The organism is Mucilaginibacter gossypiicola (genome assembly GCF_900110105.1).
GTDB lineage: Bacteria > Bacteroidota > Bacteroidia > Sphingobacteriales > Sphingobacteriaceae > Mucilaginibacter > Mucilaginibacter gossypiicola.
In genome coordinates, this window is the sequence record NZ_FOCL01000014.1 from 57,672 (window position 1) to 115,342 (window position 57,671).

The 57,671-nt window shown below is 42.2% G+C and carries 47 protein-coding genes (2 of these 47 cut by a window edge); 29 read left to right on the plus strand and 18 right to left on the minus strand.

Annotated elements, in window-relative coordinates; genetic code table 11:
- The 3 genes from BMX50_RS29350 to BMX50_RS29360 form a co-directional block, all read right to left on the minus strand.
- Nucleotides 1–1,176: the 5' portion of a TCR/Tet family MFS transporter gene (locus tag BMX50_RS29350; RefSeq protein WP_091219510.1), read on the minus strand. Its footprint begins 81 nt before the window's first position; the window shows 1,176 of its 1,257 coding nt (coding positions 1–1,176); its start codon is at nt 1,174–1,176; the stop codon falls past the left edge of the window.
- A gap of 49 nt (nt 1,177–1,225) precedes the next feature.
- On the minus strand, nt 1,226–1,744 hold the full coding sequence (locus BMX50_RS29355) for a 3'-5' exoribonuclease domain-containing protein (RefSeq protein ID WP_091219513.1): 519 nt from the start codon (nt 1,742–1,744) through the stop codon (nt 1,226–1,228).
- Nucleotides 1,745–1,818: 74 nt separating this feature from the next.
- Complete coding sequence (locus BMX50_RS29360; RefSeq protein WP_091219516.1) at nt 1,819–3,084, minus strand: TCR/Tet family MFS transporter; 1,266 nt, start codon at nt 3,082–3,084, stop codon at nt 1,819–1,821.
- A gap of 93 nt (nt 3,085–3,177) precedes the next feature.
- Here BMX50_RS29360 and BMX50_RS29365 point away from each other — a divergent pair, with 93 nt between their 5' ends.
- Nucleotides 3,178–5,130 carry a TlpA disulfide reductase family protein gene (locus tag BMX50_RS29365; protein WP_091219519.1) on the plus strand — a complete coding sequence of 651 codons (1,953 nt, stop codon included), beginning with the start codon at nt 3,178–3,180 and terminating at the stop codon, nt 5,128–5,130.
- 191 nt (nt 5,131–5,321) lie between these two features.
- A complete protein-coding gene (locus tag BMX50_RS29370; protein WP_091219523.1) occupies nt 5,322–7,268 on the plus strand; it encodes a redoxin domain-containing protein in 1,947 nt (648 codons plus the stop codon).
- A gap of 64 nt (nt 7,269–7,332) precedes the next feature.
- Here BMX50_RS29370 and BMX50_RS29375 read toward each other — a convergent pair whose 3' ends face one another.
- A complete protein-coding gene (locus tag BMX50_RS29375; protein ID WP_091219526.1) occupies nt 7,333–8,040 on the minus strand; it encodes an LOG family protein in 708 nt (235 codons plus the stop codon).
- 117 nt (nt 8,041–8,157) lie between these two features.
- Nucleotides 8,158–9,657, minus strand: coding sequence for a sodium:solute symporter (locus BMX50_RS29380; RefSeq protein ID WP_091219529.1), 1,500 nt, complete (start codon nt 9,655–9,657; stop codon nt 8,158–8,160).
- A 236-nt stretch (nt 9,658–9,893) separates the two neighbouring features.
- On the opposite strand from BMX50_RS29380, the gene recR reads away from it, so the two are divergent.
- From recR to BMX50_RS29395, 3 genes are read left to right on the plus strand one after another with little or no spacing between them, the layout of a single operon-like run.
- Nucleotides 9,894–10,520, plus strand: a complete 627-nt coding sequence (gene recR / locus BMX50_RS29385) for a recombination mediator RecR (protein WP_091219532.1) — start codon at nt 9,894–9,896, stop codon at nt 10,518–10,520.
- Nucleotides 10,521–10,522: 2 nt separating this feature from the next.
- Complete coding sequence (locus BMX50_RS29390; RefSeq protein WP_091219535.1) at nt 10,523–11,356, plus strand: glycosyltransferase family 2 protein; 834 nt, start codon at nt 10,523–10,525, stop codon at nt 11,354–11,356.
- A complete protein-coding gene (locus tag BMX50_RS29395; RefSeq protein WP_091219538.1) occupies nt 11,343–12,158 on the plus strand; it encodes an SDR family oxidoreductase in 816 nt (271 codons plus the stop codon). The genes BMX50_RS29390 and BMX50_RS29395 overlap by 14 nt, the downstream gene beginning before the upstream one ends.
- Before the next feature lie 86 nt (nt 12,159–12,244).
- Here the strand turns inward: BMX50_RS29395 and BMX50_RS29400 are convergent, their stop codons facing one another.
- Nucleotides 12,245–13,186: an ion channel gene (locus tag BMX50_RS29400; protein WP_091219541.1), complete on the minus strand. Its 942-nt coding sequence runs from the start codon at nt 13,184–13,186 to the stop codon at nt 12,245–12,247.
- A gap of 526 nt (nt 13,187–13,712) precedes the next feature.
- Here BMX50_RS29400 and trpD point away from each other — a divergent pair.
- From trpD to trpA, 3 genes are all read left to right on the plus strand, one after another.
- Entirely contained in the window at nt 13,713–14,702 is a 990-nt protein-coding gene (gene trpD / locus BMX50_RS29405; protein ID WP_091219850.1) for an anthranilate phosphoribosyltransferase, read from the plus strand.
- A 3-nt stretch (nt 14,703–14,705) separates the two neighbouring features.
- Entirely contained in the window at nt 14,706–16,511 is a 1,806-nt protein-coding gene (locus BMX50_RS29410; RefSeq protein ID WP_091219545.1) for a bifunctional phosphoribosylanthranilate isomerase/tryptophan synthase subunit beta, read from the plus strand.
- A gap of 104 nt (nt 16,512–16,615) precedes the next feature.
- Nucleotides 16,616–17,386: a tryptophan synthase subunit alpha gene (gene trpA / locus BMX50_RS29415; RefSeq protein ID WP_091219548.1), complete on the plus strand. Its 771-nt coding sequence runs from the start codon at nt 16,616–16,618 to the stop codon at nt 17,384–17,386.
- Nucleotides 17,387–17,575: 189 nt separating this feature from the next.
- Here the strand turns inward: trpA and BMX50_RS29420 are convergent, their stop codons facing one another.
- The 3 genes from BMX50_RS29420 to BMX50_RS29430 all read right to left on the minus strand — a co-directional run bounded on the left by BMX50_RS29420 (nt 17,576) and on the right by BMX50_RS29430 (nt 19,843).
- A complete protein-coding gene (locus BMX50_RS29420) occupies nt 17,576–18,196 on the minus strand; it encodes an L-threonylcarbamoyladenylate synthase (protein ID WP_091219551.1) in 621 nt (206 codons plus the stop codon).
- A gap of 142 nt (nt 18,197–18,338) precedes the next feature.
- Complete coding sequence (locus BMX50_RS29425) at nt 18,339–19,103, minus strand: hypothetical protein (RefSeq protein WP_143065290.1); 765 nt, start codon at nt 19,101–19,103, stop codon at nt 18,339–18,341.
- A gap of 197 nt (nt 19,104–19,300) precedes the next feature.
- Nucleotides 19,301–19,843, minus strand: coding sequence for a YceI family protein (locus BMX50_RS29430; RefSeq protein ID WP_091219559.1), 543 nt, complete (start codon nt 19,841–19,843; stop codon nt 19,301–19,303).
- A gap of 185 nt (nt 19,844–20,028) precedes the next feature.
- On the opposite strand from BMX50_RS29430, the gene BMX50_RS29435 reads away from it, so the two are divergent.
- From BMX50_RS29435 to smc, 8 genes are all read left to right on the plus strand, one after another.
- On the plus strand, nt 20,029–21,663 hold the full coding sequence (locus tag BMX50_RS29435) for an FMN-binding glutamate synthase family protein (RefSeq protein ID WP_091219562.1): 1,635 nt from the start codon (nt 20,029–20,031) through the stop codon (nt 21,661–21,663).
- A gap of 233 nt (nt 21,664–21,896) precedes the next feature.
- On the plus strand, nt 21,897–22,598 hold the full coding sequence (gene nfi, locus BMX50_RS29440; RefSeq protein ID WP_091219566.1) for a deoxyribonuclease V: 702 nt from the start codon (nt 21,897–21,899) through the stop codon (nt 22,596–22,598).
- 21 nt (nt 22,599–22,619) lie between these two features.
- Nucleotides 22,620–22,943: a hypothetical protein gene (locus tag BMX50_RS29445; RefSeq protein ID WP_143065291.1), complete on the plus strand. Its 324-nt coding sequence runs from the start codon at nt 22,620–22,622 to the stop codon at nt 22,941–22,943.
- A complete protein-coding gene (locus BMX50_RS29450; RefSeq protein ID WP_167668141.1) occupies nt 22,925–23,590 on the plus strand; it encodes an ATP-binding cassette domain-containing protein in 666 nt (221 codons plus the stop codon). Before BMX50_RS29445 ends, BMX50_RS29450 begins: the two co-directional genes overlap by 19 nt.
- Nucleotides 23,591–23,651: 61 nt before the next feature.
- Nucleotides 23,652–24,626 (plus strand): aspartyl protease family protein, encoded by a 975-nt coding sequence (locus BMX50_RS29455; protein WP_091219577.1) that lies wholly within the window; start codon nt 23,652–23,654, stop codon nt 24,624–24,626.
- A 1-nt stretch (nt 24,627) separates the two neighbouring features.
- The gene (locus BMX50_RS29460) at nt 24,628–26,055 is read left to right on the plus strand and encodes a glycogen-binding domain-containing protein (protein ID WP_091219580.1); all 1,428 of its coding nucleotides are present in this window, start codon (nt 24,628–24,630) and stop codon (nt 26,053–26,055) included.
- 168 nt (nt 26,056–26,223) lie between these two features.
- The gene (locus BMX50_RS29465) at nt 26,224–27,009 is read left to right on the plus strand and encodes a PhzF family phenazine biosynthesis protein (RefSeq protein WP_091219583.1); all 786 of its coding nucleotides are present in this window, start codon (nt 26,224–26,226) and stop codon (nt 27,007–27,009) included.
- A 225-nt stretch (nt 27,010–27,234) separates the two neighbouring features.
- A complete protein-coding gene (gene smc, locus BMX50_RS29470) occupies nt 27,235–30,777 on the plus strand; it encodes a chromosome segregation protein SMC (protein WP_091219587.1) in 3,543 nt (1,180 codons plus the stop codon).
- Between the two features lie 311 nt (nt 30,778–31,088).
- Here smc and BMX50_RS29475 read toward each other — a convergent pair whose 3' ends face one another.
- The 4 genes from BMX50_RS29475 to BMX50_RS29490 are packed head-to-tail and all read right to left on the minus strand — an operon-like array spanning nt 31,089 to nt 34,235.
- The gene (locus tag BMX50_RS29475; protein WP_091219589.1) at nt 31,089–32,612 is read right to left on the minus strand and encodes a S41 family peptidase; all 1,524 of its coding nucleotides are present in this window, start codon (nt 32,610–32,612) and stop codon (nt 31,089–31,091) included.
- Between the two features lie 54 nt (nt 32,613–32,666).
- Nucleotides 32,667–33,275 carry an HAD family hydrolase gene (locus BMX50_RS29480; protein WP_091219593.1) on the minus strand — a complete coding sequence of 203 codons (609 nt, stop codon included), beginning with the start codon at nt 33,273–33,275 and terminating at the stop codon, nt 32,667–32,669.
- Nucleotides 33,275–33,574, minus strand: coding sequence for a hypothetical protein (locus tag BMX50_RS29485; RefSeq protein WP_091219596.1), 300 nt, complete (start codon nt 33,572–33,574; stop codon nt 33,275–33,277). Before BMX50_RS29485 ends, BMX50_RS29480 begins: the two co-directional genes overlap by 1 nt.
- A gap of 1 nt (nt 33,575) precedes the next feature.
- Entirely contained in the window at nt 33,576–34,235 is a 660-nt protein-coding gene (locus tag BMX50_RS29490; RefSeq protein WP_091219601.1) for an ABC transporter ATP-binding protein, read from the minus strand.
- 457 nt (nt 34,236–34,692) lie between these two features.
- On the opposite strand from BMX50_RS29490, the gene sucC reads away from it, so the two are divergent.
- The gene (gene sucC / locus BMX50_RS29495) at nt 34,693–35,886 is read left to right on the plus strand and encodes an ADP-forming succinate--CoA ligase subunit beta (protein ID WP_091219853.1); all 1,194 of its coding nucleotides are present in this window, start codon (nt 34,693–34,695) and stop codon (nt 35,884–35,886) included.
- A gap of 268 nt (nt 35,887–36,154) precedes the next feature.
- Here sucC and BMX50_RS29500 read toward each other — a convergent pair whose 3' ends face one another.
- Nucleotides 36,155–37,015 carry a sigma-70 family RNA polymerase sigma factor gene (locus BMX50_RS29500; RefSeq protein ID WP_090466905.1) on the minus strand — a complete coding sequence of 287 codons (861 nt, stop codon included), beginning with the start codon at nt 37,013–37,015 and terminating at the stop codon, nt 36,155–36,157.
- Nucleotides 37,016–37,243: 228 nt separating this feature from the next.
- Here BMX50_RS29500 and BMX50_RS29505 point away from each other — a divergent pair, with 228 nt between their 5' ends.
- Together BMX50_RS29505 and BMX50_RS29510 are read left to right on the plus strand one after the other, a co-directional pair.
- A complete protein-coding gene (locus tag BMX50_RS29505; protein WP_091219604.1) occupies nt 37,244–37,891 on the plus strand; it encodes a DUF2975 domain-containing protein in 648 nt (215 codons plus the stop codon).
- Nucleotides 37,892–37,894: 3 nt separating this feature from the next.
- The gene (locus BMX50_RS29510) at nt 37,895–38,095 is read left to right on the plus strand and encodes a helix-turn-helix domain-containing protein (RefSeq protein ID WP_091219610.1); all 201 of its coding nucleotides are present in this window, start codon (nt 37,895–37,897) and stop codon (nt 38,093–38,095) included.
- Nucleotides 38,096–38,389: 294 nt separating this feature from the next.
- On the opposite strand, the gene BMX50_RS29515 is transcribed toward BMX50_RS29510, so the two are convergent.
- Nucleotides 38,390–40,633, minus strand: a complete 2,244-nt coding sequence (locus tag BMX50_RS29515; protein ID WP_091219613.1) for a sodium-translocating pyrophosphatase — start codon at nt 40,631–40,633, stop codon at nt 38,390–38,392.
- A gap of 158 nt (nt 40,634–40,791) precedes the next feature.
- Here BMX50_RS29515 and BMX50_RS29520 point away from each other — a divergent pair, with 158 nt between their 5' ends.
- The 4 genes from BMX50_RS29520 (at nt 40,792) to BMX50_RS29535 (ending at nt 44,566) form a co-directional block, all read left to right on the plus strand.
- The gene (locus BMX50_RS29520; protein WP_091219617.1) at nt 40,792–42,228 is read left to right on the plus strand and encodes an APC family permease; all 1,437 of its coding nucleotides are present in this window, start codon (nt 40,792–40,794) and stop codon (nt 42,226–42,228) included.
- On the plus strand, nt 42,206–43,612 hold the full coding sequence (gene dacB, locus BMX50_RS29525; RefSeq protein WP_091219621.1) for a D-alanyl-D-alanine carboxypeptidase/D-alanyl-D-alanine endopeptidase: 1,407 nt from the start codon (nt 42,206–42,208) through the stop codon (nt 43,610–43,612). Before BMX50_RS29520 ends, dacB begins: the two co-directional genes overlap by 23 nt.
- A 74-nt stretch (nt 43,613–43,686) precedes the next feature.
- Nucleotides 43,687–44,142, plus strand: a complete 456-nt coding sequence (locus tag BMX50_RS29530) for a hypothetical protein (RefSeq protein ID WP_143065292.1) — start codon at nt 43,687–43,689, stop codon at nt 44,140–44,142.
- Nucleotides 44,143–44,167: 25 nt separating this feature from the next.
- Nucleotides 44,168–44,566, plus strand: a complete 399-nt coding sequence (locus BMX50_RS29535) for a hypothetical protein (RefSeq protein WP_091219628.1) — start codon at nt 44,168–44,170, stop codon at nt 44,564–44,566.
- Nucleotides 44,567–44,568: 2 nt separating this feature from the next.
- Here BMX50_RS29535 and BMX50_RS29540 read toward each other — a convergent pair whose 3' ends face one another.
- From BMX50_RS29540 to BMX50_RS29550, 3 genes are all read right to left on the minus strand, one after another.
- A complete protein-coding gene (locus BMX50_RS29540) occupies nt 44,569–45,027 on the minus strand; it encodes a Rossmann-fold NAD(P)-binding domain-containing protein (protein ID WP_091219632.1) in 459 nt (152 codons plus the stop codon).
- A gap of 84 nt (nt 45,028–45,111) precedes the next feature.
- The gene (locus tag BMX50_RS29545; RefSeq protein WP_091219637.1) at nt 45,112–46,155 is read right to left on the minus strand and encodes a response regulator; all 1,044 of its coding nucleotides are present in this window, start codon (nt 46,153–46,155) and stop codon (nt 45,112–45,114) included.
- Nucleotides 46,152–47,339: a PAS domain-containing sensor histidine kinase gene (locus BMX50_RS29550; protein WP_091219640.1), complete on the minus strand. Its 1,188-nt coding sequence runs from the start codon at nt 47,337–47,339 to the stop codon at nt 46,152–46,154. Before BMX50_RS29550 ends, BMX50_RS29545 begins: the two co-directional genes overlap by 4 nt.
- A 185-nt stretch (nt 47,340–47,524) precedes the next feature.
- Here BMX50_RS29550 and BMX50_RS29555 point away from each other — a divergent pair, with 185 nt between their 5' ends.
- The 6 genes from BMX50_RS29555 to BMX50_RS29580 all read left to right on the plus strand — a co-directional run.
- The gene (locus BMX50_RS29555; protein WP_091219643.1) at nt 47,525–48,766 is read left to right on the plus strand and encodes a YdcF family protein; all 1,242 of its coding nucleotides are present in this window, start codon (nt 47,525–47,527) and stop codon (nt 48,764–48,766) included.
- A gap of 11 nt (nt 48,767–48,777) precedes the next feature.
- Nucleotides 48,778–49,656, plus strand: a complete 879-nt coding sequence (locus tag BMX50_RS29560) for a hypothetical protein (RefSeq protein WP_208864830.1) — start codon at nt 48,778–48,780, stop codon at nt 49,654–49,656.
- Between the two features lie 377 nt (nt 49,657–50,033).
- A complete protein-coding gene (locus tag BMX50_RS29565) occupies nt 50,034–53,315 on the plus strand; it encodes a SusC/RagA family TonB-linked outer membrane protein (RefSeq protein ID WP_091219646.1) in 3,282 nt (1,093 codons plus the stop codon).
- Between the two features lie 20 nt (nt 53,316–53,335).
- Nucleotides 53,336–54,868 (plus strand): RagB/SusD family nutrient uptake outer membrane protein, encoded by a 1,533-nt coding sequence (locus tag BMX50_RS29570; RefSeq protein ID WP_244281140.1) that lies wholly within the window; start codon nt 53,336–53,338, stop codon nt 54,866–54,868.
- Nucleotides 54,869–54,924: 56 nt separating this feature from the next.
- Entirely contained in the window at nt 54,925–57,003 is a 2,079-nt protein-coding gene (locus tag BMX50_RS29575) for a glycoside hydrolase domain-containing protein (protein ID WP_091219652.1), read from the plus strand.
- Nucleotides 57,004–57,273: 270 nt separating this feature from the next.
- Nucleotides 57,274–57,671, plus strand: the 5' portion of a protein-coding gene (locus tag BMX50_RS29580) for a glycerophosphodiester phosphodiesterase family protein (protein ID WP_091219655.1). Its footprint extends 457 nt past the window's final position; 398 of the gene's 855 nt are visible here — the first part of the coding sequence; it begins with the start codon at nt 57,274–57,276; the stop codon falls past the right edge of the window.

The following is a 57,671-nucleotide window of genomic DNA, read 5'->3' on the forward strand; positions in this document are numbered from 1 at the left end:
CATCAATACTGCCCCCAAAATATAAGGCGCGCCCGGAAAATAGGTTGATGTATTGCGATGGGTAAACAAATGAAATACCGAACTCATCAACAGCGGCCCGATAATCACCGCTAAACTGCTAATACTTGTTAGGGAGCCCTGTAACTCGCCCTGCTCTTTTGGGGATACCGTACTGGTGATCATGCCCTGCAATGATGGCCCGGAAATACCGCCGAGGCAATAGGGCACCATAAATACGTACATCATCCAACCCTGGTTAGCAAAGGCTATGAGGGTTAAACCGATAGTGTAAAATAGTAAACCGGCTACGATATTTTTCTCCTGCCCAAATTTGGGGATGGTAAACCTGATCAAGCCTCCCTGTATGGCTACCAGCACAATACCGATGAAAAAACCTAAAAAACCAATGCTTTTTAACTGCCAGTCAAACTTTTCGGTAACGTAAAAGGATAGTACATATTCAACAGCTTTTTGAGCGATATACACTAAAGAAAATGCCCCGATTAGTCCTGTTAATGATTTATAGCGCGAGAGGTTGCGTAAGGAGCTAACGGGATTAGCCTTCTTCCATTCAAAGCGTCTGCGGTTTTTGATATTTAATGATTCTGGCAATACAAAGTAGCCATAAGTGGCGTTAATTAAAGCCAATGCCGCGGCCAGCATAAAAGGGAAACGTACGTTTAGTGCGCCTAAAAAACTTCCTGTACCTATGCCGATGATAAATCCAAGTCCGGATGCTGCCCCAACCAAACCAAAGTTTGCAGCCCGGTTTTTGCCGGTGCTGATATCGGCAATGTACGCGGTTGCGGTAGTATTACTGGCGCCCGCGAAGCCTGCTATGGCCCGGCCGATAAACAACCATGCTACGGTAGGGGCAAAAGCCATAAAGATGTAATCTATCCCAAAACCAATTAATGAACCTAATAATACCGGTCTGCGCCCGTACCTGTCGCTCAGGTTCCCCAGCAGTGATGAAAACAGGAATTGCATGGATGCATAGGTAAATGTTAGATAGCCATTGTATTGCGCCGCCGTACTTACATCCATGTTGCCCAGTTTCTCGAGCAGCGACGGCATTACCGGAATAATGATGCCTAAACCCAGTACATCAATAAAAAGCGTTACGAAAATAAAGCCTAAGGCAGCAGTGTGTTTCTTTTTAGGTTTGGCACTCATTAATAATGATAAAGGTTTAAGCAGGGTAAAAGTTTTATTATGGGCTGTTTTACAGTTTTATCTTCAATCCATATTCGTGTTTTAACGTTAGCAGTGCTTCTGCATTGCCTTTGGCATCATCAACGGGATGGTGTGTATGCGATGTTTGCCGTAGGTGCTTAAAGTTCTGAAACATATCTTTTACCATGCCTTTGTACAGGCTCCCCAGGTTTTGCGAACTGAAGCCAAAAGGATTATCGCCGGTAAAATGATGAAAGTACCAGCAAACGAACATCCAGTCGAACCCGTTGTTATCACTAATAAAATGGGGTTTATCGCGGCAAACGCGTTTTAGCCATGCAGCAAAATCACTCATCACTTTTGCCGGGTCATCAAAATTTAATGTTTCCTCACGGGTATGCCCGGATACTGCCAGTGCTTCGGGAATGTAGTTTTCAGAAATGGGCTTTAACCGCCCGTAAAAGGTTTCTTTGAGGCTGTCTTGTACCAGCACCGCCCCAAATGAGATCATAGAATAGTCGCCCGGAATTGGGCCATCACTTTCTATATCTACCATAATGTAAGCCATTGTATTAATTATTATAATTTGTATTTGCTTTAAATAAGCATGTTAATTATCTATAATATACAAAAAATAAATGATCAATGCAAGGTTGCTATGGCATCAATATCTTTTGCCGAGGCTTTCTTCACATTTTTGAAATTACGTATGGCAAGCAACGCACTTATCAGCATCAGTATCGCACCTAAAATAAATGGCGCTCCCGGTAAAAAGAAAGGCCTGTTATCGTTGGTGAAATAATAAAATAAGGTAGTCATTACCCAGGGGCCAAAAATGGCGCTCAGGCTCATGAGGCTGGTGAGGCCTCCCTGTAATTCGCCCTGTTCGTTCGCTGGTACCTGGTTAGTCATAATACCCTGTAGCGCCGGACCTGCAATACCGCCGAGCGCGTAAGGCACCATAAATGCAAACATCATCCAGCCTTGTGTAGCCATAGCAAACAGGATCAGGCCGATACTATATAGCAGTAATCCAACCCAAATACAGCGTTCCATGCCCAGTTTAGGCAGTATGATACGCATCAGTCCTCCCTGCACCAAGGCTATCATTAAGCCAATAAAGGCGAGTGAATAGCCTACGGTATCCTCACCCCATTTAAATTTTTCGAAAGTGAAATATGTCCAAACGTTTTGCACCGCTTGTCCGGCAAAATACACCAGGAACAGTGACAATGCCAGACCCATTACCGAAGGATATTTTTTTAGCTGTAGCAATGAGCCCAATGGGTTTGCCCTTTTTACATCAAACGGGCGACGATGGGCTTCATCCAGTGATTCGGGCAGAATGAAGAAGCCATAAATGGCGTTTAAAAATGCCAGACCGGCGGCGGCGAAAAACGGATATTGAACATCCATTTTACCCAATACACCGCCAATGGCCGGACCAATAATAAACCCAAGACCAAAGGCAACGCCTATCATCCCAAAGTTTTGAGCGCGTTTTTCGGGAGTGCTCACATCTGCTATATAGGCCGAGGCGGTGGTAAAACTTGCTCCTGTGATACCAGCGATAGCCCTGCCCAAAAATAGCCAGCCAATGGATGGGGCGAAGGCAAGGAACAAATAATCGATACCAAAACCTAACAGTGAGCAGAGTAATACCGGGCGACGGCCGTACTTATCGCTCAGATTACCGATCATGGGCGAAAACAGGAATTGCATCACCGAATAAGCCAGCGTCAAAAAACCTGCATAAAGCGAAGCCTCACTAAGGCCGGCGTGGATCAGTTTTTCAATAAGCTTGGGTAGTACGGGTATAATGATACCTAAACCTACTACATCAATCAGTAAAGTAATAAAAATAAAGCCTAAAGCCTTCTGCGGTTTATTTTGGGCGGAAGTGTCCATGGTGCAAAATAAATTATTAAGGTTAATAATTGTTAAAATAATTGTATTTAAAATAATTTGTCCCTAACTTCAACTATATTATTAGTTAAACCTATGAAACCACACAAATCAATCATGCTGGTACCGGCTTTGCTGGTTATGCAAAGCGCATTTGCGCAAAAAAAACATCTTACGTTATCTGATAACTATCCATCGCCAACCGAAAAAGTTAAGATCACCTATGATCCGGCAGGGACACCTGTTGCCGGCAAGAAGGATATCGGCGCAGAGATCTACTACATTGACGGAAAGGATAACCCAGCAACCGACATCGATCTGAAAGCTGACGGAAATTTATTGTCAGGTGATTTTACTATCCCGGCCGCGGCGAAGGCTTTCTTTATAAAAATATTTAGTGACGGTGATATTGATAACAATAACGATAAGGGATATGTTTATTTAGTTTATAAGGATAAAAAACCTGTTCAGGGCGCTTATGAAGCCCAAGGTTATATATTAAGTGGTGTCGGTAACAATTTTGCCAAAATTAAGACCGACTCTGAAGAAGGCCTGGCATTGTTTAAAAAAGAGTATGATGCCTATCCTCAGGCCGAGAAGCCTTATCAGTTTAATTACTATTACATATTAGCGAAGAAAAAAGATCCCGCTACTACTGCCACGTTAAATGCAAAGGTTAAATCGCTTGAAAAAAGCACGGTGGAAAAAGACCTGATCCTTGCCGCCAATATCCTGAACTGGCGAAACCAAAAAACATCTGCCGATTCATTGGGCGAAATAATCAAGGCTAAATTCCCGAAAGGTGAGTCTGTTAAAACCGATGCTGAGCTTGCGATGATGCGCGAGCATGACGTGCACAAAAAGGATTCGCTTTATACTGCTTATGTGACCAAATTTCCTGAAATGAGCACCTACAAAGGCGGAAGAATAGATTTTATAAGGGGACAGTTAGCCGGCGGTTTTTTAAGAGCTGGTGATACCGTGGCGTTTAATAAATACGCAACGTTGACTCAAGACAAAATGAGCATAGCAATGAGCTATAATAATATGGCTTATGAATGGGCACAAAAAGGGGAGAACCTTAATCGGGCAGAAAAGCTTTCAAAGCAAACGCTGGATATCATTAATGAAAAAATGAAAAGTCCGATGGTGTCATCGTTCATGTCGGTAAATGATGCAAAAAGGCAGAATCAAGGTGTTTATAACATCTATGCTGATACTTATGCATTCATTTTATATAAAGAGAAAAAATATGATGAGGCACTTAAGTATCAGAAAGAACTTTATGCCACCAATAAGGATAATGACCCAACCACAAACGAGCATTACGTACTCATTTTAAATGCGCTTGGTAAATACACCGAATCAAAAGATGCCATTGAAAGTGCATTTAAGGCAGCTAAAGTTTCTCCGGTTTTAAAGGAGGAATTAAAGAAAGCCTACGTCGGTTTAAAAGGTAGTGAAGCGGGTTATGATCAATACCTTGCGGGCTTATCAGATATTGCAAGGGATAAAAAAAGGGAAGAGGTGGCTAAGCAGATGATCAATCAGCCGGCTACAAAATTTGCTCTTAAGGACTTTGCCGGAAATAGCGTCTCACTGGGCGATTTAAAAGGCAAAATTGTGATCGTGGATTTTTGGGCTACCTGGTGCGGCCCTTGTAAAGCTTCTTTTCCGGGTATGCAAATGGCCGTAAATAAATACAAGGATGACCAGGATGTGAAGTTCCTGTTTATTGATACCTGGGAAAATGGTGATAGCTATATTGACGGTGTGAAGAAATTTATTGCCGATAATAAATACACTTTTAACGTGCTGATAGATGAAAAAGGCGGCGATGGCAGGCAATCAAAGGTGGTATCACAATTCGGCGTAACCGGAATCCCAACCAAGTTTATTATTGATAAAAACGGCAACATCCGCTTTAAAGTTGTGGGTTTTGATGGCTCGGCAGATGGACTGGTAGATGAAGTGAGCACGATGATTGACATGGCTAAAGGGCCGGTTACTGCCGAAGCTGCTGTCGCTCCAAAGCAAAGCATGAAATAGCTAATTACAAACCTAAAACTATTTCAATAAAAAATGCCGCCCTGATGGAGCGGCATTTTTTATTTTGAAGCCTGCTATATCTCGCATTTATCAATTTAATATGTAATAGATATTATAAGGTTAATGATTATTGGAAATAGTTGTATCTGTAATAATTAATACCGAACTTGAATAAAACCAATAGTTAACCTATGAAACCTCACAGATCAATACTGCTTTTGCCGGCTATGCTGGCCCTGCAAAGTGTTTTTGCACAAAGTAACCATCTTACATTATCAAGCAATTATCCTGCTGCTTCCGAAAAAATTCAACTTACTTATACAACTAAGGGTTCGCCGCTGGCCAACAAAAAGGATATCAGTGCAGAGGTGTACTTTTTAGATGGGAAAGAATATCCGGTTGCAGAGGTGGCATTAAAATCCTCGGATGATGCTCTGACGGGCGAGTTTGAAATCCCCGCTATGGCTAAGGCATTTTTTATAAAAATATATAGTGGTACAGATATCGACAATAACAATGACAAAGGGTACATATTTGAGGTTTATAAAGATAACAAGCCTGTTCCTGGTGCTTACGAGGAAGAAGCTTATGTAGTAGAGAGTAATCTCGGCTCTTCTTTTGGAAAAATTAAAGCTGATAACGATCGTGTATTTGAGTTGCTTAAAAAAGAATACGAGATATACCCGACCGTCGAAAAGAAATATCCTGGTATTTATTATTGGCTACTGTCAAGAAACGCGTCGCCTGCTACCAAAGCGTTGATGAACGCTAAAGTTAAGTCGCTTGAAAAAAGCAGTAATGAAAAAGACCTAAACCTTGCATCATATATACTTAGCGATTTGAATGAAAAAGCCGCCGCCGATTCATTGAAAAAGATGATCAAAGAAAAATTTCCTATAGGTGACATCGCTAAGAACGAAGCTATTTATGCTATGGTTATGGAAAAAGATTTAGGTAAACGCGATTCAATTTATAAAGATTTTGCAAGTAAATTTCCCGAGAGTAAAGACCCTAACGTTGATTATGTCCGTACTCAGTTGGCAATTGATTATTTAAAGGCTGGTAATAATAAAGCGTTTGAAAACTATGTAGCACAAGTTAAAAATAAATCAGCCCTGGCCAGCAGTTATAATAATATTGCCTATGATTGGGCTGAAAAAGGGACAAATCTTGATCTTGCCGAAAAACTGTCCAGGCAATCACTTGATATTATATCCGATAAACAAAAAAATGTCGCCGCCGCACCTTTTTATACAAAAAGCGAAATGGAAAAACGGAATAGGGCAACTTATAATATGTATGAGGATAGTTATGCTTATATACTTTACGGCCAAAAGAAATATAACGAAGCTTTGAAATACCAGAAAGAGGTTTATGAGTATGATACCGAAAATGACCCAACTACAAATGAACACTACAGTTTAATATTAAACGCATTGGGTAAATATGCCGAATCTAAAGCGGTTATCGAAAAAGCTTTAAAGGCAGGCCGCGGCACGGGGACTCTTAACGATGAACTGAAAGAAGCTTATGTAGGCTTAAATAAAAGCGATAAAGGCTTTGATGAATATTTGGCAGGACTGAATAAAATATCAAACCAGAAGAAACATGACGAATTAGCTAAACAAATGATCAATAAACCAGCGGTTTCTTTTATCCTGAAAGATTTTAATGGCAATACGGTTTCACTGGCCAACCTGAAAGGCAAAACGGTAGTAGTTGATTTTTGGGCTACCTGGTGCGGGCCTTGTAAAGCATCGTTCCCGGGTATGCAGCTGGCTGTAAATAAGTATAAAAACAACCCCGATGTGAAATTTCTGTTCATTGATACCTGGGAAACTGGCGATAGCTATGCCGATGTCGCTAAGAAATTCATAGCAGAAAACAAATACACCTTTACCGTATTGTTTGATGAAAAAGGTAATGATGGGAAGCAATCAAAAGTGGTATCACAATTTGGGGTTGAAGCTATCCCAACCAAATTTATCATCGATAAAAATGGCAACATCAGGTTTAGTGTGCGCGGTTACAGCGGCTCTAATCAAGCCGTGTTAGAAGAAGTGGGCTCGATGATTGATATGGTGAATGAAGAGGTTGCTGCTACCAAAGAAATTACGCCTAAACAAAGCATGAGGTAGCCTAATGCTATATCCAACAAAAATGCCGCCCTTAATGGAGCGGCATTTTTTATTTTGAAGCCTGTTAAAAGTTTGGCTTAAGTACGTATTTGTTGTAGAACCTGGTGATGTGTTCAACAGCTTCTTCGGCTGTGTCAACTACACGGTACAGGTTAAGGTCGTCGGGGTTGATGTTGTGCTGTTCGTTTAGCATTTTTTCCTCAACCCAGTTAAACAGGCCTTTCCAGTATTCAACCCCAACAAAAATGATGGGGAAGCGGGCAATTTTACCGGTTTGAATAAGCGTGATAGCCTCAAACGATTCGTCCATAGTGCCAAAGCCACCGGGTAAAATGATAAAGCCCTGCGAGTATTTCATAAACATAACCTTGCGGATAAAGAAGTAATCAAACTCCATGATCTTATCCCTATCGATGTATTTGTTGTGGAACTGCTCAAATGGTAACTCGATGTTTAAGCCTACTGATTTACCGCCGTTTTCATAAGCGCCCTTGTTGGCAGCTTCCATAATACCTGGACCGCCGCCCGAGATTACGCCATAGCCATGCTCGGTAAGCAGGCGGGCGGTATCTACAGCCAGTTGGTAGTATTTGTTATCGGTATGTGTACGCGCCGACCCGAAGATGGATACGCATGGGCCAATTTTGGCCAGTTTTTCAAAGCCGTCAACAAATTCGGCCATTATTTTAAAGATCTGCCAGGAGTCGGTAACCTTAATTTCCTGCCAGTTTTTGTTCTCGAACGCTTGTCTTATTTTATCTTCTCCGGTCATAGCCTTTTTTTAGTCCGGAAGTCGGGAAAGTCCGAGAGTCCGGAAGTATTTTTATTCTATATTAATTAATGCAAAGTACGAAGAAAATTGATTTCGGTTGATTTGCGGATCAATTTTTTACCTGTCCAACTCGAGACTTTCCACGTTACGGACTTCGCCAGCTTTAGAACTTGAAAAGGCCAGGAGCCCGATGAATGTAATTAATCCGTTTACAATAATGAGTTCGTTACTAAAAACATATCCGCCCAAAATTGATTTTGATTCGGCATTTAAAAAATAACATATAGCAGGAGAGAGTATGCAAATAAAGGGTACCAGTTTATCCTTAACCTGTCTGTTGCTTACAAACAAGCCAAACGAATACAGGCCCAGTAACGGGCCATAAGTGTAAGATGCCACGCTGAATATAGCACTCACCACAGCCTCGTTGTTAATAGCGTTAAATATGATAATGGTTAAAAACATCAAGCCCGAAAAGGCTATATGTACCCAATGCCTTACCGATACCATCTTTTTGCTGTTCACATCTGCACGCTTGTTAAAGCCTAAAAAGTCGACACAAAAGGAGGTGGTAAGCGCCGTAAGGGCTGAGTCGGTAGTGGCAAAGGTAGCGGCCGTTAAGCCCAACATAAATATCATGGCCGGCACCAATCCTAAATATTGAAGGGCAATGGTAGGATACAAGTAGTCGGTTTTGGTAACATTGATGCCATTTTTAGCTGCGTACATGTAAAGCAAGGCGCCCACGCTAAGGAAAAAGATGTTGATCACTACAAAAACGCCTACAAAGCTGAACATGTTTTTTTGTGCTTCTTTGATGTTTTTAAGGCTGAGGTTTTTCTGCATCAGGTCCTGGTCAAGCCCGGTCATACCTATGGTGATAAACATAGCGCCTAAAAACTGTTTACCTAAGTGCAGCTTGCTGCTCATGAAATCGTTAAAGAAAAATATTTTGGAGTAGCTGCTGTTTTTGATGGTTTCGGCAGCCTCAAAAATGTTCATATGCAGGCTTTGGCAGATAAAGTATATCGACAGAAAAACCGATAGCACCAGGAAAAACGTTTGCAAACTATCGGTAATGATAATGGTTTTTAATCCGCCTTTAAAAGTGTACGACCATATGAGCAGCAAACATATCAATACTGTAACAGCGAAAGGTACATGGTAGCTATCAAAAATGAATTTTTGCAACACGATAACCACCAGGTATAACCGGAATGCCGAGCCGATGACCCGGCTTACCAAAAAGATGGCTGCCGCAGTTTTATAGCTCCAAACACCTAAAGCACCTTCAATGTAACTATAAATGGATGTGAGCTTAAGCCGGTAGTATAATGGGAGTAATACGGTGGCTATAATAATAAACCCTGCCGCATTGCCCAGTACAAACTGGAAATAAGCAAACTGATCGGTACCAACTTTACCCGGTACAGAGATAAAAGTAACCCCGCTCAATGCCGTGCCAATCATCCCGAAGGCAACCAAATACCATTTGGAGTTGCGGTTGGCTACAAAGAATGTATCATTATCCGACGATTTTTTTGATGTAAGCCAGGAGATGATCAGTAAAACCAAAAAGTAACCGATAATGAATGATAATAATACTCCGGGCGACATAGGCGTGTGTTATGTTTTTCTAAAGTCGGAATCTTTTTTCAAAAAAGGTAATTATTGTTGGATGGGATTGCTCTTCCCTGTATAAAACTATGTCATTGCGAGCGCAGCGTGGCAACCGCATGCTCTACAGGGCGAATATGCTTCCGTGCGATTGCCACGCTGCGCTCGTAATGACATGGAAGATAGGCAATGCGTACACAGAATGCAATCACATAAAAAATATTTACCTTCGCACAATGAATTTTTCGTCCAAATTACTGGAAAATGCTGTAGCCGAATTTGCCAAATTACCGGGTGTTGGTCAAAAAACCGCCCTGCGTTTGGTGCTGCATTTACTTAACCAGGATAAGCAGGATGTTGAACGATTTAGTACCGCGGTAACCAAGCTTCGCAACGAAATACAATTTTGCCGGGTTTGTCATAATATATCTGATTTGCCTGTTTGTGAGATCTGCTCATCGCACCGCCGCGATCATGGCCTCATTTGCGTGGTTGAGGATACCCGCGATGTAATGGCCATCGAAAATACCAACCAGTTTAATGGTGTTTACCACGTGCTTGGTGGCTTAATATCGCCGATGGATGGCGTTGGGCCGTCAGATTTGCAGGTGGATACCCTCATTGAGCGCCTTAAGCCAACGGATGATAATGAGGTAAAAGAAGTGGTTTTTGCACTCAGCGCCACTATGGAGGGTGACACAACGCTGTTCTATCTTCATAAAAAATTAAAAAGTTTCAATATTACCATTACAACCATAGCTCGTGGCATAGCTTTTGGTGGTGAATTAGAGTACGTGGACGAAATAACTTTGGGCCGCTCGATAGCTACCCGCGTTCCGTATGAAAATTCACTATCAAAGTAAGCATGAAACTATCAATAGTTGTTGTAAGCCATAATACCTGCAACCTGCTCAGAATTGCCCTGAATGCAGCAATCAGGGCTGCCCAGGACGTTAGTCATGAGGTTTTTGTGGTCGACAATGCTTCGGCCGATAAGTCCGTTGCCATGCTTAATACCGAATTTCCTGATGTGAAAATAATAGCCAACGATAAAAATGAGGGTATGGCGCGCGCCTACAATCATGCGTTGAAATTGGCTACAGGCGAGTATATTTTACTGGTCAATGCGGATACAATTACAGGCAAAAAGACAGTTGAGAAAGCTTTGGAGTTTATGGACATGCACGCTGGTGCAGGTGGTTTGGGTGTACGTATGATAACTCCCGAAGGTAAATTTCTGAAAGAGTCAAAACGCGGCTTTAACAAACCATGGGAAACCTTTTTTAAGCTGACCGGGCTGGCAAAACATTTCTCCAAATCAAGACTAACTAACCCGGAGAGTAAAGACTGGGTAGAAGAGTTTCAGACTTCCGAGTCGGATATCATAAACGGTGCCTTCATGTTATTACGTAAAGAAGCCCTTAACCATATAGGCTTAATGGATGAGCGTTTTCATACCTATGGTTATGATATCGATTATTCGTACCGCATCAGGCTTGCCGGGTTTAAAAATTACTATTTCCCCAAAACATATATCATCAACTTTAACATACAAAACAAGGTTAAATTTAGCTGGATACACATTAAGGAATATTATGGTGCGATGATTATCTTCGCCTCCAAATATTTATTTAAGGTGCCCGATCTTAAGGTAGAGGGCATCCCCCAGCTAATTCCTCCTTCGTATGAAGTTAAATGATAAGGTTGTTATAATTACCGGCGCTTCGTCGGGTATCGGAAAATCACTTGCTTATGAATGTGCCAAACGCGGCGCCCATGTGGTGCTGGCAGCAAGGCAATACGTTACCCTTTGCCAGGTTACCGAAAAATTACAGCAGGAATATAAGATCAAAGCGCTTGCCATACAATGCGACGTAACCGTTGAGGAAGATTGCAAGCAACTCGTTAAACAAACACTCACCACATTTGGTAAAGTTGATGTATTGATCAACAACGCAGGTATGTCCATGCGGTCGCTGTTTAAAGACGCAGATCTTAAAGTGTTGAAGACCTTAATGGATGTGAACTTTTGGGGCACGGTTTATTGTACCAAATACGCATTGCCCGAAATTATCAAGACCAAAGGTAGCATAGTAGGGGTATCGTCTATAGCAGGATATAAAGGTTTGCCGGGCCGCTCTGGGTATTCGGCATCAAAATTTGCGATGAACGGTTTTTTAGATTCGTTACGGGTTGAAAATCTGAAAACCGGCGTACATATATTAACCGCCTGCCCTGGCTTTACCGCATCAAATATCCGTAATACAGCCTTAAACAGCGAAGGCAAACAGCAAGGCGAAAGCACCCTTGAAGAACAAAAAATGATGAGCAGCGATGAGGTAGCTAAAATCATAACCGATGGCATAGAAAACCGCAGCCGCACCCTCATCATGAGCGGCCAGGGTAAGCTAACTGTTGCCCTTAGTAAATTTGTCCCGGCTTTTTTAGATAAAATGGTGTATAACGTTTTTACAAAGGAGCGGGATCCGTTACTAAGATAGTTCAGAACTCGAATTTATTGAATTCAAAAAAAATTCAGAATAGGTTTATAAATTCAATAAATTCTTCTAATTCAACAAATTCGAGTTCAGACCACTTCATACACACTTATCCTGCTCAAATCCAAAACAACGCGGCCTGTTTCGTCGCGCTCAAAGGCTGGTTTAAACTTAGCATCCCATATAAAATCATCGTACTGGTAGGAGGTACGTGAATGGATGGTTTGTGAAAAAGTATCATCGAATGTTTTGAGGCTGACGGTTAAGCCGGCTTGCCTGCGTTGAAGTTCTTCCGGGGTGATATCTTTGATCGGGCTGTTATCATCAAGCGGGTGCACTACCGTCCAGTTCAGTGTAAGGATGCTAACTCTTGTACGTTCCAGTTCCAGTTGGAAAAATTTACGTACCGTTTTCCCGTTCTCTTCGTCGTTATAGCTAAAAACTACCTCCATTTCCAGATCGATCAGGATATTCTTCCGTTCGTTAGCCAGGCGAAACATCAGGCCTTTGCCGCCATCACGGTAAGGGGCGATAAGCACATTGCGGCTATACATGATCTTGGCCGAAGGGCGTGAAAAGCGTCCGTAAAGCAAGCCTGTTGCCAAAGCGAAGGCCAGTAAACCCATCATGGATTCGAGCGCAGCTATAGTATTAGGTATAATACCCTTCGGGCTGATGTGCCCGTAGCCTACAGTTGATATGGTTTGTGCCGAGAAAAAGAAGGCATCCATAAAACGATCGAAGCTATCGTTGCCGCTTTTACCGTCTAAAACATCTGGCCCGAGCGAAAAATAAATAAGAGCAAAAATGATGTTTACCGTGAAGTACGCACTAAAAACAATGAACCAAAACTTGCGCCAGCTCATGGTTATCAGCGAATGGTAATTGTTGGCTGTACTTAAAAATGGCAGACCGGTACGCTTTACGTTGATAGTACCATCTTTATTGATAACCGGCTGGCTCTTGATAACCGGCTGGGTACCAAAGCCAAGATCGTCTTCCGGGTTAATTTTCTCTTTACGTATGGCCATGGGGCTAATTAGTGAATTAGGATCGATTGATAAATCAACAACTAAATTATTGAAATTATGCGAACCGTAGATTGCTTAGAGGCGGTTTAAATAAAAAAGGCGTTATTGCGAGGTACGAAGCAATCGCGAACTGTACACAGCGGCCCTGCAAGTTTGGGATTGCTTCGTACCTCACAATGACGTTCTTATTAAGATGATTTAAATAGCTTTTCTATATTTAAATCAATAATTCATTAACTAAAATAATTCTGTTTGTTTTTATAAAAACTATTTACATATTTGTGCCAACAAGTAACAATGACAAAATTAAACAACAATTGGTGGTGGCTTAACGAGTAATCGTAAGGCAATTCCATGTTTGTTTGAAAAATATATTCAGGAGGGTTGCCATACGGCAGCCCTTTTTTTATGCTTAGTCCCCAGCCTCCGCCAGCTGGCGGAGAAGTGATTGCGAGGGGCGGATTTAATAATAAAATTGAACTATACCAACTCTCCGCCAGCCGGCGGGGCCGGGGGGGGCAAGCAAATGAAACAGATACTTAATCATCTTTTTGAGCACAAAACCTTTAGCAGGGAACAATCTAAAGGCATTTTGATGAACATTGCGCAAGGCAAGTACAACAATGCGCAAATGGCAGCCTTTATGACAGCCTATTGCATGCGAAGCATCACCGTTGAAGAACTGGAGGGTTTTCGCGATGCTATGCTTGAGCTTTGTCTGCCGGTCGATCTCGAAACCGACGGCCTAATCGACCTTTGCGGCACCGGTGGTGACGGTAAGGATACTTTTAATATCTCCACGCTGGCCTCATTTGTGGTTGCAGGTGCAGGGTATAAAGTGGCTAAGCATGGTAACTATGGCGTATCATCAGGTTGTGGTTCATCAAATGTGATGGAGTACCTGGGCTACCGGTTTACTAATGACATGGATAAGCTGAAACGCAGTACCGACGAAGCAAATATCTGTTTTCTGCATGCGCCGTTGTTCCACCCGGCTATGAAAACTGTAGCGCCAATCCGTAAAGAACTTGGTGTTAAAACCTTCTTTAATATGTTAGGCCCTATGGTTAACCCGGCTAAGCCAGATAATCAGTTGGTAGGGGTGTTTAATCTGGAGCTTGCCCGTGTGTATGCTTACCTATACCAAAAATCAACAACAAAATATACTATTATAAACGCGCTTGAAGGTTATGACGAGATCTCGTTAACCTGCGATTTTAAAACTTTCTCGGCAGATGGCGAAAAGATCAATAGTGTTGAAGAACTTGGTTTTGAATTGCTCGATCCAAAAGAGATCATCGGTGGTGATACCGTAGAGGCCTCTGCAGCAATATTTAGCGGTGTACTAAAAGGCGATGGTACTACAGCTCAAAATAATGTGGTATTGGCCAATGCTGCACTTGCCATCAAAACAATATGCCCCGAAAAAACCTTTGGCGACTGTTTTTATGAAGCTGAAGAAGCGCTGCTTGGTAAAAAAGCACTTAAAAGCTTTAATAATTTATTGCAAAACTAAGCCATGAAAATAAAGGTTTGCGGTTTAAAACATCCTGAAAATATTGAAGCGGTTACCGCTTTGCAGCCAGACTATGTTGGTTTTATTTTCTACGGAAAATCGCCCCGGTATATGGCTGGTTTACCGGTTGGTGCATTGAAAACCATACCTGCTTCCATCCGAAAAACCGGTGTTTTTGTAAATGAGAGTGCCGAAAATATTGAAAAGCTGATTGCCGAATATGGTTTTGATGCCATTCAACTTCATGGCGATGAAAGCCCTGAATTTTGCGCGAAGTTTAAAGGAAAGGTAACTGTAATAAAGGCATTTGGCCTTAATGAGAACTTTGATTTTGAGCAATTAAAAGATTATGCCAACAATATTGATCTTTTCCTGTTCGATACCAAAACAAAAGAATATGGAGGCTCGGGCAAAACGTTTGATTGGGCTATTCTTGATCAATACAAATTGGACATACCCTTCTTTTTATCAGGAGGGATAGGTCCCGAAAATATAGCTGAAGTTAAAAACATCACGCATCCCCAATTTTACGGGGTTGACCTTAACAGCAGGTTCGAAATTGAACCAGGTTTAAAGAATATTGAAAAACTAAAAGACGCATTTAACATCGTCAAAAATAAAACACAGATGAAATACGGAGTTAACGAACAAGGTTATTATGGCGATTTTGGGGGAGCATACATTCCCGAAATGCTATATCCTAACGTAGAGGAATTAAGGCAACAGTACCTCAATATTATAAATGATGAGGGTTTTAAAGCCGAGTTTGATGATCTGTTAAAAAATTATGTTGGCAGGCCATCTCCGTTATATCATGCCAAAAGGTATTCAGAAAAATATGGCGCTAATATCTTCTTTAAACGTGAGGACCTTAACCATACCGGCTCGCATAAGATCAATAATGCCATAGGACAGATCTTACTTGCTAAACGCCTTGGCAAAAAACGTATCATTGCCGAAACCGGTGCAGGGCAGCATGGGGTTGCAACAGCAACTGTATGCGCTTTAATGGGCATTGAATGTGTGGTTTACATGGGCGAAATTGATATGGCCCGCCAGGCACCTAACGTGTCGCGTATGAAAATGCTGGGCGCAAAGGTGATACCGGCAACATCGGGAAGCAAAACACTTAAAGATGCTACCAACGAAGCCCTGCGCGATTGGATAGGCAACCCTGTTGATACGCATTATATCATAGGTTCAGTAGTTGGTCCGTATCCATACCCTGATATGGTGGCCCGCTTTCAGTCTATTATCTCTGCAGAAACAAAAAAGCAATTGGTAGAGCATACAGGCAGCGAACTACCACAATACGTATTGGCCTGCGTAGGCGGCGGCAGCAATGCCATGGGGATGTTTTATCATTTCCTGGATGATGAAAGCGTGAAACTGGTAGCCGTTGAAGCAGCGGGGAAAGGCGTAAATAGCGGCGAATCGGCCGCTACTACAGCATTGGGTAACGAAGGCGTATTGCACGGCAGCCGTACCATCTTAATGCAAACCGAAGACGGACAGGTTGTTGAACCTTATTCCATTTCGGCAGGTTTGGATTACCCCGGTATTGGTCCGCAGCACGCGCATTTATTTAAAAGCCACCGCGGCGAGTATGTAAGCATTACCGACGATGAAGCTTTGCAGGCAGGCTTGCTTTGCTGCCAGTTAGAGGGCATTATTCCCGCCATTGAAACGGCTCATGCTTTGGCTCAATTGGAGAAAATGAAGTTTGAGGCTAACGATAATGTGGTGATCTGCATTTCGGGCAGGGGAGATAAGGATTTGGATACTTATATTAAATATTTTAACTATTAAAAAGGTCTGAACTCGAATTAAGAGAATTTAGTGAATAGACAGAATTTTGAAATTCGATTAATTCCTATAATTCGTTTAATTCGAGTTCAGACAAATAACATACCATGAACCGTTTAAACAAGCTTTTTGCATCAAAAAATAACAACCTGTTATCTATATATTTTACAGCAGGTTATCCTGCGCTGAACACCACGGTTGATATTGCCGAAGCCCTCGAAAAAGCAGGCGCCGATTTCCTGGAGATCGGTTTTCCATACTCAGATCCTGTTGCAGATGGCCCAACTATTCAGCATAGCTCGGAGGTAGCATTGGAAAACGGCATGAGCCTTAAAGTGTTATTTGAAGAACTGGCCGAATTGCGCAGTCGCGTAAGCATTCCTATTTTGCTTATGGGCTATTTTAATCCAATTGCCCAGTACGGCATTGAGCGTTTTTGTAAAAAAGCCGCAGAAGTTGGTGTTGATGGTATTATCGTACCCGATCTGCCAATCTATGAATATGAAAACATGTACTCCTCATATTTTATTGATAATGGACTGAGTAACATATTCCTGGTAACGCCGCAAACATCCGAAGAACGGATCCGGAAGATTGACGATTTGAGCAGCAGCTTTATCTACCTGCTATCGTCATCAACCATAACCGGCTACAATTTGAAATTAAGTGATAGTGTTGAGGATTACTATAAACGTATCACAGCCATGAAGCTGAACAATCCTACTGTTATTGGTTTTGGTATTACAGATAGCAGTAGCTTTGCTAAAGCCTGTAACTACGCTAACGGTGCCATTATAGGCAGCAGGTTTGTAAAATTATTGGGAGAGGACGGTTATATAGATAAGATTGATGGCTTTGTGAAGGGGATAAGGCCGTAAGGTAAAAAAGTCATATTAATATCTAAATAGGATTAAAAATGGGTGTCATGCTGAGGCCCTCGAAGCATGGCGGGCAGGGCCTCTGTGCGCGACCCTTCGACGGGCTCAGGGTGACAGGCCCCCGCCGGCGCAAGTCTTGGGCGATGGCCGGCGTCTGGATGACTTGTGTCAACTACGGGTGATTATATTTTATAAATATAACTCCAGGTCGCCTTTACCTTCACGCACAATATCAAAGTCGCCGGTGGTGCAATCAACTATGGTTGAAGGGATGTTGTCGCCGTAACCGCCATCAATTACAATATCAACCAAATCTTCATATTTTTCGTGGATCAGTTCCGGGTCTGTAGAGTATTCTATGATATCGTCGTCATCCCTTATTGAGGTTGAGAGGATCGGGTTACCCAAAACACGCACAATTTCGCGGGCTATATTATTATCGGGCACCCTGATACCAACTGTCTTTTTGTTGGAGCTAAGCATTTTGGGCACCATATGACTGGCATTGAAGATAAACGTAAACGGCCCCGGCAGCGCTTTCTTAATCACACGGAAAGTAGTATTGTCAATCGGTTTGATATAATCAGAAATATGGCTCAGATCATAGCAAATGAATGAGAAGTTAGCTTTTTCGGGTTTGATGTTCCTGATCTTGCAAATGGCTTCAATAGCACGGTGATTAGTGATATCGCAACCCAAACCATAAATGGTATCGGTAGGATATATGATGAGGCCGCCTTTTTTTAACACCTCAACCACCTGCTCAATAGCCTTTGGATTAGGGTTTTCGGGATATATTTTAATTAACATAAGTATAAGAACAAATATAGTGCTACTTGGTTTAATAACGGCAGCAAAAGGCGCTTAAAATCATGTTATTAGAGCTTATTTTGCAATGCGACGGAGAAAACTTACGAAGTTTTAAAAACTTCGTAAGTTTGATATGGCTATGTTAATAACTTGAATACTGGAATGTACGTGTGCTTTCTAAGTAGAAGTAATCAGTTATTAACCCATCCAGTTCTTTTACGGTTTCAAATAGCTCTTTTTTTACTTTAGGCTTTTCTTTATCGGGAAAGTCGAAGTTTGAGCTTAACTCATCGGTTATTTGTTGTTTAAGCGCATTGAGATAGAGCATTTTTTGCTTAGTTATATCGTATGATTTATCGTAATAATCGTTGTCTTTTCCCCGATAAATACTGTATTCGGCTTCTCCTAAAATTCTGTTATCTTGATGTCCGAAATAAGTGCCGCCTTGGGCTAATCTGCCAAAAATGAAATTTATATCGCGATAAATTTTAATTAACGTTTCCCGCTCTTTTTGATATTTCTCCCCTCCATTTCTCTTCTTTAAAAAATAGGCATACAACAGGTAATAATCGTCTTGTCCAATCTCACTGCTAAAAATATCAACCGGGTCAGATTTATCGATAGTTGAATCTCCACATATCCCTCGTTTGCCATAAGTAATATCAGGATGAACAGGCATACTATCGTTGAGTTCAGGATTATGCCTTAAGATCGTTCTTAAATCAGCTTTTGAATATTTAAACGTATCCGTTTTAATAGTACTGATGTCTATTGTGTCTGCGCCACCAACCAATATACTGTCTTCTTTGTGATGTTGACTTACATTTTGATTTGTTTGGCTTTTAGGAGTTCGCTGGCTGCAACCCAGCATCAGAGAAAGAATAAACAGAGTCAGAAGGTATCTCATGGGTTTTGGTTTCACCCTAAAACTAACTAATTATAAGCTAAAAACCTTGCTAAACAACAAAGCCATTCCGATTAAATCAGAATGGCTTTGGTATTGGAATTTTAACCTGTTTGCTGCTTCAACAATGCCGTGTTGTTTGGATCCTTTAACAACAGCGGCATTTTAAAAGTTAAAACACAGCAACAGTATTAAAACAATTAAGCTTGTTTAGCAAATTGTATGTTGATCAACAATTTGATGTCTTCACCAACTACAATTGAACCGGCTTCAGTAACGCCGTCCCAGGTTAAACCGAAATCTTTACGGTTAATTTTACCGCTGATCTCAAAACCTGCTTTGGTGTTGCCATAAAAGTCGGCAGCCGAGCCACCAAATTCTACGTCAAGGGTTACCGGTTTAGTTTGATCTTTAATAGTCAGGTTACCTTTCAGTTCATACTCTTCGTCATCAGTTTTAGTGAATGAAGTAGATTTGAAAGTGATCTGAGGATATTTTTCGGCGTCAAAAAATTCGGCCGATTTCAAGTGCTCGTCGCGTTGTGTCTGGTTGGTGTCAATGCTGTTGATATCTAAAGAGAAATCAATTTCAGCATTTTCAAAATCATCATTATCAGTTAATAATTCACCATTAAAGCTTTTGAAAAAACCACTTACGGTTGAAATAACCAGGTGTTTAACTTTAAATTGTACTTCTGAGTGCATAGGGTCGATAACCCATTTTGTTGCTGTTTCTGTTGCCATGATTTTTATTTCTTTTTTGTTGATACAAAGATAAACACAAAAATAGATGTTTAAACATCTATTTTAACTTTGTGACTTTAAAACGACATTGAGTAAGTTTCTTAACCACAAATTTGCCCTATTGTTTAGATTATAAATCTATTTTTATAAAACTTAATAGCCGCTTCATACAAAATTAACCATCCATGAGAAAGCTCTTCATTGTTTCGTTTTTTATCATATTCAGTATGCTTGCCTTGTGGACCATCATCTGGCCGCCGGCTGTATGGTCATTCCTGTTCATTGGGCCAATATATCTTATCGGCTTTTATGATATGGTACAGCCTAAGCATAGTATTGTGCGCAATTACCCGGTGTTTGGTCATCTGCGGTATTTAATGGAGGAGTTGAGGCCGAAAATTTACCAATACTTTATTGAAAGTGATACCAACGGCACGCCCTTTAACCGTCAAAACAGGAGTGTAGTTTACCAGCGCGCCAAAAAGGTTGACGATACCCGGCCCTTTGGTACCGAGCTCGATGTTTATGACAACGGCTACGAGTGGCTTAACCATAGTATTGCCGCCATTGATCACCATCAATTAAATATGGACCCGCGCGTAAAAGTTGGCGGACCTGCATGTAAGCAGCCCTACATGGCCAGCGTGTTCAATATTTCGGCCATGAGCTTTGGCTCATTGAGTATGAACGCTATTCTTGCGTTAAATGGAGGAGCCAAACTGGATAACTTTGCCCACAATACCGGCGAGGGCGGGTTGAGCGACTATCACCTGCAACCTGGTGGTGACATCATATGGCAAATTGGTACAGGGTATTTCAGCTGCCGCCATAAGGACGGTACCATTAATTATGATGCCTTTGCCGAACGCGCTGTGTTACCACAGGTGAAAATGATTGAGATCAAGCTGTCACAAGGAGCAAAACCTGGTCACGGTGGTATTTTACCTGCCGCCAAGGTAACGCCCGAAATTGCCCGCATCAGGCTGGTAGAGATGGGTGAGGATGTGATATCGCCGCCTTATCATACTGCGTTTACCAACCCTTTAGAGCTGATGACCTTTATTCAGAAGCTTCGTGATCTGTCGGGGGGTAAACCTATTGGCTTTAAATTATGTGTTGGTCACAAAAGCGAGTTTTTGGCTATTTGCAAGGCCATGGTTAAAACCGGCATTACGCCCGATTTTATTACTGTTGATGGGGGAGAGGGCGGTACCGGTGCCGCTCCGCTTGAGTTTAGTAACTCGGTAGGGATGCCGCTTCGCGAAGCCCTTGCCTTTGTTTACGATGCCCTTACAGGTTTCGATCTTAAAAGGAATATTAAACTCATAGCATCAGGCAAAGTAGCTACTGGCTTTGATCTCGTCAAAAATTTTGCGCTCGGCGCCGATATGTGTAACAGTGCCCGCGGTATGATGTTCGCATTAGGGTGTATCCAGGCGCTGGAGTGTAATAGCAATACCTGCCCCACAGGTGTAGCTACCCAGGATAAAAGCCTGATGAAAGGCCTGGTAGTTGATGATAAAAAGGTTCGCGTAGCTAACTTTCATAAGTTAACCGTAAGCAGCGCCATACAAATGATAGGCGCTGCAGGCTTAACCAAGCCCTGCGATTTGCACCGTATGTATATTTACCGCCGCATTAACCACAGCCAAATCCTTACTTATGGCGAGCTGTTTCCTTATATTCCCAAAGGCAGTTTGTTGAACACACCATATCCGGCATCGTTCGAGTTTGATATGGCCATCAGCAAGGAAGAAACTTTTGTGCCTGATTACAGCGGAATAACTAATATTGATTATAGTAATGTGAGTTCGTATTAAGGTGAATGGTTGATTAGGGTGATTGGGTGAGTGGTTGGGTTTTAAGACTTTGAATATGCAGGTAAGAAAAAATAAATTACAATCCCCTCTTTACGCGTAGCGTAGAGAGGGGTGACGAGCGCAGCGATGTCGGGGTGAGTAAACTCTACGCCATTCAAAACAAAATCTCCCTAAAAATCATTTATCAAAAGTAAATCATCAGCGCAATCAACGTAATCAACCAAAAATCAACGGTGCAGGCAGCATTATATGAAAACCTTACCCCCGAACAAGCCATTGCTTACCAGCATGAATTGCGCAGGCAAATTGATATTCGGCATTTAGATAAGCCTGTTAAAATCATCGGTGGCGCCGATATTTCATTCAATAAATATTCGGAAGTAGTTTACGCCGGTATCATCCTGCTCAAATATCCGGAGCTGACTATCATAGGGCAGGCAACGGCTATCAGTAAAACAAAGTTTCCGTACATCTCCGGTTTGCTGGCATTCAGGGAAGTGCCGGCTTTGCTCGAAGCATGGGAAAAGCTGCCTTTTAAACCCGATGTTATGGTATTGGATGGGCAAGGGATAGCGCACGAGCGCCGTACCGGCATAGCAACCCATTTCGGTCTGCTTACCAATGTACCATCTATAGGCAGCGCTAAAAGCCGGCTTTACGGCAGGTACCAGGAGCCCGGTAATGAAGTTTTCGACCAAAGTCCGATGTATGATAAGGGGGAGGTGATAGGAATCGCCTTACGCACCAAAAAGAAATGCAATCCCATTTACATATCTCCGGGCCACCACATCAGCATGGAACAAAGTGTTGAACTGATCAAAAACTGTATCCGAGGCTATCGCATTCCCGAGCCAACCCGCCAGGCACATTTGCTGGTGAACAAAATAAGAATTGCCGACGGGGGAAATTTTAATTCGCAACCTACGTTATTTTAGCTGACCTGTCACGATAGCTGAATGCGTAACACCATAAAAATTACCTGGTATTTTTATAGATCAATATTGTTATGGTGTATGACCATCAATATGATATGTATTTATTTTTTGCTCCGTGGAGAGGTAAATGTTGTTGGATCGTACGTTTTGAAAGTACTGAGTTACGGTTTAATCATTGGCTTTCAGCATTACAATTACAACGCTAATAAAGCTTTCTTCTATTTCCGCAATGCGGGTTATGGTATTGATAAGTTGTATCTGTACGCGCTTACCTGCGATGCCCTGGCTTACGGTGTTTTGCTATCACTCTTAAAGCTATTTAAATATTGGGTCAGCGTATTTTAAAAACCGACAGCGTTCATCTGGAGTTTGATGGTCGCAAGATTTTGCAGGATATTTATCTCAGTTGCCGCCAGGGCGAGGTGGTAGGCTTGCTTGGCCGTAACGGTTGCGGCAAGTCGTCGTTGCTGCGGATCATTTTCGGTACCCTAAAGCCATCTTACAAGCACGTAAGTATTGACGACAGGTACGTTTACAAAGGTTATGACGAAGGGCGTGTAGCCTATTTGCCACAACATAATTACCTGCCGCAAAATATAAGGATCGAAAACCTGGCCGAAATTATTATTGACCCTCAGTTTGTTGATGGATTTACTTCATTGCCAATTTATCAGGATCATTATCGCAAAAAGCCAAGCCAGCTTTCGGGCGGGGAGTTGAGGCAACTGGAAACACTAATGTGTATTTACAGCCGGGCGGATTTTATTTTACTGGATGAACCGTTTACCCACGTTTCACCGGTACAAGCGGAGATGTTTAAGGGAGTTATTCGTAAGTGTGCAGAAGTAAAAGGTATCATTGTTACCGATCATCAGTATTATAACATTCTTGATGTGGCCGATAGGATAGTGCTGATCACTGATGGCAGTACAAAAGCTATAAATAACCCCGATGACCTGATCAGGTACGGTTACATCAATCACATTATTTAATTATCGGTCCGTGTAACTTAAAGTATAAAATGAGGGTCTATTAGGTATAGTATTTAATGCGATGCCTAAGTTTTATCTGCTGGTCCTTTTTTTATTTTTCTGCTGCCCTGGTGCAGCGGGAAGCGAGAAAGTGATTCTTGATGGCATCACCTTTAAAAATGTAAACCCCGACCCTGATCCTTCACCTACAGGCGATTTTAAAACGTTGGTTATCCCTATAAAAAGGGCCGGGAACCTGATTGTGATCGAAGCCCAGATTGATACCCTCGAGGGCAATTTTGTGCTTGATACAGGTGCACCTTACCTGGTTTTGAATGAAACCTATTTCAGAGATCTGCCACATGCTGCCGAACAGGAATCTGCCGGGATTAATGGGGCTGCCGGCAGTTCTTTCACAACCTACGTGCGCAATTTAAACATCCTTGATCTGCATTATTCAAAACTAAGGGCCGATGTTACCGATCTTTCCTCCATTGAAAACGGTCGCGGGATAAAGATACTGGGTTTACTGGGCACCCGGTTACTTGCCGATTTTGCAGTTACTGTCGATCTGTTTCGCAATACGCTCTATATCCAAAAGCTTGATGAAAACGGCAATATCCCCGAAGCTGAGAAGGTATTTCATGACCGTTTTATGGTAAGCCCTTTCAAGATGCTTAATGATGTTATTTTAATGAAAGGGACGGTTAATGATAATTCGCTTTGGTTTGCCTTTGACAGTGCCGCCGAAACCAGTTTACTTGATTACAGGCGATCAAAAAAGCTCATCCCGGATATGGAAGTTATCAGTCGCTCAAAAATCATGGGTATTGGCGGTACTTCTATCGAAGTGATCTACACCCGCTTTGATAACCTGGTTGTTGGTGACCGTAAGTATATGAAAAACCGCATCATGATAACCAGCCTCGAAAAAATGGGGAGCGCATACGGCTACAAAATTGATGGTGTTTTAGGCTACGATTTTTTTGTGAGGGGCATATTCACCATCAACTTTGTTAAAAAAGAATTTGAAATGTACATTTACAATAACCAGTAATATGAAAAGGGGCGCCTATATAGTTATTGTTTTTTTTGCGATGATTTGCATGGCCCTGCCTGTAAGCGCGCAAAAACGCAGTAACCTGATTATGGGTAGCGATAAACTGGTGCTGCTCATTGATATGCGCTCGTCTAAAACGGAAGTGGATACGCTGCTCAAAAAAGCCGGCTTAAAGGGGGCAAATGCAGCCGCTATTTTGAAAGGCGATTTTTCTGCCCTGCAAAAGGACGGCTGGACAATGGCCAAAAAACGGGGGAATATCGTGGAGTTCGATAGTCCGCTTGAAAACCTCAATAAAAATCCGCAAATCAAACCATACCTGATAACCACTAAAATAGATAACGATGATGAGGGCTCGCCGGGATACCCGACCGATGTAAATTTCGGTATCAACAACTTTGCTAAAGTGACTGTGCATGAATTGCCGTCGGGTTTAACGCGGTTCTTTTTGCCAGGGTACTTACAGAACAGGAGGGCCCTGTTATCAGGCAACTTCAATAACTGGAGTACACTTAAAGGCGTCATGGCTAAAACCGATAGCGGCTGGATTGCAGATGTAAAACTTAAACCCGGCAAATACGAGTATAAGTTTATTGTTGATGGCCACTGGATCAACGACAGGTACAATAACCTCGTAGCCGATCATGATGATAACTCCATCTATTTCAGGTATAACTACACTTTTAAACTGAATGGCAATGCAAATGCACATAAAATAATACTGACCGGAAGTTTTAATAACTGGGATGCCAACAGTATCATAATGGAAAAAAGCGGTGGAGTATGGCAGAAACAAATGTATTTGCATGATGGTACGCAGGCTTACCGTTTTTTAGTTGACGGTAAATGGATCACCGATCCGGCTAATTCCAACAAGATCCAGGGCGATGATGGTATCATAAATTCCATATTGAACCTTGGTGAAACAGTTATTTTTAAGCTCGACGGGTATACCGATGCGAAAAAGGTATATGTAGGCGGGAGCTTTAATAATTGGGAGCGTGGCCTGATCCCGCTTACTAAAACTAAAACTGGCTGGGCATTATCCTTAATTATTCCACCGGGTAATTACGGTTATAAGTTTGTTGTGGATGATAAGTGGATAACTGATCCGGCCAATCCGCGCAGTATGGTTGAAGGAGGCATTGTTAACTCATTTATTTCAGTTAAGCCTAATTATACGTTTAAACTAAGTGGCTTCAATAATGCTAAAAGCGTTCATTTGGCAGGTAGTTTTAATAACTTCGATAAGTTTGGTTATAGCATGGCTTTCAATGGCAGTGAGTGGACAGTAAGCGTACGGCTTAAACCGGGTAAACAGTTGTATAAATTTATTGTTGATGACAAATGGATCATTGATCCGGGTAATAAACTTTATGAACCTAACCAATATAATTCGGGCAATTCCGTTTTATGGATCGAGTGAGAAGAAAAGAAGCAAGATTGCAGGAATCAAGAAGCAAGAATAAAGAGGGGACACAATTGCAGACATTGAACAAGAAAGGTCTTGATTCTTATAGTCTTGAATCTTGACTCTTATTGCCTTGCATCTTGGCTTTCACCTTACTATATTAGCTAAAATACCATATCTGATATGATTATCCCAATATACCAGGCCGACGCGTTTACCGATAAGCTTTTTGGCGGCAACCCGGCGGCAATTTGCCCGCTTAATGAATGGTTGCCCGATGTTACCATGCAAATGATAGCTATTGAGAATAACCTTGCCGAAACCGCTTTTTTTGTAAAAGAAGGTGCCGGTTACAAGCTGCGCTGGTTTACGCCAGAATATGAGATAGACCTTTGCGGGCATGCTACGCTGGCCTCGGCACATATTTTGTTTTCGGAACTGGGTTATGAGGGGGATACCATTCAATTTGAAACCGTAAAAGCCGGAACGCTTATTGTAAAGCGCAATGGCGATAAATATACTATGGACTTTCCGTCGAGGCCACCTATCCCCATAGAAGCGCCTAACGGACTGGCCGAAGCGCTTGGCGAAAAGCAGCCCGTAGCGTTTTTGCGCTCTCGCGATTATTTTATTGTTTATGAAACGGAGCAAGACATCAGGGAGCTTACACCCGATTTCTTCGCCATGTCGAAAATGGATACCGTGGGTATCATAGCCACCGCTCCCGGCGATAACTCTGATTTTGTTTCGCGTTTTTTTGCGCCCGGTGCCGGTATCCCCGAAGATCCCGTTACCGGATCGGCACATTGTAACCTGATCCCGTACTGGGCAAAACGCCTGGGTAAGGATACTCTTCATGCCTACCAACTCTCAGCCCGCCGCGGTGAACTCTGGTGCGAGCTTAAAGGCGACCGCGTGTTGATGAGCGGCAAGGCGGTTACTTATTTAAAAGGGGAGATAAGGGTTTGACATGTTCTTTATGTCATTGCGAGGGGGAACGACGAAGCAACCGCACTCTATACAGGGCGGCTATGCTTCCGTGCGGTTGCCACGCTGCGCTCGCAATGACATGGTGCTAATAACCTTTCGCCTTTAACCTTTTGCCTTGAACCTCAAATCAAAATATACTTTCAAAACTCAATTATTTATAATTACTTTGGAGGTTTGGACTTCGCAAGGTACTTAATAAATTAAATGCAGCTTACCCGTTTAGAAATCAAGGGCTTCAAGAGTTTTGGCGATAAAATAACCATCAATTTTAATGAGGGTGTTACCGCTATTGTGGGGCCTAACGGTTGTGGTAAGTCAAACGTCGTGGATAGTATCCGTTGGGTTTTGGGAGAGCAAAGCACCCGGGCGCTCCGTTCGGAGAAGATGGATAACGTTATTTTTAACGGTACCAAGAGCCGTAAATCGGCCAACCTTGCCGAGGTTTCCCTCACTTTTGATAATACAAAAAACATACTGCCTACCGATTATTCGCAGGTAACGCTTACCCGTAAACTTTACCGTACCGGCGAAAGTGAATACCGCTTAAACGATGTGCAGTGCCGTTTAAAGGATATTACGGATCTTTTCCTGGATACAGGTATTGGTTCCGATTCTTACTCTATCATTGAGTTAAGGATGATCGATGAGATCATCACCAATAAGGAAGGGTCGCGCCGTAATTTGTTCGAGGAGGCCTCGGGAATCTCCAAATATAAGCTCCGCAAAAAACAAACCTTCAGTAAACTGAAAGAAACCGAGGCTGACCTTGCCCGTGTGGACGACCTGCTGTTTGAGATCGAAAAAAACCTCAAAACGCTGGAAAACCAGGCAAAGAAAACTGAGCGTTATTATCGCTTAAAAGAGCAGTATAAAACGCTGAGCATTATGCTGGCCTCCTTCAGGATAGTGGCGTTTAGCGAATCGTTAAAAAAGATAGAGGAGCAAGAGCTAAAGCACAAAGCCGAGAAGGGTGATATCATAGCCCAGATAGATACTTTGGAAGCTACATTGCAGCAGCAAAAGCTGGATAGCATCACCAAAGAAAAGAACCTTTCTGTTCAGCAAAAGACAACCAACGAGTTTGTTTCAAAGATCCGCGCTTACGAAAGCGAAAAGAAGATCAAGAACGAGCAGCTGAAGTTTCAGCAGGATAAAGAGTCGCGATTAACAGATGAGTTAGAGCGTGACAAGAACCAGCTGAACCATGTTTTATACAATATCAAACGCTTAAACGAGGAAAAGGCCACTGAGGATGAAACTTTACAAGCCATCCAAAGCAAGCTATCCGATTTAAAAGAAGCCGTTGATGAACTACGTGCACAGCAAACCGAAGCGCGTAATGAGCTCAATGAACTCAATAATATCAATACCCGCCTGCAAAACCAGGCTTATAAAGCGGAAAAAGACCTGGATATATTACAGATCCAGCAGCAGGCTTTAGAGCAGGAAAGCCAGCGCAATATGGAAGATACCACCAACAAAGAGGTGGAACTTTCGCACTTTAACCAGGTGGTTGCCGAGTTGCAATACCGTAAAGAAACGCTTGACGATGAATTTCAGCAGGCTGTTGAGTTTGAAAATAAATTAAAAGAGCAGATTGCCGAAACCGACGTTGAGTTGAATTCGGTAAAGGACACTATCATAAAAGAAAGCCGCCGCCTGGATGCCAAGCAAAACGAGTATAACCTTACCAAAAGTATGGTTGATAGTTTGGAAGGCTTCCCGGAGTCTATCAGGTTCCTGAAAAAAAATACCGACTGGGCTAAAAACGCGCCGCTGTTTAGCGATGTGCTTTTTTGTAAAGAGGAGTTTCGTGTAGCTATCGAAAACTACCTGGAGCCACTCATGAACTACTACGTGGTTGAAAGCTATGACGATGCAGTAAAGGCTATCAACTTGTTAAGTAATTCGGCGAAAGGGCGTGCAAACTTTTTTGTACTGAACAATTACGCCGATGAGGTAGCTGCGCAGGTTAATTTTGAAAGAACAGATGCTATACCGGCCCTTGGGGTAATCGAGGTTGAAAAACGTTACCTGCCGCTTTGTAATTACCTGCTTAAAGGTGTTTACCTGGTTGATGACGATAAAGAAGGCCAGATTAACAGCGAAACTTTGCCACAGGGTGTTGTGCTGATTGGCAAGAGTGGTAAGTTCAATAAATCAAAACATACGATGGCCGGTGGTTCGGTTGGTTTGTTTGAGGGTAAAAGGATTGGTCGTGCCAAGAACCTGGAGAATTTAGCTAAAGAGATCAGGGGGATAGAAAACCAGGTAGGGGCTTTCAGAACAAAATCTGAAGAACTGCAGAATAAGCTTGGAGCCTTACGTGGTTCAACCAAAGCTGCCGAGATCAACGAACAGCAAATGATTATTAACCGTTTAAATACGGAATTGATCACTGTTAAAACCCGCCAGGAGCAATACCAAACCTTTATTGAAAACAGTCTTAACCGTAAGGAAGATATCGCCCGTAAAATTGCTGGCATAAAAGATGAAATGGCCGCCCTGCAACCGCAACTGGCCGAACTTAAAACGCAGCGCCAGATCCAAAGCGATCTGTTAGCTGATAAGCAGATGGCTTTTAACGAGCTTAACGAATACGTATCGGTTCAATCCAACGCTTATAACCAGGAAAATATCCGTTTCCATCAACAACAAAACAAGGTGTCGGGATTGATGAAAGACCTCGACTATCGCGATAGTCAGCAGGAAAACCTTGATACGCGTATCCGTCAAAATACAGTTGAACTCGAAAAGGTAAAGGTTGCCATACAGGAAAACCTTAAGCTGGCCGATAACTCGGGCGACAATTTGTTGGAGATGTACGAGCAGAAGGAAAACCTGGAAAAAGCCACACAACAAGCCGAGCAGGAACATTATCAATGGCGGGGTATCATCACCGAAAATGAGAACCAGATAAGCTCATTAAGGCGGAAAAAGGAAAACAGTGAAGTTATCGAGAATGAACTACGCGACGAACGTAATAATTTAAAAATAGACCTGAACGCACTGAAAGAACGCCTTTCGGTTGAGTTTAATATAGATATTGAAGACCTGCCCGAAAGCGAAGTACCGGAAGGTGAAAATGAGCCGGATCTGCGTGAAAAAGCCGAAAAGCTGAAAAAACAACTGGATGATTTTGGCGCCATAAACCCAATGGCGGTAGAGGCTTACAACGAAATGAACGAACGTTATACCTTTATCCAGGCGCAAAAGAAAGATCTGAGCGAGGCTAAAGCATCATTGCTGGCAACCATTCAGGAGATTGACGACACCGCTAAAGATAAGTTCATGACCGCCTTTATGATGGTGCGTGAAAACTTTATCAAGGTGTTCCGTTCGTTGTTTAACGAGGAAGATTCATGCGATCTGATCCTTACAGATCCTGACCATCCGCTCGAATCGGATATTGACATCATCGCTAAGCCAAAAGGTAAACGACCGCTATCCATTAATCAGCTATCGGGAGGTGAGAAAACGCTTACAGCAACGGCTATCCTGTTTTCGTTATACCTGCTTAAGCCGGCGCCGTTCTGTATTTTTGATGAGGTTGACGCGCCGCTTGATGATACCAATATTGATAAGTTCAATAACATTATCCGTACTTTCTCCAAAGAGTCACAATTTATCATCGTATCCCACAACAAGCGTACTATTGCCAGTACCGACGTTATCTACGGTGTAACCATGGTTGAGCAGGGCATCTCGCGTGTGGTTCCTGTAGATTTAAGGGAACTGGCTGATTAGAGCTTAAAGCCAAAGGCTAATAAACAGACTCACTCGCCGTTGTTGGTGTTGTCGCCACTGATATTTGAAAAACGAAATTAGCCCTAAAAGGATGTCATTGCGAGCGCAGCGTGGCAATCTCGTAGCCAATGCATATCCGATCTGTATAGCTACGAGATTGCTTCGTCGTTCCTCCTCGCAATGACATGGCTTTTTTAACTAACGCTAAAGCCGGCGTGCATAGCATAAGGTTGTTGGTGACAACACCAACAACGGCAAAAAAAAAGGCGAAAAGCCTTTCAGCCCTTCGCCTCTTAAATATTTCGAAAAACTTATTTCTTCTTTTTAAACACCGACGGTTTTTTAAGCATCAGCCCTTTTACCTTACTACGGGTAAACTTCTGCTCCATCGCGCGTTTCTGATCGGCCGAAAGCACGTTTTTTGATGAAGTGGCCAAACTTTGTGTTGTTACCGAAGTGGTTTTATACTTGCCGGTTGAGATATAACTTAAAGCCTGTGCTAATAATCCTTCTGTCGGGTCGCCGAAATCTTTGGTCAGATCGTCGGCAGCACTAACGCCTTTATAAGGATCTTTTCCTGGTGTCATACCGGTATAGTAGTCTCCATTGTTTGCCGAGTTCCTGGTAGAGAACATTGGCATATACAGCTGATATTTATTGATATCAATGCCATAAAATCCAACCGGTTTACCGTAAGTAGTTGAGCCTATTAACTGAACTTCCAGTTCGGGAATAAGATTATTGATGGTTAATTCACTTGCCGAGGCAGTGCCGCTGCCAACAATAAAGAATATGCGGCTTAAATTAAGCGAACCTTGTTTTTGAAAGTTAACAGTTTGGTTACTTACCGAGAAAAAGCCTTTAGGGATCTCGTAGAGATTCTTAAACAAGGTATAATTATCGTTTGTGAGCTTATCATTAAAATACGCGGTATACATTTTAGTGCCGTTTTTAGCAGATGGCACTAAAAGGTTATCAAAATATTCGGCAGTTTCAACTGAGCCGCCACCGTTATACCTTAAATCGATGATAAGGTCCGAAATGCCTGAAAAACTGTTTAAAGCTTCCAATATTTTAGGTTTCGCATTGTCCAGGTCGGTAAAAGAATTGAAAACCATATAACCTGCCGTTTTGCCCGAACCAGCATCCAATGTTTTATAGGTGATAACCGGATTGATAGTGTAATTGGCAGTGCTCATCGTTACATCAATGGTGGTGTTATCGGGTTTGGTTAGTGTCATGGTTATACTTTTGCTATAAGCATAGGCCTGTATTACAAACTGCGTAGTTGTACCGCCATCATCATAGGTAAGGTCGGTACGACCATTGATCTTGGTAATCTGGTAGCCGCGTTTGATACCTTTCTGATCAGCAGGTGAGCCAGGGTAAACATATTTTATCCTCAGGTCTGAGCGGGTAGGGTAGAACACCGAAAAGCCAAAGTCGCCGCCATTACCGCTCAGTTCGTTCGATACCGATCCGTCGTCAATAAATGAATATTTGGCGGTACCGGTATTGTCATAGTATTCGTAAGGTTGAGAGGTAGCCGGATTTATGGCATATTGCGATAAATGATCAACCTCGCTGCTTAAGCCGGTAATGGTGTCGCTGCTAACATAATTACGCGGCTGAAAGTTTTTATAAGTAGGAAGCTGATTGTACCACAAATAGGTTTCCTGCGGATACAGATAAACCGAGTCCCTTATTTTATCCAGTACAGTGCCTGTGCTTGAAGGGCCGGTTCCATCGTCACCATTATTCAGCGGTTTGTTTTTTTTGCAGGCAGATAATGATGCGATTGAAATAAGGGTTAAAAAGTAAAATATTTTTCTCATAAGCTTGAGTTTAAGTATTTAAACGCCTTGTTAGTAAGTATGTTATAGATAATACTATAAAAAATCTTCAACAGTGATATAGTCAATGCCGCTGGTTTCGGCGCACAGTTTATCTGTTTCCGAATTTTCTATCATTACTATTTCTTTACGCTGGAGGCCATGTTCCTGAATAAGCAGGTTTATTACATCAGGTTCGGGTTTTGGCACGGTTTCTTCAGTAAAATAGCAACGGAGATATTTTTCCAGTCCGTGCCATTCTGTTTGCTTTATCTTATTTACTTGTTCCTGTACGTTACCATTGGTTACAATGAACAGCTTTTTGCGGTCGACCACAATGTCCTGCATCAATGTAAGTATATTCTGGTATAAAAGTAGCTTCAGCGGTAATTTGGCAGTTAAAAGCAGGTTTTCAAATTTATCGCGGTATTGCCCGGCCACCGGAAATTCTGCAGTTAACCGGTCAAAAGCGGCATCCTTTCCTTCAGCTATATACGTATCAGTTAACACTTTGGTTGCGGCTTTTGCATCTATCAGCTCAATATATTCAAGCATGTTTGCAAACAGGTAATAGGCCTGAAAGTAATAATCCTTTGCCGGATAGAGCACATCATCTAACTCAAAAATAAAAGCCGTTTTACGTTTATCAATATCCTTATAGTCCATTAAGCAATTACGTGTAGTTTTATATCGTATTCATTAAAAAGGGTTTCGGCTTTTAATAAAAGCGCGGCTTCATCGGGCCTTAATAAATAAACCGATTCAATACCCTTATCCAGGCAAAGCGTAAGCATTTCGTGCGTATAACTTGCCGAAGCTGGTTTGGGTAACAATATCATTTTGCCTGTTTTTATCATAAAATCGGGCAGGTCCATATGGTCACCTAAAATAATATTTTTTCCCTCCAGTTTATTTTTAAGCTGATAAGCTTGTGCCGATGTAGCGGCAGTAATTAAAATGCTCATGTTAATGGGCGTTAACAATTAAACCATCTTTCATCGTAACTGTACGGTCCGATAGGTTTGCAAGATCTTCATTATGAGTAACAATTACAAAGGTTTGTCTGAAATCATTCTTCAGCTTAATAAATAATTCATGAAGCTCAAGCGCATTTACCGAATCAAGGTTACCCGAAGGCTCATCGGCAAAAATAAGTGACGGGTTATTGATCAGCGCACGTGCCACGGCTACCCGTTGCTGCTCGCCACCCGAAAGTTGGTTTGGTTTATGATGCAGCCTGTCTTTCAACCCTAAAATGTCGAGCAGTTCGGCGGCTCTTTTTTCGGCGTCGGATTTTGATTTGCCTGCTATAAAAGCGGGGATACAAACGTTTTCGAGAGCGCTGAACTCAACCAGTAAATGATGAAACTGGAATATGAAACCAATTTGCCGGTTTCGGAAATCGCTTAGCTGTTTATTATTTAACTTGTTTAGCTCAATATCATTGATGGTTAAAGTGCCCGAATCAGGTCTGTCAAGTGTGCCTAATATGTTAAGTAAGGAGCTTTTGCCGGCACCTGAAGCACCAACGATGGTTACGATCTCGCCCTTTTGCACCTCAAGGTCAACGCCTTTTAATATTTGTAACTGTCCGTATGATTTATGGATAGATTTGGCTTTAAGCATTTGACAAAGTTAACGGATTAGCTGATTTATTTGTTTGGGTTGGATGGATTTGTTGGTTTCTATAAGGGAAACTAATAAGCAATGGTTTACGGGTTTGTGCGGAGGCCGCGTTAGGGATAGGAGCGGAAAGCCCGGAGCGTGCGATGGCGTTGTGCGTTGGCAAAGCGAGGACTTGTAGCGGATAGCCCGGGCCGCAGGCAACGCCATTATTAATTTCAGATGTTCGATTTTGGAATTATTGAGATTGAGGGACTTACAGAACAGCAACATTCAATAAATGTTATTTTATTAATATTCTTTTTTGTGCCCTTACGTGCTTGGAAATTAAAGCGGAATAAGATGTATTAAATGTTATTGTAAATACAATGTTATTTACCCCAAATAAGGGCAAATAAACTGAAACAAGGTGTTTACCGTTTCAAACAAAATTGTAGCTTTACCGCAAATTCTTCAAAACATGAATATTCACGAATATCAGGGTAAAGCTATATTAAAAAGCTATGGCGTTAGAGTTCAGGAAGGCATTGTAGCCGATACTGTTGAGCAGGCTGTTGAGGCTGCCCAAAAATTGAAAGAAGACCTGGGCTCAAGCTGGGTAGTGATCAAAGCACAGATCCATGCCGGTGGCCGTGGTAAAGGCGGTGGTGTTAAACTTGCCAAAAACATCGACCAGGTAAAGGAACATACTGGTAATATTTTAGGTATGCAGCTGGTAACCCCGCAAACCGGTCCTGAAGGTAAAAAAGTTAAGAAGGTTTTAGTAGCACAGGATGTTTACTATCCTGGCGAAAGCGAAACCAAAGAGTTTTACATGAGCGTATTGCTTGACCGTGCACGTGGCCGTAACATTATCATGTACAGCACCGAAGGCGGTATGGACATTGAGGAAGTTGCACATTCAACTCCTGAGCTTATATTTAAAGAAGAGATCGATCCTAAAGTTGGTTTACAAGGGTTCCAAACTCGTAAAATAGCTTTTAACCTTGGCCTTGAAGGCGAAGCGTTTAAAGATATGACCAAATTCATTGCTGCTTTATATAAAGCCTATGAAGGTACCGACTCATCACAATTTGAAATTAACCCGGTTTTAAAAACCTCTGATAATAAAATTTTAGCAGTTGACGCTAAAGTTAATCTTGATGATAACGCTCTTTATCGTCATGCAGATTACGCTGCTATGCGTGATACCGACGAAGAAGATCCAACTGAGGTTGAAGCAAGCAAATCAAACCTTAACTATGTTAAACTTGACGGTAACGTTGGTTGTATGGTTAATGGTGCCGGTTTAGCTATGGCTACTATGGATATCATTAAAATTGCCGGTGGCGAGCCAGCAAACTTCCTTGACGTAGGTGGTACTGCCAATGCGCAAACTGTAAAGGCAGGTTTCAATATCATCCTTTCTGATCCTAACGTAAAAGCTATTCTGATCAATATCTTTGGTGGTATTGTACGTTGCGACCGTGTTGCACAGGGTGTAATTGATGCTTACAAAGAGATCGGTAATATCCCGGTTCCAATCATTGTCCGTTTACAAGGTACAAACGCTGCCGAGGCAAAAGAACTGATCGATAACTCAGGTTTGAAAGTTTACTCAGCTATATTGCTGAAAGAAGCTGCTGACCGTGTTAAAGAAGTTTTAGCGCTTTAGTTTGAGAGAGATTAGAGGTTGGTGATTAGAGATTAGTTGCCAGGCTTCTTTTAGATATAAAAGCGGTGAGTTTAGGCTCGCCGTTTTTTTTGTGCAATTTTTTCCGTCCGTCATTGCGAGGTACGAAGCAATCGCGAACTGTACAGAGGCACTTGCTTAGCTACTCTGTAAGTAGGGGATTGCTTCGTGCCTCGCAATGACGGACGGAGAGGGCAAACAAAAAAGCCATCGAAAATCGATGGCTTTTAAATATCTAATTGAAGTTTGATTAACCTAAGTATGATTTCAAAATTTTGCTCCTTGAAGTATGGCGCAGGCGCTGTAAAGCTTTATCCTTGATCTGGCGTACGCGTTCGCGGGTAAGGTTGAATTTTTCGCCTATTTCCTCTAATGAAAGCGGGTGATTGGTACCTAAACCGAAAAACAATACAATGATTTCGCGCTCACGCTCAGTAAGGGTTGAAAGCGAACGTTTGATCTCTTCAGATAACGACTCATTGATTAGGATCGAATCGGTGTTTGGCTCCTGGTTTTCAAGTACGTCAAGCAGGGTGTTTTCTTCGCCCTGTACAAATGGCGCATCCATTGATACATGACGGCCAGAGTTGCTTAACGTGTCAGAAATCTTATCAACAGTGGTTTCCAGGATATCGGCAAGCTCTTCGGGCGATGGTTCACGTTCGTACTCCTGCTCAAGCTTTGAAAAAGCCTTGCTGATCTTACTTAACGAACCTACCTGGTTAAGCGGTAAACGCACAATACGTGATTGCTCGGCAATAGCCTGCAATATCGACTGGCGAATCCACCATACGGCATATGATATAAATTTAAAGCCTTTGGTTTCATCAAAACGCTTGGCAGCTTTAATTAAACCAAGGTTTCCCTCGTTAATTAAATCACCCAGTGTAAGGCCCTGGTTTTGGTATTGTTTAGCAACAGATACAACAAAGCGAAGGTTCGTTTTGGTTAAACGCTCCAATGCCGCCTGGTCGCCCTCGCGGATCTTTTGAGCTAAAATTACTTCTTCTTCGGCGGTTATTAGGTCTACCTTACCAATCTCGTGAAGATATTTATCAAGCGATTGCGACTCGCGATTGGTAATGGATTGCGTTATTTTGAGTTGTCTCATCTATTTAATAAACCTGTCTATTCCTTATATCCTGAATAGAACGTGCAAAGCTAATATTTTGTTTCTAAAATAAAACATATAAATCAGAAATAGCAATACCAGTGTCAAATTTTATATTTTAATTTTTAGATTAATGAATTGCAGATAAAATTTATTGTAAAACGATGAATTTATTTTGTTGTTTAATAAATATTGTTTTCATTTGAATTAAACTAATATCGTATTGTAATGAAAAAGGTACGCGCCCTGCAAATACTTGTGTATATAGTGTTTGGTTTATTTGTTTTTCAAAATATGGCTGCCGATGTATGGCAGGGATTTAAGGATGGGTATAATGACGGAGCGGCTGCAACCAACGGAGCTGCGAGGTTTGGGCCAACATTGAAGGCTACTATTGACGGAAGTTTCATTTCACAGAAAAATAATGGCGAAATGAAAGTTGGTGAAAATTATACTTTGAAGGATATAATTATAAATAGTGATATTGTAGTTAATAATGATAATATATCAGCAGCGTGGCCATTGAATGCCATTGAAATTGGATTGCTGCTTGTTACGGCTGTAATAGCTATAAGGGTGGCACAACTTATTAATAAGGTTATTATAAATATTGTAAATGGTACCTTATTTGAGCCGCAATGCATAAAGCTGATCAAAAGCACGGGGATACTGTTGTTACTATTTACATTGGTAGATTATATAGAGCAGCAGGTATCTTACCAGGTGTTAATAGCCAAACTCCATATGCCATTAAAAATCATTAATACCTCGGCATTTAATTTTGGCACGCTAATATTTGCCATATTGGTATTTATATTGGCCGAAGCTTTTAAACAGGGTGCCAGGCTTAAAGAAGAACAAGCTTTAACTATTTGATCCATGCCTATAATTATCAATCTGGATGTGATGATGGCAAAACGGAAAATGTCATTAAATGAACTCAGCGACAGGGTAGGGATCACCATATCAAATCTTTCCATCCTTAAAACGGGTAAGGCAAAAGCCATCCGTTTTGAAACCCTTGAAGCCATATGTAAAGCGCTCGATTGCCAGCCAGGGGATATTTTGGAGTACAAGTGAAAGGTGAAAGGTGAAAGGTGAAAGGTGAAAGGTGAAAGGTGAAAGGTGAAAGGTGAAAGGTGAAAGGTGAAAGGTGAAAGGTGAAAGGTGAAAGGTGAAAGGTCATTATGTTAAATAGGATAGGAAAAACTTACGAAGTTTTTAAAACTTCGTAAGTTTAGATAAGAGTTATAAGCAGGGGGCTCAATTTAAGATTCATAAAATTCAATAATCCGGCAAATCGTATAAATCCTGGTTCTGACAACAAAAAAGCCGCCCTTATCAGGCGGCTCTCTTCATTAAATATAAAAACTATTAAACACTTTTCTCTGCTTTAACAACCATATGCATACTGATAGGTTGTTTATTCATCTCTTTTTGAATCCTTGCGCTGGTTGCAGCCGGACGGCTGTTCAGGTGAGGGGCAATAACCAATGATACTATCGACATTAATTTAATAAGGATGTTCATGGAAGGGCCTGAAGTATCTTTAAACGGATCACCTACAGTATCACCTGTTACCGATGCTTTATGTGGTTCAGATTTTTTATAGAAGATCTCGCCGTTGATATCGCAGCCTTTTTCAAATGATTTTTTGGCATTGTCCCATGCGCCACCGGCGTTGCTCTGGAAAATGCCCATCAATACGCCCGATACGGTAACGCCTGCCAATAGTCCACCCAATACTTCGGGGCCAAAGGCAAAACCGATAATAATAGGGGTGATCAGTGCTATTAACCCAGGGGCAACCATTTCGCGGATGGAGGCTTTGGTTGAGATAGCCACACATTTTTCGTATTCGGGTTTACCTTCATAGGTCATGATGCCTGGAATTTCACGGAACTGGCGACGTACTTCTTCAACCATGGCCATAGCAGCACGACCTACCGCCGAGATACACAAGGCCGAGAAAATGAAAGGGATCATCCCGCCAACAAACAGGCCGGCCAGTACATTGGCTTTATAAATATCAATGTGCTCAATACCTGCTACGCCCACAAAGGCAGCAAATAACGCCAATGAGGTTAACGCTGCCGAAGCAATAGCAAAGCCTTTGCCTGTAGCAGCCGTAGTGTTACCAACAGCATCCAGGTTATCGGTACGGTGACGAACTTCTTCGGGCAGGCGGCTCATTTCGGCAATACCACCGGCATTGTCAGCAATTGGTCCGAAAGCATCGATAGCCAGTTGCATGGCCGTTGTAGCCATCATACCGGCAGCAGCAATAGCTACACCGTATAAACCTGCAAAATAATAGGAACCATAAATGCCCGATGCTAAAACAAGGATAGGCAACACGGTTGATTCCATACCTACCGATAAGCCGCCGATAATGTTAGTAGCATGACCGGTTGATGATTGTCTTATAATGCTCAGTACCGGGCGTTTGCCCATGGCCGTATAATATTCGGTAATAATTGACATTAATGTACCAACTACAAGACCAACCACTATTGATCCGAAAACGCCGTTTTTGGTGAAAGGAATTATCCCTTCTTTTACAACACCGTTAACTTCATCACGTACCATGTGAAATTCGCCCGATGGCAGCATCCATTGTACAACAAAATAGGTAGCTATAGCCGTTAATACAATTGACGCCCAGTTGCCAATATTCAGGGCATTTTGTACGCTATCGGTTTCATTTTTAATTTTTACAAGTGATGCGCCAACAATAGAAAATATTAATCCTAAACCAGCAATCACCATCGGTAACAATACCGGGGCTATACCGCCAAAATTATCGTGCGATACAATTTCGCGGCCCAGTACCATGGTAGCCAGCATCGTGGCAACATATGAGCCAAAAAGGTCGGCGCCCATACCGGCAACGTCACCTACGTTATCACCTACGTTATCGGCAATGGTAGCAGGGTTACGTACGTCATCTTCAGGGATGCCTGCTTCAACTTTACCTACAAGGTCGGCACCTACGTCGGCCGCTTTGGTGTAGATCCCGCCGCCAACACGTGCAAACAGTGCTATTGATTCAGCGCCTAACGAAAAGCCCGCCAAAACATCAAGTGCTTTTGCCATAGCCTCGCCGTTAACGCTGCTGCCTGCTACCTTAACCACATAAAACTGGTAAAAAACTATAAAAAGCGATCCTAAACCAATGATGGCCAAACCGGCAACACCCAAGCCCATTACTGTTCCGCCTGTAAATGAAACTTTTAATGCTTGTGCCAGGCTGGTACGTGCGGCCTGCGTAGTACGTACGTTAGCTTTGGTAGCAATGCGCATACCCAGGTACCCTGCAAAAGCCGATAGAAACGCTCCTATCAAAAATGATATGGCAATAACCCAGCTTGAAGTTGCAACCGTGGTGCCCGACCAGGCCAGCAAAATACCTGCAACGGCAACAAAACCGCCAAGTACTTTCCATTCGGCACGTAAAAAGGCCATTGCGCCGTCGGCTATGTAACCGGCCAGTGTGGCCATGTCGCCGTCACCGGCGTTTTGTTTGGTGACCCAGGCCGCTTTAACGGCCATAACAAGGATGCCGATCAGCCCTAAAACAGGAATTAAATAAATTAAATAATTGTTCAGAAAATCCATATCACAAATTTGGTTTAGTAAGTAGGCACTGTGTTGGTTTTTATACAGTGTGTAAATAATAATTGGTATTGCAAAATAGTAATTTTATTTATTTACAATAGTGATCCTTAATATTAAAGTTTTTGAATAGTTTAGAGATTTAAACTCTAAAACAATATATGGCGAAAAACTCATCGCAACCCAAAATGAAACATGAGCTTAGCTTGTTGGATGGTACCATGCTGGTATCTGGCTCCATGATAGGCTCGGGTATTTTCATTGTTAGTGCAGATATTACCCGCAATGTAGGTTCGGCCGGCTGGCTTATAGCCATCTGGATCATTACCGGTTTCATGACCCTTACCGCTGCCCTCAGTTATGGCGAATTAAGCGGTATGTTCCCTAAGGCGGGTGGCCAATATGTTTATTTAAAAGAGGCTTACAACAAGCTTATTGCATTTTTATATGGGTGGAGTTTTTTCGCCGTGATCCAAACAGGTACTATCGCAGCGGTAGGGGTGGCTTTTAGTAAGTTCACAGCCTATTTGATCCCTGCTTTTAGTGAGGATAATATTCTTTTCCATATAGGTTTCCTGAAGATCAGCGCAGCGCAGCTGATGTCAATTTTTATCATTGTACTACTTACCTACATCAACACCAAAGGGGTAAAAAGCGGCAAAATTATCCAAACTACTTTTACACTTACCAAGCTTTTGAGCTTATTTGGCTTGATCATATTTGGTTTTATAGCCCTTAAGCCCGAAATATGGCACGCCAACTGGAGTAACGCATGGGATATTCACAACCTCAAAGCGGATAATACGACAGTTGGCTTAACGCTTGCAACCGCTATGGGCGCTATCGCGGCTTCCATGGTTGGTTCGATATTCAGCAGTGATGCCTGGAATAGCGTAACCTTTATAGCCGGCGAAATGAAGAACCCTAAAAGGGATGTTGCTTTAAGCCTTGGTTTGGGTACTTTGATCGTGACCATCATCTATGTATCGGCTAACGTTGCTTATACTGGCGTGCTATCGATGCATGATATAGCCACTGCCGATAAAGACCGCGTTGCCGTAGCTGCATCACATATCATATTCGGTAATCTGGGCACTTACATCATTGCGGTTATGATCATGATATCAACCTTTGGTTGTAATAATGGGTTGATACTTTCGGGTGCCAGAGTTTATTACACCATGGCAAAAGATGGGTTGTTCTTTAAACAAACCGGTGAGCTAAACAAAGCCGGTGTGCCTGAATTTGGCTTATGGATTCAGGCCGTTGTAGCTTCGATACTTTGTCTGAGCGGTCGTTATGGTGATCTGCTCGATATGATATCCTTTGTGGTGGTGATTTTTTATGTTCTTACCATTTTCGGTATTTATATCCTGCGGAAAAAACATCCAAATGCTGAGCGCCCTTATAAAGCATTGGGATACCCAATTTTACCTGCCATATACATTATAATGGGGTTGATATTTTGTGTATTGCTGATCATTTATAAGCCCCAGTTTACCTGGCCTGGCTTTATTATTGTATTGATAGGTGTACCGATATATTATATTTCGCAGCGGAACGTTAAGAAAAAGGATGAAGCGCTTACTGATAGTTAGTTTTTTACTTATAGGGGGATCCGTTGCGGCGCAAACGCTTCAGCAAAAAATATCAAATGCTTTTAACCGTTTGCAAGCCGATAGCCAGTGCAATTATGCTTCGGTATCATTAACCGTACTTGATGCTAAAACCGGCGAGCAGGTGTTCGCCGGAAACCCAAACATGGGTTTGGCAACGGCTTCAACGCTTAAAACTATTACCAGCATTACGGCCTTTAATATTTTAGGTCCGGATTTTCAGTATCAAACACAATTAGGTTATACCGGCGATATTGGTGCTGATGGTACATTGAATGGCGATATCATCATTAAAGGTACCGGCGACCCCACACTGGGTAGCTGGCGTTATGAACAAACCAAAGAGGGCCACGTACTGGCCCTGATGGCTGATGCCCTGAAAAAGGCAGGTATCAAAAAAATTACCGGTCGGGTTATTGGTGATGACAGTATTTTTGGCACGCAATCTATCCCCGAAGGATGGATCTGGCAGGATATCGGCAATTACTATGGTGCAGGTACATCAGGCCTTTGCTGGCGCGAAAACCAGTTTGACATCAAACTTCGAACCGGTGTTGTTGGTAACCCGGTTGGGGTATCCCGTACCGTTCCGCAGATGCCTTATCTTTCGTTTAAAAGTGAACTGATCAATGGCGCCTCCGGATCTGGCGATAATGCTTATGCCTTTTTACCGGTTGGCAGCAAGGTAATGTACCTGCGTGGTACTTATGCTATTGATCAGGAGAAGAAAAGCATCTCGGCCGCTCTGCCTGATGCTGCTTATGATGCTGCGCTTCGGCTTAATGATACGCTCAGAAGTTTAGGTGTCATTATCGGCAACGAACCGGAATCTGCAGCTACTTTGAGTGCTAAGAATTTACCCTTGCCTGTTATTACCAAAAATCTGGCAACTATCTTGTCACCGGCATTAGGCAAGATAGTTTACTGGCTCAACCAAAAAAGTATCAATCTGTACGCCGAACAATTGCTTAAAACCATAGCCTGGAAACAGGGCCGTAAGCCTACAACTGCAAACGGTGTGGATGAGGTGCAAAAGTTTTGGGCAGCCCGTGGGATAGATACGAGAAGCATGAATATTTACGATGGCAGCGGTCTTTCGCCTGGCGATAGGGTTACTACCTTAACACTGGCCCGTGTATTGCAATCGGCAAAAAAGGAAAGCTGGTTTGCTGATCTTTATGCAAGTCTGCCTGTTTATAATGACATGAAAATGAAAAGCGGCAGTATCAACAATGTATTGTGCTATGCCGGCTATCAAACTAAAAACGGGCGCGAGCTTTGTTTTTCGATCATGGTCAACAACTTCAGCGGATCAAGTCGGGGAATCAAAGAAAAAATGTTCAGGGTGCTGGATGAGTTGAAATAGGAGCAGGAAGAGTGTAAGGGAATAATTTTGATGATTTGACGTTATATAGCGAACTTAATCCTATAAACCTCATCATGAAAATCTTAACCTTAGCCCCACACAAACCTATTACCTATGCTCCTGGATTGATTAGCCTGGTTTTATTTCCTGTACTTTGTGTGCTTTTCTTTCATCAGCATAAAGCGTTTACACAGCGCAACTGCATTGATTTGGTAATGTTTAATCCTTCGTGGCCCAGGTTGAGACCTGCAGAGCATAAGGTTAGCTTTCCGCCCGATAGAAGTTATATCGATGTTAACCTGAATGGAAATCCTGCGAGTGATAGGTCATTGCTTGACTTTGCCCGTATGGAAATCCGTACCATGCTCAAAACCAGGAATACCACGCTTGGCATACGCTTTCATTTTGGCAATAAATCGCAATATTGGACATATGTGAATGCCCTTGATATTTGTTATACTGAAAAGGCGCTGTCATGGATGGCTTATCAGGATTATATTTACGTTGTATATGTAAAACCCCGATATTAGTACAAGTTGAAGAACATATAAACCAATGAAAAAACTTAATATCCTTTTATTACTTATAATAGCAACATTTGCGGCCTGCAAAAACAAATCCGGATTAAATGACGACGTACAATCCATCAAATTTAAGTTTACAGAACTTGGCCGCGAAACCCAGTTCAGGATTACTTGCGATAAGTTTGATTATTACTTCCCCGAAGGGAAAGAGAAAAACTTTGATAAAAAGCCTGCTATAGATAGCGTGATGCAGTTGTTAACCGGTATGAAAACTGTAAGCGATGGTACAGAACCTGATGTGCGCGGAAAGATCTATATCACTCATGTTACCAAAGCTGTTGATACGGTATGCGTTGGGGTTAAAGCGCTTAGTTACAAAGGCTCAACTTACGAAACACCACAGGAATTATTGGTGTTGATTCAGAAATAGGCCTATATAACTTCATTTATTTCATCTATAACTACTGCCCTGCATCCTTTAGCACAAACGCAGGCTTTGCCTACGCACTTGTTTAATTGCCAAAGGTCAAGGCAACGGATTGTTTGATTAGCCGTTTCCTGTAATGTATCGCCGGTATTGGCAGCGTGGGGAGTTGCAGATGGGATATTGGCCAGCTTAATACCAAATAGTGAAGCTGCTTCCTTGTTAATATGATGGGTATTTAATGAACGGGTTACAATATATTTGATACCGGCTTCCGAAAGTTTTGCCATAACATCCGGCGAAACCTCATCTTCGATACTTATGATAGCTGCTGTTTTTCCCTGGGCAAATATGGCGGTATCCGCGTTGAGATTGTTTGATATCAGTGTAATCTCATGCTTTTTGTGATTGGCTATTGCCAGAAATTCTTTTTCAAACGGCTTGATATTATAAGCTATCGCTTTCATCCTTTATTCATTTAAACAAAAGCAAAGCTACCCTGAAGCAATTGTTGGGAGAATGAGTAATATCATCTAAAAAAGTGACGGCGGTCAGTTTTTCATTTTTCCAAGCCGTTCGGGGGAGAGCACGGTGATCTGGCTGCCTTTTTTATCAATAAGGTTTTCGTCTTTAAAATCGGTAAGAGTGCGGCTTACGGTTTCAGTTGCAACCCCGGCCATGGCCGCAAGGTCCTCTCGCGAGACTTTGAAATCGCCCCCTTGTTGTTTATAAAGGCGCATCAGGGTATCGGCCATTCTTTTTCGCACGGAGTTATAGGCCAGCTGCAATAATTGTTCTTCCCTGTCGCGGATATGATTGGAAAGCAGTTTGATAAACTCCCGGGCAACATCTGGATATAAATTGAGCAGATTATCTAACTGGTCTTTGGGGATGAGGCACAGCAGGCTGTCCTCCATAGCTGTTGCCGTATCGCTATAAGGTTCGTTGGAAAGCATCGCATTCACGCCAAGGTATTCTTCGGCCGAGTGGATAGCAGTCATCAGCTCGCGGCCGTCGTTGGCCAGTTTAACAGTTTTAACCCTGCCGTTCAGTATCAGGTATAATCCGTTTCCCTTATCGCCATCGTAATAAATAACCTGGTCTTTTTTAAACAGGCGTGCCTTGCGCTCGGCAATAATGCGCTTGAGTTCGGCAAGACCACTGTTTTTTGACACAATAGAATTTAAACTTTCAAGCGACTGGCTATAAAAGCTTTGCTGAACATTCTTTTTCCGGAGCCTGCTCTCAATGGCGCTAAGTAGCTCCATATCATCAAAAGGCTTGGTTAGATAGTCGTCCGCACCCATTTCCATGCCTTTACGCTGATCGATCCGTTCGGCTTTTGCCGTTAGGAATATAAAGGGGATAGCAGCAGTTTCCGGATTCTTGTTCAGCATATACAAAACGCCATAACCATCAAGTTCGGGCATCATGATATCGCAAAGTATTACATCGGGCAGATTTTTTGTAGCCAGTTCTACGCCGGTTTTGCCGTTATCGGCCTCAAATACAGTGTAACCGGCCAATTCAAGTATTTCAACTACATTTTCGCGGATATCGGTATTATCTTCTATGATGAGGATCTTTTGGCTCATTGTGCAGGGAATGAAATGGTGAATGAGGTGCCTTCGTTTACATTGCTCTGGAAATCAACCCGGCCGTTCATGAGGGCGGCATATCGGGCTACGATATTAAGCCCTAAACCGGTGCCAGGGATATTGCCTGTATTATGCGCCCTAAAAAACGCCTCGAACAAATGTTTTTGATCATTTTCAGGAATGCCTATGCCATTATCTTTTATGGTGACAGCGCAGCCGAAGCTATTTATCTCGGTATTGAATTCGATAAAACTGTTCTCGCCCGAGTATTTGATGGCGTTGGTAATAAGGTTAATAATGCAGTTTTTAAGCAGGTTGATATCAAGCTGTACCATGCTGCTGGTGCCGGTATGCTGATAAAGGATATTTTGGTTTTGTTTGGCCATCAACTGCATTTCCTCCGTAATTTCCTCGGCCAGCTTAATGAGATCAAAAGTAGTATACGATGGTTCCACCCGACCGGCTTCCAGTTTTTCGAGCGAAAGAAAATCGTTTAGGATAGTGGTGAGATTGCCAACGGCATTTTTGATCTTATTAACATGTTTGCTGATTTGCGGGCTATGTAAAGGTTCTGCGTACTTATCAATAAGTGAGGCTGATAACTGAACTGCACTTAATGGTGTACGGAATTCATGCGATGCCATAGATACAAAGCGGCTTTTTAGCTGCCCCAACTCTTTTTCTTTTTCGAGCGATTGGCTTACTTCTTCTTTTGCTCTCTGCAGTTCTCTTACAGATTGTTTTAAAGAAAGGGTGCGTTCTTCTACCACTTCCTCCAGGTGAGATGCGTATTCCTTTAGTTTGTCTTCCGCCTCTTTTTCGCGACTGAGGTCATGTATAAACCCGGTATATATTTTACGCCCCGAAAAATTTACATTGCTAACTCCAAGCCTGAAGGGGAATTGGCTCCCGTCTTTACGTAACCCGGTAACCTCACGGCCTATGCCAATAATGTGTGCTTCGCCGGTAGTTTGATAACGGTTTATATAATGATCATGCTCCTTGCGGTAAGGCTGCGGCATTAACATAGATATATTATTGCCAACTACTTCGCTTGGCTCATACTGAAAAAGTTTGCATGCCGAAGGGTTTATGGTTTCAACAATCCCCCGTTCATTAATGGTGATAATGCCATCGATGGCGTTTTCAATAATGGCTTTTAATAAGGCGGCATTTTCCATAAGGGAGTTGTAGATTTTTATCAGCTTTTACAAATATCAAATTTGATATGGATTATTTACTCCTAAAGATGGTATATCTTAATTTAAATCAAAATTAGGCCTGTTTTGTAAGAGGAAAGTTACCGGCAGTTAACCTTGAGTTTATGTGCTAAGGCGTTATTTGCGCCTTGTTAAAAAACAGTTCAATGAAAAAACTCCTGCTAATAACGATGCTTGGGTTAGGCGGTTTAAGCGCTTCTGCACAAAGCCCGGCCCCCGTTAAAAATACCCCGACAGATTACGTAAAGACTAAAAATTACGGCTTGCTGACTTTGTTTGAGCAGGATGCCGAAGTAAGTACTTTGCTTAAAAATGATCCGGAACTGGCACAGCTCACGCAGAAAAAACTAACTGCGCTTAACACGTCTCTTACCGATTGTAAAGACGCATTATGTTTAACAACTGCTGTGAAATTAACTGATGAAGATATCAAAACGGTAAGCGGGCGCCTTGCTGCTTTGTACAAAGCAGGGAATGCACTTGATAAGCTGGTTAAATCAAAGCTGATCCCATCGGGCCAATATAGTTTGTATAAAAGCCTGTCGCCAGGCCAATTGCTTATAAAAGCATGGGAGCAGGATGCAGGCAGTATCAACTATACTATCGGTGTTTATGCCGAGGGTAAAAAGCCAAATTATCCGCAGATAGATTCAATTAGCTATAACGTTAAGGCGAGGGCTTATTATACGCTAATGTATGATGCCAGTGCTACATTGATTGGCGATATTAAAGGAACCAAGTTGTTTTTTGAACCGGCTATGCAGGCTGCTTTATTATACCTGCAGATAAACGAAAGGCAGGATCCGGCTAACTACGAGCCGATGGAATTGAATGCCAATAAGGCTGCCGTAACCCGCATAAAAACCATTAAATGGGCCGATTATCCTTATTCAAACATTCTTGTGCCGGGTGCTGGCCCCGATAATTTAACATCACCTTTGAGCGGGGAGGGGATGCTGCGCTGCAGGCTGGCGGTACAACAGTACAAAGCAGGTAAAGCACCGTTTATTATTGTATCGGGCGGTAAGGTGCATCCTTATAAAACAAAGTATAACGAGGCTGAAGAAATGAAAGTTTACCTGGTTAAAACCCTTCATATCCCCGAGAATGTAGTGATTATTGAGCCGCATGCACGCCACACTACCACCAATATGCGTAACAGCGCAAGGCTGCTTTATAAATATGGTATTCCTGCCGATAAGCCGGGTATTGTGGTAACCGATAAATCACAAACAGATTTTATCATGACTATGGATGTACGCTGCCAAAAAGAGCTGAACTACGTGCCTTACAAACTGGCTAAGCGTAATTCCGAAACTGAAGTTGAATATTATCCGGTTGAAGAGGCTAAACAAATAGATCCTGATGAACCGCTTGATCCCCGTTAATTATTAAACTCATGCAAAAGCTTACTTTAACAATGATAGTTGCTGTTTTAGGTATAGGCAGCGTTACCACCGGGACAATTGATCATAAACTTGACCGCGCCATAACTATTGATTCGTTAGGCGCTTGCCAGGGTATCTCTTACCAAAACGGCCGTATATTTTTATATGGCGACAGGGAAGTAGGGATGATCCGCGAGTTCAAACTGGAGCATGATAGCCTGGTATATCAGCATAAAGAATATAAGCTAACCCAAAATGGGCAGGATGTTATTAACCACCCTACCGGTATAGCTTATAATAATGATAAGGGGCCAACCTTCATAGGTAATTCTATCCGCCTGAACGCGGCGGGCAGCCAGTGGAGAGCGGTAATTTATAATGTGAACTGGAAAGGTTTGCTTAAAACCGGTACGCTCGATGGTAATTTGATCAACACTATTGAGGATGATGCCTGCATACAGGGTACCCGTCCTGAATATGTAAAATATAATAATAAGTGGTATGTGGCCACTGCCGATTATGGCGATCATGGCAATGAAGTGCGTTTATACGACCCTGAAAAGCTGGCCAAAGCTAAAAGCACGAAAGAACCAGGTGTGCTTTACAAAAAGTTTACCTGTACGCCATGGGTACAAAACCTGTTTTGGAAGGCCGATAAAGGCGTTTTGGTACTTATCCAGAATAAACTTGAGGGCAGGCAATGGCGGTTTACTTATGTTGATCTTAAAAAGTCGATTGAAGCTGGTAAGCAGGTAGTGTTGAGCCAGGTTGACGGTATAGACAGGGGCGATGAGCTGGAAGGATTTTCATTGCTTGGTGGCGATGAAAAGGGGATAGCCGTAACTTCATCACGCAAAAATAACGTAAATTTTACTACTACTTCATGGTAATGTATATGAACTAACTAAAGTGAAAATGCCTGCGAAGGGCGGGCATTTTTTTATTTTTTGTTAATGTAAATTTAACACTAAGGTATCCTTTGGTTAAGATAACTGGTTTAGCTTTGCTGCAATTATTACAATATTAACAACTCTATATTAATATTGTTTAATATTAACGCAATAATAATTATGAAACTATTAATTATTTGCTCACTTCTTTAAAATAGTCGCCTATGTAACATTAACTTCAACTTAACATCGAGCTCGGCGATAAAACTAAGAACCGGTGAATGCGCTAACACTCACCTGGTCCGGGATAATTGTCAAATAACTCAAAAGCAGTCCAAGGCTTTAAGTCATTTCTTTCAACAATCAATTTTAAAAATATGAATAAAAAGATTAATCCAAATCTTTTGAGCAGGTTTTTTTTCATCCCTGCATTATTTTTACTGGTTTTGCTAAAACCTTTTATCTCAAACGCTTCAGCAAAAAATATAGTATCTGAAGCCGCGAAGCAAGTTACCGGTACTGTTACCGACGAAACTAATCTTCCTTTACCCGGTGTGTCGGTACGTATTAAAGGTACCGATAAGGGTGTTTCAACTAACACAAACGGTAAATACACCATTTCTGCCGAAGAAGGCGCTGTGTTGCTTTTTAACTTTATTGGTTACGAACAATTTGAAGTAACTGTTGGCAATTCATCAACTTATAACGTTAAGATGAAACCAAAATCAAACATGCTTAATGAGGTTGTAGCCATTGGTTACCAAACTATCCGTAAAAGCGATGTTACCGGTGCAATTGCCAGCATTAAACCGGGCGATCTTAATCTTTCGGCACCTTCATTAGGCCAGGCGCTTGCCGGCAAAGTGGCAGGTGTGCAAATATCGCAAACCAGTGGTGCACCTTACACAAGCACTAAAATAAGGGTAAGAGGTGTTGGTTCATTAAATGCCAGTTCTGATCCTCTATATGTAATTGACGGCTATCCCGCAGGTAATGATATCTTCATTAACCCTGATGATGTTGAAAGTATTGACATCTTAAAAGATGCTGCTTCGGCTGCTATTTACGGTTCACGTGCATCTGGCGGTGTGGTATTGATCACTACTAAAAAAGGTAAAGAGGGTAAAGGCCGTTTTGAATATGACGTTCAAACCGGTGTTGATCAGCTTGCTCACAAAGTGAAACTTTTAGATGCCGATCAGGCTGCTTTGCTGGTTATCGACGGTCGTAACAATGCCTACCATGACCTTTGGGTAAACTCTGGCCATACCTGGAATGACGCCATGTACTCTGACCCTAACAGCACTCGTGTTGCCAATGTTGGTAACACCGGCAGCGTTAGTATTCCGGATGGTTTATACAACTTTGCTACTCAAACCCCTATCAAACAAACTGTAAATACCGATTGGCAGGATGAATTATACCATAATGTAATTTTCCAAAAACACACCCTTTCATTCTCTGGTGGTGCAGCTAATAATGTGCGTTATTATGTTAGCGGTTCTTATCAAAACAACCCTGGTATAATTGTATCATCAGGTCAGCAACGCTATAACTTCCGTTCAAACGTTGAGGGGGATGTAAGCAAACGTATCCACATCGGTGCAAACGTAGCATACACTCAAAACACTAACCAGGAAATTCCTGAAGGCCGTTTTGACCATGGCCCGGTGCTGGGTGCTTTGATCTATATGCCATATCTTCCGGCATACAACGCCGATGGCTCATTGGCTACTAACGCTGAAGCTGCCGGCTCTACTCAATATGGTTACCAGGGTATCGAAAACCCGGTTGCCCTTGCCGAGCGCGTTAAAATTAACAGGAAAGGTTATCGCAGCACTTATAATGCTAACGTAACGTATAATATATTACCTGGTTTTAATTTTAAAACTAACTTAGGTACTCAAACTTATACCGAAAAGTACGATTATTATTATCCTACTACATTGAGTAGCGGTACATTCGCTCCGGGTTCTCAACAGTCAATACTGGCTGCTAATGCCCAGGCTTCAAACTTAACAACAGTTGATAAACTTGCTGAGTTTACCTTAAACTATAACAAGCAATTTGGTAAACACCATTTTGACGCCTTGGCCGGTTATACCGCTCAGCGTACAACTAACGATTACTTTAGTGTTACGGCTAATGGTTTCCAAAATGACAATATCCCTGAAATATCAAACAAAGGAGCTTTGGCAGCTAACTTTAGCTTAAACTCTGCTTATAAAAATGCTTTCACTTTGTTGTCATATCTTGGTCGTGCTAACTACAACTATGATGGCAAATATTTCTTAACCGCATCGTTCCGCGCGGACGGTTCATCACGTTTCGGACCGGCAAACAAATATGGTTACTTCCCTTCGGTTGCCGCAGGCTGGAACCTTTCTGACGAGTCATTCTACCACAACTTCCTTGGCGATCAATCAACAGTTAAGATTCGTGCAAGCTGGGGTAAAAGTGGTAACTATAACATTGGTAACTATAACATTCAGCAAACATTGGCAACTCCTACAGGTGTAGTACTTGATGGTAACAGCGCTGTAACAGCTACTTATCCTGGTGGTCTTAAAGATAATACGCTGAAATGGGAAACCACTTCGCAGTATAACTTTGGTACTGACATAGGTTTATTTAACGGCAGGTTGCAGGTTATTGCCAACTATTACCTGAGTTATTCATACAACCTGTTGTACAATCAGCCAATATCTGCAATTTCGGGTAGTACAACCATCCTTACCAACCTGCGCGATTCAAAGATCCGTAACACCGGTTTTGATTTACAATTAGACGGTAAGATCATCAACAACAAAGACTTTACTTTTGGCGCAAGCGGTAACATTTCATTAAACCGTAACAAGGTAGTTAAATTGCCTGCGCAGAATACAATCATTATCAACGGTGCCGAGCGTTCATACCTAACCAGCATTACAACACAAGGCCAGCCTTTAGGTATGTTTTATGGCTTTAAAGTTGGTGGTATAATCAACGCTTCAAACTTAGGCAAAACTGCTCCGTCTGCTTCACAAACTAACCCTGCCAAAATTGGTGACCTTTGGTTTGTTGATACCAATAAAGACGGTATTGTTAACGATGCCGATAAAACGGTTATCGGCTCGCCTTATGCTAAATTTACCTACGGCTTTGCTTTCAACAGTACCTATAAACGTTTTGATGCAAGCGCTTCATTCAATGGTTCATACGGTAACCAGATCCTTGACGGCCAGGATTATTATTTATACAATGGAGAAGGTTCCGGCAACCAGTATGCTAACGTTGCACAACGTTACCGTAACGAAGCTGATCCGGGCGACGGTTCATTTTACCGCGCTTCACGTGCCGGTACCCAAAGTAACAGTACCCGTTTATCAACCTTTTACCTGCAAAGCGGCTCGTACCTGCGTTGTACCAACCTTACTTTAGGTTATACATTGCCTAACTTTTTACAACAAACTTTAGGCCTGAGCAAAGCACGTGTATTTGCAAGTGTGGTTAACGCATTTACCATCACCAAGTACAAAGGTTATAACCCTGATGTTGATTATAACTACTCGGGTGCTGCTTCAAACAGTACTCAAAATCCAAACCTTGCTCCTGGTATCGATTATGGTACCTATCCGCTGGTTAGGTCATACAACTTAGGTGTTAGTGTTACTTTTTAATAAATTTTTTAAAGAGATAGATGATGAATAAGAAATTTATAGCCATGGCCTGCCTTGCGGCCGTTGTGGCGATAGCCCCGTCTTGTAAAAAAGACTTTTTGAACGAAAGCGATCCGAACGCAATATCAGTTGATGCGAGTTATAAAACGCCTAACGATGTTTTGCTGGCGGTGAACGGCATATATCAATCATTACGCAGCGGTAATAACGTTGGCGAAGGCAGCGACCTTTGGACAGATCAACGCTCGGATGATACCGGTACGCAGGATAACCAGTCAAACTCAGGCGAACCGTTCCAGTTTGGTAACTTCTCTATATTACCAACCAATACTTATCTTAAAGCTCACTGGGTATCATTGTACACTACAGTTAGTCGTGCCAATTCTGTTTTATCGCATATTGATCAGGTTACTTTTCCTGATAATTCTGTAAAATTGAAATATGCTGCTGAGGCTAAGTTTTTGCGCGCCTTTATTTATTTTGACCTTGTACGTACCTGGGGCGATGTGCCTTTGGTAACTAAAGCGCTATCATCAGCAGGTGATGTTGCAGCACAAACTTTCCGCGAAAAACAGGCAACTGTTTATCAGCAAATTGTTGCCGATTTAACCGATGTGATTGCCAGCCCGCTGCCTAATCTGCAGGCTTCAACCGGTCGTGCTTCAAAAGCGGCCGCCAACTTCCTGTTAGGTCAGGTTTACCTTACTATGGCAACAACACAGGATCAGGCTAACCGTACAACTAACCTTAATAATGCCAAAACATTTTTAATGAATGCTTACAACATGCGTAATTTCGGCGCATTGAATGCCATTCCTTATACTGATGTTTTTGACGTTTCTAAGAAGACAACCTGTCCGGAACTGATCTTCCAGATCGTTAACATCCAGGGCGATTTGAACTACAGCTCGTCAATTGCTGCCAACTTCCAGGCTAAAGGCGAAACTATTAACTCACAAAAAGTGTCGACAGGTGCTGGCTATAACGTTACTCATGATTTGATCAACGAGTATGAAACTAACGATCCGCGTATGACCTTCTCTGTTAAATACGCTAATGACCCAATTGTAAAAGATTGGTTTGTTACCAAGTTTAGGGATGTTAGTACTGCCGCAGGTATTAACGGTTACGGTGGTAACGACTGGATCCTGATGCGTTATGCTGATGTGATCCTATCATTAGCCGAAGTTAACAACTACCTTGGCGATCAGGCTACTGCAACAGGCTTCCTTGACCAGGTGCGTACCCGTGCCGGTATGCCAACCTATGCCTTATCAATGACCAACAGCGATTATGCTACGAGGTACCCAACACTTAAGCTTGCTATTTTACACGAGCGCCGTGTTGAGCTTGCATTTGAGCACCACCGCTGGTTTGATTTGCTGCGCACATTTACAACTGATGAATTGGTAGCTTACTTCCATGCTAAAAAGCAAACAGATTTTGGTTTGGCTTCACTGGCAAACTTTACTACTAAAGATCGCTATTACCCAATCCCATTTGATGAGTACAAACTTGACCCTGTTAAGATGTACCAAAACCCGGGTTATTAATATTGATGTTACATAGAAAAGGAGGGGCCCAGCCCCTCCTTTTTTTATTTTGCGCTATGAAAAATACGTTCATTACTATATCTGCAATAGCTTTATTATTTACTTGTTTTAAGGCTTCATCGCAAGTGAAAAAATCTGCAGAAGCGTCGCCCGCAAGCCAGGTAAACGTTTTTGTAGGCTCTTCCGGCGATCATGGACAAATGTCGCCCGCAGCATCATATCCTTTCAGTATGCTAAGCATCGGGCCTCAAACCTATCCTAACCTACACATGGGTTACGAGCATAAGGCCAAAGTGTTTTTAGGTTTTACCCACAACCGTTTTGAGGGCGTAGGCTGCCAGGGTAGCGGCGGCAATATTTTGATCAAGCCTTTTTTAGGCGATGAAGCGAAGGCTTCTATCCTGAACAAAACAACAGAACAAGCCGGACCCGGATTTTACCAGGTAGCTTTCAGTAATCACATAGCGGCTAAAATAGCCGTTTATCAAAACGCTGGTGTTGAAAGCTACAGTTTTCCGCAAGGCAAAAAAGGGTTTTTTATCGACCTGAGTCATACACTTGCCAATCGTTTTGTTGCCGAAGAACATGAACTTGGTAATAATGAAATTACCGGTTGGATTGATTCCCGCACCACTTGTAATGTAGGCACCTATCGGGTTTATTACTGTATTAAATTTAACCAGCCGGCAGCTTTTTCACCGGCGAATGAACATAAATTAATAGCTACAGTAACGGCAGATCAGGTGCAGTTGAGTGTCGGTGTTTCGTCGGTTGATGTTGCACATGCTAAGGCCGCTGTTAAAACAGCCGGTTTTGAGCAGATGAAAGCCCAAAGCAGCGAAGGCTGGAACAAAGTATTGAGTCGTATTAAAGTGAAGGGTAACGCAGAACGTGAAAAACTTTTTTATTCGATGCTTTACCGTACGGTTCAATCGCCCTATGTGATTTCGGAAGCGGATGGCAGCTTCAGGGCAACAAATGGTAGTCTTCAGTCTACTAAAGACAGTATTTATAACGGTTGGGCTATTTGGGATAATTACCGTACCCAATTGCCGTTGTTATCAATTTTATATCCGGATAAGTATAAATCAATAACTACATCAATTGCTAATCTTTACCGTTTTGGCAAAAAGGATTATGCCACCAAACATGAGCCTTCAAACACGGTGCGCACCGAACATGCCATCGTAGTTTTGCTGGATGCTTACCGTAAAGGTTATAAGGTTGATTTTGCCGCTATTGCCGATTCATTAAAGGCGGATGTAGATAAGCTTGATTTTTCGCATCCCGATAAAGCCTTAGAATCAAGTTATGATACCTGGGCATTTTCGCAGATTTTGGCTATCGAAGGTAAAACTGAACTGGCCGATCAATACAAGCAAAAGGCTCTGCGTTACAAGGAATACTGGAATAAAGATTTTAAAGACATTACGAAAAATGACGTTGACCGTGTTTCGGCCCGGGGGCTTTACCAGGGAACCATTTGGCAATACCGCTGGTTTGTTCCGTTTGATATCAAAGGCCTTACCGAATTGATAGGTGGCGAAAAGGAATACATTCGTCAGCTGGATCAGTTTTTTGACAATGATTATTACAATCACGCCAACGAGCCGGATATCCAGGTGCCATATATGTACAATGCATCGGCGCAGCCCTGGAAATCGCAGGCTGCAGTACATAAATATGCTGCAGACACGGTGGTGCAATACTATTTTAACGATAACAGTCGCGGTATTGATCCGTTTGTTGATGTTATTTATCAGAATAAGCCTGATACCTATGTGCGTACTATGGATGATGATGCCGGTGCAATGTCGGCATGGTTTGTTTTTGCAGCTACGGGGATCTCCCCGGCTTGCGTTGGCTGGCCGGTTTATTACCTGAATGTACCGCTGTTTAAACAGGTGCAATTTGTATGGCCGGGTGGCAAAACTTTTAATATCACAGTGTCTAATTACGTTGAAGGTCGCAAGTATATCCAATCAGTAGTATTAAACGGTAAGAAATTGAACCGTAACTGGCTCACCCATCAGGAAATTATGCAAGGCGGAACGCTCGTTATCACTGCTGCTGATAAGCCTAATGAGCAATTTGGGGTAGGTGAGCAGTGGGTGTCTGATATTGAGATGAAATAATGAAATAAGAACCACTCGGTAGAGGTTGCAGATTTTGATAATGGAGCTATATTAAAAACCATGTCATTGCGAGGAGCGGTAGGGGTAGAGCGTTAGCAGCGACGTGGCAATCTCGTTGCTCTGCAGGGCGAATATGCATTGGCTATGAGATTGCCACGCTACGCTCGCAATGACATGGGTTTTTATTTTGGAAGCATTTTTTTTGTCGATTTAATCCCTGTGAACAGGCCGAGCGGTGGAGTATATACGCTATCTAACTAAATAAAACAAATGAAACTAAAACTATTAATCCTGTCCTCGGTCATTTCCCTATCGGTAAGTGCCCAAAACAAAGTCCAGGTGACCGCCCACCGCGGCGACTGGCGTAATGCGCCAGAAAATTCATTAAGGGCTTTTCAATATGCTGCCCAAATGGGTGTTGATATCGTTGAGCTCGATCTGAAGAAAACTAAAGATGGCGTTGTGGTGATCATGCACGATGGTACTATAGATCGCACAACAAATGGTAAAGGCAAACCTGCCGATTATACTTTTGATGAGATCAGAAAATTTGGATTGAGGAACGGTATCGGTCGTGTAACCAAAAATCAGATCCCTACACTTAAAGAGGTAATGCTGGCGTTGAAAGGCACCGGTGTAAAAGTTAATCTTGATAAAAGCTATGATTA

What these genes read in the sequence shown, in the direction of transcription:
- trpA (WP_091219548.1), top strand. Translation starts at nt 16,616, where the DNA reads ATGAACCGTTTAAACAAGCTTTTTGCATCAAAAAATAACAACCTGTTA.
- BMX50_RS29380 (WP_091219529.1), bottom strand. Translation starts at nt 9,657, where the DNA reads ATGTCGCCCGGAGTATTATTATCATTCATTATCGGTTACTTTTTGGTT.
- BMX50_RS29555 (WP_091219643.1), top strand. Translation starts at nt 47,525, where the DNA reads ATGAAAAAACTCCTGCTAATAACGATGCTTGGGTTAGGCGGTTTAAGC.
- BMX50_RS29430 (WP_091219559.1), bottom strand. Translation starts at nt 19,843, where the DNA reads ATGGCAACAGAAACAGCAACAAAATGGGTTATCGACCCTATGCACTCA.
- BMX50_RS29410 (WP_091219545.1), top strand. Translation starts at nt 14,706, where the DNA reads ATGAAAATAAAGGTTTGCGGTTTAAAACATCCTGAAAATATTGAAGCG.
- recR (WP_091219532.1), top strand. Translation starts at nt 9,894, where the DNA reads ATGAATTTTTCGTCCAAATTACTGGAAAATGCTGTAGCCGAATTTGCC.
- BMX50_RS29540 (WP_091219632.1), bottom strand. Translation starts at nt 45,027, where the DNA reads ATGAAAGCGATAGCTTATAATATCAAGCCGTTTGAAAAAGAATTTCTG.
- BMX50_RS29480 (WP_091219593.1), bottom strand. Translation starts at nt 33,275, where the DNA reads ATGGACTATAAGGATATTGATAAACGTAAAACGGCTTTTATTTTTGAG.
- BMX50_RS29390 (WP_091219535.1), top strand. Translation starts at nt 10,523, where the DNA reads ATGAAACTATCAATAGTTGTTGTAAGCCATAATACCTGCAACCTGCTC.
- BMX50_RS29360 (WP_091219516.1), bottom strand. Translation starts at nt 3,084, where the DNA reads ATGGACACTTCCGCCCAAAATAAACCGCAGAAGGCTTTAGGCTTTATT.
- BMX50_RS29515 (WP_091219613.1), bottom strand. Translation starts at nt 40,633, where the DNA reads ATGGATTTTCTGAACAATTATTTAATTTATTTAATTCCTGTTTTAGGG.
- BMX50_RS29475 (WP_091219589.1), bottom strand. Translation starts at nt 32,612, where the DNA reads ATGAGAAAAATATTTTACTTTTTAACCCTTATTTCAATCGCATCATTA.
- BMX50_RS29355 (WP_091219513.1), bottom strand. Translation starts at nt 1,744, where the DNA reads ATGGCTTACATTATGGTAGATATAGAAAGTGATGGCCCAATTCCGGGC.
- BMX50_RS29455 (WP_091219577.1), top strand. Translation starts at nt 23,652, where the DNA reads ATGCCTAAGTTTTATCTGCTGGTCCTTTTTTTATTTTTCTGCTGCCCT.
- BMX50_RS29445 (WP_143065291.1), top strand. Translation starts at nt 22,620, where the DNA reads ATGCGTAACACCATAAAAATTACCTGGTATTTTTATAGATCAATATTG.
- BMX50_RS29560 (WP_208864830.1), top strand. Translation starts at nt 48,778, where the DNA reads ATGCAAAAGCTTACTTTAACAATGATAGTTGCTGTTTTAGGTATAGGC.
- BMX50_RS29375 (WP_091219526.1), bottom strand. Translation starts at nt 8,040, where the DNA reads ATGACCGGAGAAGATAAAATAAGACAAGCGTTCGAGAACAAAAACTGG.
- BMX50_RS29575 (WP_091219652.1), top strand. Translation starts at nt 54,925, where the DNA reads ATGAAAAATACGTTCATTACTATATCTGCAATAGCTTTATTATTTACT.
- BMX50_RS29535 (WP_091219628.1), top strand. Translation starts at nt 44,168, where the DNA reads ATGAAAAAACTTAATATCCTTTTATTACTTATAATAGCAACATTTGCG.
- BMX50_RS29570 (WP_244281140.1), top strand. Translation starts at nt 53,336, where the DNA reads ATGATGAATAAGAAATTTATAGCCATGGCCTGCCTTGCGGCCGTTGTG.
- BMX50_RS29490 (WP_091219601.1), bottom strand. Translation starts at nt 34,235, where the DNA reads ATGCTTAAAGCCAAATCTATCCATAAATCATACGGACAGTTACAAATA.
- BMX50_RS29565 (WP_091219646.1), top strand. Translation starts at nt 50,034, where the DNA reads ATGAATAAAAAGATTAATCCAAATCTTTTGAGCAGGTTTTTTTTCATC.
- BMX50_RS29485 (WP_091219596.1), bottom strand. Translation starts at nt 33,574, where the DNA reads ATGAGCATTTTAATTACTGCCGCTACATCGGCACAAGCTTATCAGCTT.
- smc (WP_091219587.1), top strand. Translation starts at nt 27,235, where the DNA reads ATGCAGCTTACCCGTTTAGAAATCAAGGGCTTCAAGAGTTTTGGCGAT.
- BMX50_RS29370 (WP_091219523.1), top strand. Translation starts at nt 5,322, where the DNA reads ATGAAACCTCACAGATCAATACTGCTTTTGCCGGCTATGCTGGCCCTG.
- BMX50_RS29530 (WP_143065292.1), top strand. Translation starts at nt 43,687, where the DNA reads ATGAAAATCTTAACCTTAGCCCCACACAAACCTATTACCTATGCTCCT.
- BMX50_RS29435 (WP_091219562.1), top strand. Translation starts at nt 20,029, where the DNA reads ATGAGAAAGCTCTTCATTGTTTCGTTTTTTATCATATTCAGTATGCTT.
- BMX50_RS29550 (WP_091219640.1), bottom strand. Translation starts at nt 47,339, where the DNA reads ATGGAAAATGCCGCCTTATTAAAAGCCATTATTGAAAACGCCATCGAT.
- BMX50_RS29395 (WP_091219538.1), top strand. Translation starts at nt 11,343, where the DNA reads ATGAAGTTAAATGATAAGGTTGTTATAATTACCGGCGCTTCGTCGGGT.
- dacB (WP_091219621.1), top strand. Translation starts at nt 42,206, where the DNA reads ATGAAGCGCTTACTGATAGTTAGTTTTTTACTTATAGGGGGATCCGTT.
- sucC (WP_091219853.1), top strand. Translation starts at nt 34,693, where the DNA reads ATGAATATTCACGAATATCAGGGTAAAGCTATATTAAAAAGCTATGGC.
- BMX50_RS29400 (WP_091219541.1), bottom strand. Translation starts at nt 13,186, where the DNA reads ATGGCCATACGTAAAGAGAAAATTAACCCGGAAGACGATCTTGGCTTT.
- BMX50_RS29510 (WP_091219610.1), top strand. Translation starts at nt 37,895, where the DNA reads ATGCCTATAATTATCAATCTGGATGTGATGATGGCAAAACGGAAAATG.
- BMX50_RS29505 (WP_091219604.1), top strand. Translation starts at nt 37,244, where the DNA reads ATGAAAAAGGTACGCGCCCTGCAAATACTTGTGTATATAGTGTTTGGT.
- BMX50_RS29420 (WP_091219551.1), bottom strand. Translation starts at nt 18,196, where the DNA reads ATGTTAATTAAAATATATCCCGAAAACCCTAATCCAAAGGCTATTGAG.
- BMX50_RS29465 (WP_091219583.1), top strand. Translation starts at nt 26,224, where the DNA reads ATGATTATCCCAATATACCAGGCCGACGCGTTTACCGATAAGCTTTTT.
- BMX50_RS29425 (WP_143065290.1), bottom strand. Translation starts at nt 19,103, where the DNA reads ATGAGATACCTTCTGACTCTGTTTATTCTTTCTCTGATGCTGGGTTGC.
- BMX50_RS29545 (WP_091219637.1), bottom strand. Translation starts at nt 46,155, where the DNA reads ATGAGCCAAAAGATCCTCATCATAGAAGATAATACCGATATCCGCGAA.
- BMX50_RS29460 (WP_091219580.1), top strand. Translation starts at nt 24,628, where the DNA reads ATGAAAAGGGGCGCCTATATAGTTATTGTTTTTTTTGCGATGATTTGC.
- trpD (WP_091219850.1), top strand. Translation starts at nt 13,713, where the DNA reads ATGAAACAGATACTTAATCATCTTTTTGAGCACAAAACCTTTAGCAGG.
- BMX50_RS29500 (WP_090466905.1), bottom strand. Translation starts at nt 37,015, where the DNA reads ATGAGACAACTCAAAATAACGCAATCCATTACCAATCGCGAGTCGCAA.
- BMX50_RS29365 (WP_091219519.1), top strand. Translation starts at nt 3,178, where the DNA reads ATGAAACCACACAAATCAATCATGCTGGTACCGGCTTTGCTGGTTATG.
- BMX50_RS29520 (WP_091219617.1), top strand. Translation starts at nt 40,792, where the DNA reads ATGGCGAAAAACTCATCGCAACCCAAAATGAAACATGAGCTTAGCTTG.